The 56,326-nt window shown below is 66.7% G+C and carries 53 protein-coding genes and 1 other RNA gene (2 of these 54 running past the window's edge); 17 read left to right on the top strand and 37 right to left on the bottom strand.

What is annotated here, in order from left to right; all coding sequences use genetic code 11:
* From hflX to ndk, 10 genes are all read right to left on the bottom strand, one after another.
* A protein-coding gene (gene hflX, locus B7G54_RS13555) for a GTPase HflX (RefSeq protein ID WP_175029016.1) crosses the window boundary here: on the bottom strand, positions 1–415 show its 5' end (the start). The gene continues 761 nt to the left of window position 1, outside the view; 415 of the gene's 1,176 nt are visible here — the first part of the coding sequence; it begins with the start codon at positions 413–415; its stop codon lies beyond the left edge, outside the window.
* A 72-nt stretch (positions 416–487) separates the two neighbouring features.
* Positions 488–727, bottom strand: a complete 240-nt coding sequence (hfq, locus tag B7G54_RS13550) for an RNA chaperone Hfq (protein WP_006399927.1) — start codon at positions 725–727, stop codon at positions 488–490.
* Positions 728–882: 155 nt separating this feature from the next.
* On the bottom strand, positions 883–2,220 hold the full coding sequence (gene der, locus B7G54_RS13545; protein WP_085039524.1) for a ribosome biogenesis GTPase Der: 1,338 nt from the start codon (positions 2,218–2,220) through the stop codon (positions 883–885).
* A gap of 247 nt (positions 2,221–2,467) precedes the next feature.
* Positions 2,468–3,613, bottom strand: coding sequence for an outer membrane protein assembly factor BamB (gene bamB / locus B7G54_RS13535; RefSeq protein ID WP_085039523.1), 1,146 nt, complete (start codon positions 3,611–3,613; stop codon positions 2,468–2,470).
* Between the two features lie 41 nt (positions 3,614–3,654).
* Positions 3,655–4,284, bottom strand: coding sequence for a tetratricopeptide repeat protein (locus tag B7G54_RS13530; RefSeq protein WP_085039522.1), 630 nt, complete (start codon positions 4,282–4,284; stop codon positions 3,655–3,657).
* 55 nt (positions 4,285–4,339) lie between these two features.
* The gene (gene hisS, locus B7G54_RS13525; RefSeq protein ID WP_085039521.1) at positions 4,340–5,680 is read right to left on the bottom strand and encodes a histidine--tRNA ligase; all 1,341 of its coding nucleotides are present in this window, start codon (positions 5,678–5,680) and stop codon (positions 4,340–4,342) included.
* 16 nt (positions 5,681–5,696) lie between these two features.
* Positions 5,697–7,001, bottom strand: coding sequence for a flavodoxin-dependent (E)-4-hydroxy-3-methylbut-2-enyl-diphosphate synthase (gene ispG, locus B7G54_RS13520; RefSeq protein ID WP_085039554.1), 1,305 nt, complete (start codon positions 6,999–7,001; stop codon positions 5,697–5,699).
* Positions 7,002–7,113: 112 nt separating this feature from the next.
* Positions 7,114–8,136, bottom strand: a complete 1,023-nt coding sequence (locus B7G54_RS13515; RefSeq protein WP_085039520.1) for a helix-turn-helix domain-containing protein — start codon at positions 8,134–8,136, stop codon at positions 7,114–7,116.
* Between the two features lie 164 nt (positions 8,137–8,300).
* Positions 8,301–9,440: a dual-specificity RNA methyltransferase RlmN gene (rlmN, locus tag B7G54_RS13510; RefSeq protein WP_027787233.1), complete on the bottom strand. Its 1,140-nt coding sequence runs from the start codon at positions 9,438–9,440 to the stop codon at positions 8,301–8,303.
* 55 nt (positions 9,441–9,495) lie between these two features.
* A complete protein-coding gene (ndk, locus tag B7G54_RS13505; RefSeq protein WP_011352265.1) occupies positions 9,496–9,921 on the bottom strand; it encodes a nucleoside-diphosphate kinase in 426 nt (141 codons plus the stop codon).
* 249 nt (positions 9,922–10,170) lie between these two features.
* Here ndk and B7G54_RS13500 point away from each other — a divergent pair, with 249 nt between their 5' ends.
* Entirely contained in the window at positions 10,171–10,869 is a 699-nt protein-coding gene (locus tag B7G54_RS13500) for a Bax inhibitor-1/YccA family protein (protein WP_006484459.1), read from the top strand.
* A gap of 63 nt (positions 10,870–10,932) precedes the next feature.
* Here B7G54_RS13500 and rlmD read toward each other — a convergent pair whose 3' ends face one another.
* Entirely contained in the window at positions 10,933–12,330 is a 1,398-nt protein-coding gene (gene rlmD, locus B7G54_RS13495) for a 23S rRNA (uracil(1939)-C(5))-methyltransferase RlmD (protein ID WP_083417770.1), read from the bottom strand.
* Between the two features lie 222 nt (positions 12,331–12,552).
* On the opposite strand from rlmD, the gene B7G54_RS13490 reads away from it, so the two are divergent.
* Positions 12,553–13,407 (top strand): endonuclease/exonuclease/phosphatase family protein, encoded by an 855-nt coding sequence (locus tag B7G54_RS13490; protein WP_085039519.1) that lies wholly within the window; start codon positions 12,553–12,555, stop codon positions 13,405–13,407.
* A 33-nt stretch (positions 13,408–13,440) separates the two neighbouring features.
* On the opposite strand, the gene B7G54_RS13485 is transcribed toward B7G54_RS13490, so the two are convergent.
* The 10 genes from B7G54_RS13485 to ffs all read right to left on the bottom strand — a co-directional run bounded on the left by B7G54_RS13485 (position 13,441) and on the right by ffs (position 23,012).
* Positions 13,441–14,217, bottom strand: coding sequence for a 3'-5' exonuclease (locus B7G54_RS13485; protein WP_085039518.1), 777 nt, complete (start codon positions 14,215–14,217; stop codon positions 13,441–13,443).
* Positions 14,218–14,220: 3 nt separating this feature from the next.
* The gene (gene rpoS / locus B7G54_RS13480) at positions 14,221–15,309 is read right to left on the bottom strand and encodes an RNA polymerase sigma factor RpoS (protein WP_085039517.1); all 1,089 of its coding nucleotides are present in this window, start codon (positions 15,307–15,309) and stop codon (positions 14,221–14,223) included.
* Between the two features lie 11 nt (positions 15,310–15,320).
* Positions 15,321–16,205 (bottom strand): peptidoglycan DD-metalloendopeptidase family protein, encoded by an 885-nt coding sequence (locus B7G54_RS13475; RefSeq protein ID WP_085039516.1) that lies wholly within the window; start codon positions 16,203–16,205, stop codon positions 15,321–15,323.
* Positions 16,206–16,210: 5 nt separating this feature from the next.
* Complete coding sequence (locus tag B7G54_RS13470) at positions 16,211–17,143, bottom strand: protein-L-isoaspartate(D-aspartate) O-methyltransferase (protein ID WP_085039553.1); 933 nt, start codon at positions 17,141–17,143, stop codon at positions 16,211–16,213.
* Positions 17,140–17,901, bottom strand: coding sequence for a 5'/3'-nucleotidase SurE (surE, locus tag B7G54_RS13465; RefSeq protein WP_085039515.1), 762 nt, complete (start codon positions 17,899–17,901; stop codon positions 17,140–17,142). Before surE ends, B7G54_RS13470 begins: the two co-directional genes overlap by 4 nt.
* A 222-nt stretch (positions 17,902–18,123) precedes the next feature.
* Positions 18,124–19,329 (bottom strand): CaiB/BaiF CoA transferase family protein, encoded by a 1,206-nt coding sequence (locus tag B7G54_RS13460; protein ID WP_085039514.1) that lies wholly within the window; start codon positions 19,327–19,329, stop codon positions 18,124–18,126.
* Between the two features lie 48 nt (positions 19,330–19,377).
* A complete protein-coding gene (recR, locus tag B7G54_RS13455) occupies positions 19,378–19,974 on the bottom strand; it encodes a recombination mediator RecR (RefSeq protein ID WP_006478665.1) in 597 nt (198 codons plus the stop codon).
* Positions 19,975–20,005: 31 nt separating this feature from the next.
* Positions 20,006–20,332 carry a YbaB/EbfC family nucleoid-associated protein gene (locus tag B7G54_RS13450; protein ID WP_006482124.1) on the bottom strand — a complete coding sequence of 109 codons (327 nt, stop codon included), beginning with the start codon at positions 20,330–20,332 and terminating at the stop codon, positions 20,006–20,008.
* Positions 20,333–20,424: 92 nt separating this feature from the next.
* Entirely contained in the window at positions 20,425–22,785 is a 2,361-nt protein-coding gene (locus B7G54_RS13445) for a DNA polymerase III subunit gamma/tau (protein WP_085039513.1), read from the bottom strand.
* A 128-nt stretch (positions 22,786–22,913) separates the two neighbouring features.
* Positions 22,914–23,012, bottom strand: an RNA gene (ffs, locus tag B7G54_RS13440) — signal recognition particle sRNA small type.
* 405 nt (positions 23,013–23,417) lie between these two features.
* Between ffs and trxA the strand changes: the two genes are divergently transcribed.
* The 8 genes from trxA (at position 23,418) to B7G54_RS13400 (ending at position 32,012) form a co-directional block, all read left to right on the top strand.
* Positions 23,418–23,744 carry a thioredoxin TrxA gene (gene trxA, locus B7G54_RS13435; RefSeq protein ID WP_006402348.1) on the top strand — a complete coding sequence of 109 codons (327 nt, stop codon included), beginning with the start codon at positions 23,418–23,420 and terminating at the stop codon, positions 23,742–23,744.
* 193 nt (positions 23,745–23,937) lie between these two features.
* Positions 23,938–25,200 carry a transcription termination factor Rho gene (rho, locus tag B7G54_RS13430; RefSeq protein ID WP_006478662.1) on the top strand — a complete coding sequence of 421 codons (1,263 nt, stop codon included), beginning with the start codon at positions 23,938–23,940 and terminating at the stop codon, positions 25,198–25,200.
* 133 nt (positions 25,201–25,333) lie between these two features.
* On the top strand, positions 25,334–25,834 hold the full coding sequence (locus tag B7G54_RS13425) for a MerR family transcriptional regulator (protein ID WP_085039512.1): 501 nt from the start codon (positions 25,334–25,336) through the stop codon (positions 25,832–25,834).
* A complete protein-coding gene (locus B7G54_RS13420; protein WP_085039511.1) occupies positions 25,831–27,387 on the top strand; it encodes an MFS transporter in 1,557 nt (518 codons plus the stop codon). The genes B7G54_RS13425 and B7G54_RS13420 overlap by 4 nt, the downstream gene beginning before the upstream one ends.
* 38 nt (positions 27,388–27,425) lie before the next feature.
* The gene (locus B7G54_RS13415) at positions 27,426–28,259 is read left to right on the top strand and encodes a M90 family metallopeptidase (protein ID WP_085039510.1); all 834 of its coding nucleotides are present in this window, start codon (positions 27,426–27,428) and stop codon (positions 28,257–28,259) included.
* Between the two features lie 157 nt (positions 28,260–28,416).
* Positions 28,417–28,677, top strand: coding sequence for a type B 50S ribosomal protein L31 (locus tag B7G54_RS13410; RefSeq protein ID WP_006753671.1), 261 nt, complete (start codon positions 28,417–28,419; stop codon positions 28,675–28,677).
* A gap of 144 nt (positions 28,678–28,821) precedes the next feature.
* Positions 28,822–30,654, top strand: coding sequence for an ArnT family glycosyltransferase (locus B7G54_RS13405; protein ID WP_106408970.1), 1,833 nt, complete (start codon positions 28,822–28,824; stop codon positions 30,652–30,654).
* A 2-nt stretch (positions 30,655–30,656) separates the two neighbouring features.
* Positions 30,657–32,012 carry an MATE family efflux transporter gene (locus tag B7G54_RS13400; protein WP_085039508.1) on the top strand — a complete coding sequence of 452 codons (1,356 nt, stop codon included), beginning with the start codon at positions 30,657–30,659 and terminating at the stop codon, positions 32,010–32,012.
* An 11-nt stretch (positions 32,013–32,023) separates the two neighbouring features.
* On the opposite strand, the gene lipA is transcribed toward B7G54_RS13400, so the two are convergent.
* The 6 genes from lipA to B7G54_RS13370 all read right to left on the bottom strand — a co-directional run bounded on the left by lipA (position 32,024) and on the right by B7G54_RS13370 (position 38,126).
* Entirely contained in the window at positions 32,024–32,989 is a 966-nt protein-coding gene (gene lipA / locus B7G54_RS13395) for a lipoyl synthase (protein WP_085039507.1), read from the bottom strand.
* 2 nt (positions 32,990–32,991) lie between these two features.
* A complete protein-coding gene (locus B7G54_RS13390) occupies positions 32,992–34,107 on the bottom strand; it encodes an acetoin dehydrogenase dihydrolipoyllysine-residue acetyltransferase subunit (protein ID WP_085039506.1) in 1,116 nt (371 codons plus the stop codon).
* A gap of 4 nt (positions 34,108–34,111) precedes the next feature.
* The gene (locus tag B7G54_RS13385) at positions 34,112–35,116 is read right to left on the bottom strand and encodes an alpha-ketoacid dehydrogenase subunit beta (RefSeq protein ID WP_085039505.1); all 1,005 of its coding nucleotides are present in this window, start codon (positions 35,114–35,116) and stop codon (positions 34,112–34,114) included.
* Between the two features lie 54 nt (positions 35,117–35,170).
* Positions 35,171–36,154: a thiamine pyrophosphate-dependent dehydrogenase E1 component subunit alpha gene (locus B7G54_RS13380; protein ID WP_085039504.1), complete on the bottom strand. Its 984-nt coding sequence runs from the start codon at positions 36,152–36,154 to the stop codon at positions 35,171–35,173.
* A 77-nt stretch (positions 36,155–36,231) separates the two neighbouring features.
* On the bottom strand, positions 36,232–37,008 hold the full coding sequence (locus B7G54_RS13375) for an SDR family NAD(P)-dependent oxidoreductase (protein WP_085039503.1): 777 nt from the start codon (positions 37,006–37,008) through the stop codon (positions 36,232–36,234).
* Positions 37,009–37,067: 59 nt separating this feature from the next.
* Positions 37,068–38,126, bottom strand: coding sequence for an ATP-NAD kinase family protein (locus tag B7G54_RS13370; RefSeq protein ID WP_085039502.1), 1,059 nt, complete (start codon positions 38,124–38,126; stop codon positions 37,068–37,070).
* 533 nt (positions 38,127–38,659) lie between these two features.
* Between B7G54_RS13370 and B7G54_RS13365 the strand changes: the two genes are divergently transcribed.
* Positions 38,660–40,576 (top strand): sigma-54-dependent Fis family transcriptional regulator, encoded by a 1,917-nt coding sequence (locus tag B7G54_RS13365; RefSeq protein WP_085039501.1) that lies wholly within the window; start codon positions 38,660–38,662, stop codon positions 40,574–40,576.
* A 19-nt stretch (positions 40,577–40,595) separates the two neighbouring features.
* Here B7G54_RS13365 and B7G54_RS13360 read toward each other — a convergent pair whose 3' ends face one another.
* Both B7G54_RS13360 and B7G54_RS13355 read right to left on the bottom strand, forming a co-directional pair.
* Complete coding sequence (locus tag B7G54_RS13360) at positions 40,596–41,030, bottom strand: carboxymuconolactone decarboxylase family protein (RefSeq protein ID WP_085039500.1); 435 nt, start codon at positions 41,028–41,030, stop codon at positions 40,596–40,598.
* Entirely contained in the window at positions 41,014–41,475 is a 462-nt protein-coding gene (locus tag B7G54_RS13355; RefSeq protein ID WP_085039499.1) for a MerR family transcriptional regulator, read from the bottom strand. The genes B7G54_RS13360 and B7G54_RS13355 overlap by 17 nt, the downstream gene beginning before the upstream one ends.
* Positions 41,476–41,761: 286 nt before the next feature.
* Here B7G54_RS13355 and B7G54_RS13350 point away from each other — a divergent pair, with 286 nt between their 5' ends.
* Complete coding sequence (locus tag B7G54_RS13350) at positions 41,762–42,373, top strand: ComEA family DNA-binding protein (protein WP_085039498.1); 612 nt, start codon at positions 41,762–41,764, stop codon at positions 42,371–42,373.
* Positions 42,374–42,461: 88 nt separating this feature from the next.
* Positions 42,462–42,899, top strand: a complete 438-nt coding sequence (locus B7G54_RS13345; protein WP_085039497.1) for a YidB family protein — start codon at positions 42,462–42,464, stop codon at positions 42,897–42,899.
* A 103-nt stretch (positions 42,900–43,002) separates the two neighbouring features.
* Here the strand turns inward: B7G54_RS13345 and clpB are convergent, their stop codons facing one another.
* Both clpB and B7G54_RS13335 read right to left on the bottom strand, forming a co-directional pair.
* Positions 43,003–45,600 (bottom strand): ATP-dependent chaperone ClpB, encoded by a 2,598-nt coding sequence (gene clpB / locus B7G54_RS13340; RefSeq protein ID WP_085039496.1) that lies wholly within the window; start codon positions 45,598–45,600, stop codon positions 43,003–43,005.
* A 157-nt stretch (positions 45,601–45,757) separates the two neighbouring features.
* Positions 45,758–46,273: an Rrf2 family transcriptional regulator gene (locus tag B7G54_RS13335; RefSeq protein WP_085039495.1), complete on the bottom strand. Its 516-nt coding sequence runs from the start codon at positions 46,271–46,273 to the stop codon at positions 45,758–45,760.
* A gap of 250 nt (positions 46,274–46,523) precedes the next feature.
* Between B7G54_RS13335 and B7G54_RS13330 the strand changes: the two genes are divergently transcribed.
* Positions 46,524–47,084: a group III truncated hemoglobin gene (locus tag B7G54_RS13330; RefSeq protein WP_085039494.1), complete on the top strand. Its 561-nt coding sequence runs from the start codon at positions 46,524–46,526 to the stop codon at positions 47,082–47,084.
* Positions 47,085–47,161: 77 nt separating this feature from the next.
* On the opposite strand, the gene B7G54_RS13325 is transcribed toward B7G54_RS13330, so the two are convergent.
* From B7G54_RS13325 to B7G54_RS13300, 6 genes are all read right to left on the bottom strand, one after another.
* Complete coding sequence (locus tag B7G54_RS13325; protein ID WP_085039493.1) at positions 47,162–47,638, bottom strand: molybdenum cofactor biosynthesis protein MoaE; 477 nt, start codon at positions 47,636–47,638, stop codon at positions 47,162–47,164.
* 10 nt (positions 47,639–47,648) lie between these two features.
* Entirely contained in the window at positions 47,649–47,906 is a 258-nt protein-coding gene (gene moaD / locus B7G54_RS13320) for a molybdopterin converting factor subunit 1 (RefSeq protein ID WP_059687399.1), read from the bottom strand.
* A 19-nt stretch (positions 47,907–47,925) separates the two neighbouring features.
* Entirely contained in the window at positions 47,926–49,173 is a 1,248-nt protein-coding gene (locus B7G54_RS13315; RefSeq protein WP_085039492.1) for a molybdopterin molybdotransferase MoeA, read from the bottom strand.
* A gap of 273 nt (positions 49,174–49,446) precedes the next feature.
* On the bottom strand, positions 49,447–50,898 hold the full coding sequence (gene thrC / locus B7G54_RS13310) for a threonine synthase (protein ID WP_085039491.1): 1,452 nt from the start codon (positions 50,896–50,898) through the stop codon (positions 49,447–49,449).
* A 12-nt stretch (positions 50,899–50,910) separates the two neighbouring features.
* The gene (locus B7G54_RS13305; protein WP_085039490.1) at positions 50,911–52,239 is read right to left on the bottom strand and encodes a homoserine dehydrogenase; all 1,329 of its coding nucleotides are present in this window, start codon (positions 52,237–52,239) and stop codon (positions 50,911–50,913) included.
* A gap of 53 nt (positions 52,240–52,292) precedes the next feature.
* Entirely contained in the window at positions 52,293–53,531 is a 1,239-nt protein-coding gene (locus tag B7G54_RS13300; protein WP_085039489.1) for a pyridoxal phosphate-dependent aminotransferase, read from the bottom strand.
* 316 nt (positions 53,532–53,847) lie between these two features.
* On the opposite strand from B7G54_RS13300, the gene B7G54_RS13295 reads away from it, so the two are divergent.
* The 3 genes from B7G54_RS13295 to B7G54_RS13285 all read left to right on the top strand — a co-directional run.
* Positions 53,848–54,222 (top strand): Mth938-like domain-containing protein, encoded by a 375-nt coding sequence (locus B7G54_RS13295; RefSeq protein ID WP_085039488.1) that lies wholly within the window; start codon positions 53,848–53,850, stop codon positions 54,220–54,222.
* Positions 54,223–54,346: 124 nt separating this feature from the next.
* Positions 54,347–56,023, top strand: coding sequence for a glycosyltransferase family 39 protein (locus tag B7G54_RS13290; RefSeq protein ID WP_085039487.1), 1,677 nt, complete (start codon positions 54,347–54,349; stop codon positions 56,021–56,023).
* A gap of 13 nt (positions 56,024–56,036) precedes the next feature.
* A protein-coding gene (locus B7G54_RS13285; protein ID WP_085039486.1) for an EamA family transporter crosses the window boundary here: on the top strand, positions 56,037–56,326 show its 5' portion. It continues 82 nt past the right edge of the window; the window shows 290 of its 372 coding nt (coding positions 1–290); the start codon lies at positions 56,037–56,039; its stop codon lies off the right edge, out of view.

Below are 56,326 nucleotides of genomic sequence, written 5' to 3'. Positions count from 1 at the left end.
GCCGTTCAAGGTGGGTCCACGCACGAATGAGCCGCGTCGACAGGTATTGCAGCTGCGCGAGTTCGACCTGCAGCTTGCCTTCGTGGCTGCGGGCGCGTTGCGCGAAGATGTCGAGGATGAGGCTCGTGCGATCGACCACACGCCTGTTAAGTGCCTGCTCCAGATTACGTTGCTGGGCTGGCGCCAGTGCGTGGTTGAAGATGACGATTTCGACGTTGTGCGCGTCGCAGGCAAGCCGCAGTTCTTCGGCTTTGCCGCTGCCGATGAACATCTTGGCATCGGGACTGGAGCGACGACCCGTGAGGGTGACTGCAGGACGGGCCCCCGCACTGGAGGCGAGAAGACTGAGTTCTTCGAGACTGGCTTCGAAATCGGTCTTGCCGAAATCGATGCCGACGAGCGCTGCGTTGATCAAATTATCGGGTGTCAAGATAAGGCGGCTGGCATCGGTCGCTCGCGGCGACCGGATGCCGGCCGCTGCGATAGGTTAGGACGAGGCTTCCGCGTCCGGGTGGAAATTCACCGGGCGCGCCGGCACGACCGTCGAGATGGCGTGCTTGTACACCATCTGGGTCACCGTATTACGGAGCAACACGACGTACTGGTCGAACGATTCAATGTTCCCTTGAAGCTTGATGCCATTGACGAGGTAGATCGAAACGGGAACGTGCTCTTTGCGCAGTGCGTTCAAAAACGGGTCTTGTAACAATTGCCCTTTGTTGCTCATGGCGTACTCCATCTTTTTTTGCAGGTTGATCTGGATTGGCGGCGAAGAAAAAGAGATCCGGCGCCAATCGCTACACTATAGCCGATTTTGCCTGGCCCGCCCGGGGCATAGGCCTTGCGGCCAACCCCTTGCGTGACGGGTGTAACAGGCGTGCTTCAGCTCTTGTCCGCGTACGGATTGTTCGACGAACGGAACTCTATGCGCAATGGAGTCCCTGTCAGCGAGAAAGTTTCGCGGAACCGGTTTTCCAGGTAACGCTTGTACGTTTCCGTCACGGCGTCGAGCGCGTTGCCGTGGATGACGATGATCGGCGGATTCTGGCCGCCCTGGTGCGCGTAGCGCAGCTTCGGACGCACCGGGCCGCGACGGCGCGGCTGCTGGAACTCGACCGCCTCGATCAGCGCGCGCGTGAGCTTCGGCGTCGGCAGCTTCGCCATCGCCGCCGCGTACGCGTCGTCGACCGAGCGCATCAGCGTGCCGATACCCGTCTTCTTCGTGGCCGAAATGAAGTGCGATTTCGCGAAGTCGAGGAATTTCAGCTTGCGGGTCAAATCCGCTTTCGCCCGATCGCGCGCATGCTCGTCGAGCCCGTCCCACTTGTTGACGCCGATCACGAGCGCGCGGCCCTGCTCGACGACGAAGCCGGCGATGTGCGCGTCCTGGTCGGAAATGTCCTGCTGCGCATCCAGCAGAAGAATGACGACGTTCGCGTCGGAGATCGACTGCAGCGTCTTCACGACCGAGAACTTCTCGATCGCCTCGAACACCTTGCCTCGGCGCCGCAGGCCGGCCGTATCGATCAGCGTGTATTTCTTGCCGTTACGCTCGAAGTCGACGTAGATCGAGTCGCGCGTCGTGCCCGGCATGTCGAACGCGATCACGCGGTCCTCGCCGATCAGCGCATTGACGAGCGTCGACTTGCCGACGTTCGGGCGGCCGACGATCGCGATCTTGATGCCGCGCGAAGGATCGTTGTCGTCTTCCTCTTCCGGCTGGTCCGCATACGCGACATCCAGCGCCTCGTTGATCATGTCGGTGACGCCGTCACCGTGCGCGGCCGAGATCGCGCGCGGATCGCCGAGCCCGAGCTCGTAGAAGTCCGTCGCGACCGCCGTGTACTTCATCCCCTCGGCCTTGTTGACGACGAGGAAGATCGGCCGGCCGGTCTTGCGCAGGTAGTCGGCGATCGACTTGTCTTGCGGCGCGAGCCCGTTGCGGCCGTCGACGATGAACACGACGACATCGGCTTCCTCGACGGCCTGGCGCGTCTGGCGCGCCATCTCGTGCAGGATGCCGTCCTTCGCGACGGGCTCGAAGCCGCCCGTATCGACGACCAGGTACGGCCGCTCGCCGACGCGCCCTTCGCCGTAATGGCGATCGCGCGTCAGGCCCGGCAAGTCGGCGACCAGCGCATCGCGCGAGCGCGTGAGCCGGTTGAACAGCGTGGATTTCCCCACATTGGGGCGCCCAACGAGGGCAATGACCGGTTTCATCTGTGTTTTCTACGGTGAAGCGCAGCAGCGGGAGGCCCGCTGCTGCGGGCGGCTGCGCTGAATGAAAATATCACGAATTTGCGCAGCGCCGGATGCGCGCGCCGGGCGCGCGTTGCGCGCCGTCGTCTTTCGTCTCGAACTGCCTTTCAAATACCGAGCGGCCGGGAGCACCGGCCGCCTTCAAGTCACGCGGCCCGGGCGCGCGGGACAAGCCCGCCGCGCCGCGGCCGCGTCTGTTTGCCGCGCGTCAGCGCGGACGGAACCCGTACAGGCCGCCGTCCTTCGTCTGCACGACGAGCGTATTGCCCGCAAGGACCGGCGCCGCCGTGATCGCGCTGCCGTCGGTCTTCATCCGGGCGATGAAGCTGCCGTCTTCCCGCGACAGGAAGTGCACGAAGCCCTTGTAATCGCCCATCACGACCGCATGCCCGAGCAGGTACGGTACGCCGACGTCACGGCTCTTCAGCTTGTCGTTGCGCCAGAGCTGGTTGCCCGACGCCGCATCATACGCGGTCACGACCGACCAGTCGTCGCCGCCGGCGACCACCGAATCGTCCTGCGCGAGGCCGCTGCGGCTCGAAAACGCCTTTTCCCACAGCGGGCGGCCCGAGTTCGCATCGAAGCAGCCCAGCTGGCCCTGGAACGTCACCGCGCAGGCTTCCGCGCCCACGAGCGTCGGCGGGCCGCTCACGTCGTTGATGCGCTCGACCTCGGTCACGCCCTTCGGGAACGACACCGGGGTCTGCCAGAACGGCTCGCCCGTCTGCAGGTTGATCGCGACCAGCCCGCCGCCGGGGAAGCCCGCCAGCACCGCCGCGTCACCCGCGAACGTCATGCCGGCCGACACGCGCAGGTTCAGCGGCACCGCACGGTTGCGGTAGTTCCACTTCTGCTCGCCCGTCTGCGCGTTGAACGCGATCACCTGGCCGTCGATCGTGCGGACGACCACGAGGCCGTTGCCGACGAGCGGCGGCGAGAAGATCTCGCCCTGCACGCTGGTCTTCCACAGTTGCTTGCCGTCCGGGCCCAGCACGAACACGCCGCCCTTCAGCGCACCGACCGCGGTCAGGTTGCCGTCGCTGCCGACACCGGCCGACAGGTCGGAGCCGACCTTCGCGCGCCAGATCGTCTGGCCCGTCTTCGCGTCGATCTTCTCGACCGAACCGTTTTCACCCGCCGCATAGACGGCGTCGCCCACGGCCACCGGCGAGAACAGGTAGCGCCCGCCCTTGCCGACGCTCGCCTTCCAGACCTGTTGCACGTCCATCACGGGCTTGAACTCGGTGAGCGGCGTCGGCACGCGGCGCGCGTCCTTCGACGACGAGCAGGCCGCCAATGCGAGGACAGCCGCCGCGCAGGCAACGGGCACAGCGTAACGTTTCAGCAAATTCATCGGTTAGCGAAGCAGAGTTAAGAGGTTGAGGGGACCGGGGTTCAGCCGCCGAGCGCGTCCAGCTTGAACTGCACGAGCTGGCGCGCAGACTGGTCGTCCTTCGACAGGCCGTCGAGCGCGAGCTTGTAAGCGGCGCGCGCGTCGTCGGTCTTGCCTTGCGCGGCAAGCAGATCGCCACGGCGATCGGCCACGAGGCCCTTGAACGCATCGACCGGCGTTCCCGACAGCAGCGCGAGGCCCGCGTCGTACGCCTTTTCGTCGAGCAGCAGCGACGCGAGACGCAGCTTCGCGATCTGCTTGTACTCGTCATCCTTGGCGTGGTCGACGGCCCATTGCAGCTGTGCCTTCGCACCTGCCGCATCGCCGGCCGCGTACAACGTCTTCGCAGCGGAGAGCGCCGTCATCTGTGCATACGGCGTGCTGCCGAACTTGTCTTCCATGTCGGCGGCCGCACGAGCCATCGTCGCCTTGTCGTTCGCGGCAGCGGCCTTCTGGACCTGTTCGTACAGCCCGGACGCCTCGGCAGCCTGACGGCGCTGCCAGTAGTTCCAGCCGTTGAAACCGGCCGCGACGACGAGCGCCGCGAGCACGATCCACGTGGTGAGGTTGCCCCAGCGGGCCCACCACGCCTTGAGACTTTCAATCGATTCTTGTTCGTCGTGATAACTCATCGGCGAGCGATTCCTTCCTGTTCAGGCCTTTCTTGTCGAGCGGATGCCAGCGCGATCAGTCGTCGCCGTCTTCGGCGGATGCAACCATCGCATTGATTAGGAATTCGGTCAAGCCTTCGACCGGTACGGTCTGCTGAACGTTCTTTTCCCCGTCCGCGCCCGCACCGCGCAGCGCTTTCACGCCCACCGTGCCGTTCGCAACCTCTTCTTCACCGAAGATCACCGCGAACGCGGCGCCGCTTGCGTCGGCCCGCTTCATTTGCGACTTGAAGCTCGCCGGCGCGCCGTCGGCGCTGCAGTGGAAGATCACGTCGAGGCCCGTGTCGCGCAGGCGCTCGGCCGCGATGAACGCCTGTTCGCGCGCGGTCTCGCCCTGGTGCACGACGTACACGTCGACGCCTTCCTGCTCGGGCGCGAGATCCTCTTCCTTCAGCAGTTCGAGGATCCGCTCGATACCCATCGCCCAGCCGCACGCGGCGGTCGGCTTGCCGCCGAGCTGCTCGATCAGCGGATCGTAGCGGCCGCCGGCTGCGACCGTGCCCTGCGCGCCGAGCTTGTCGGTGACCCACTCGAACACGGTCAGGTTGTAGTAGTCGAGGCCGCGCACGAGACGCGGGTTGATCTTGAACGGAATGTTGTTCGCGAGCAGCAGGCGCTGCAGCCCGTCGAAGTGCGCGCGCGATTCGTCGCCGAGGAAGTCGATCAGCTTCGGCGCGTTCTGCGCGATTTCCTGCAGCGCGGGATTCTTCGTGTCGAGCACGCGCAGAGGGTTCGTATACAGGCGGCGCTTCGCATCCTCGTCGAGCACGTCGGCGAACTGCTCGAGGTACTTGATCAGTTCGACGCGGTGCGCGGCACGCTCTTCGGCGAGGCCGAGCGAGTTGATCTCGAGCTTGATGCCGGTCAGGCCGAGGTCGTCCCACAGGCGCTGGCACATCATGATGATCTCGGCATCCGCATCAGGGCCCGCGAAGCCGAGCGCCTCGACGCCGACCTGGTGGAACTGGCGGTAGCGGCCGCGCTGCGGACGCTCGTGACGGAACATCGGGCCGATGTACCACAGGCGCTTCGGGCCGTCGTACAGCATGTTGTGCTCGATCGACGCGCGCACGACGGCCGCGGTGTTTTCCGGGCGCATCGTCAGGTTTTCGCCGTTCAGCGCGTCGGTGAAGCTGTACATCTCTTTTTCGACGATGTCGGTAACCTCGCCGATGCCGCGCGTGAAGAGCTGCGTGTGCTCGACGATCGGCGTGCGGATGTTCTGGTAACCGTATGCGCGCAGCAGCGATTTCACCGTAGCTTCGAAGAACTCCCAAAGGCCGGCATCCTGCGGGAGGATGTCGTTCATGCCCTTGACGCCGGTGAGCTTCTCGATCTTGCGTTTTTGTTCAGTCATCGTGTGTGTGGACGAATTAGTTCAGGGCCTCGATGCGGCCGTAATTGCGTGCGACGTAGTCGCTGACGATCTGCTGGAATTCCTCGGCGATCCGCTCGCCGCGCAGCGTCTTGACCTTTTCGCCGTCGATGAAGACGGGCGCGGCCGGGTTCTCGCCCGAACCCGGCAGACTGATGCCGATGTTCGCGTGCTTCGATTCACCCGGGCCGTTGACGATGCAGCCCATCACCGCGACGTTCATTTTCTCGACGCCCGGATACTCCTTGCGCCAGACCGGCATCTGTTCGCGCAGGTAGGTCTGGATCTGCATCGCGAGCTCCTGGAACAGCGTGCTCGTTGTGCGGCCGCAGCCCGGGCACGCGATCACCATCGGTGCGAACGAGCGCAGGCCCATCGTCTGGAGGATTTCCTGGCCGACGATCACCTCGCCCGTGCGCGGCGCACCCGGCTCCGGCGTCAGCGAGATGCGGATCGTGTCGCCGATCCCTTCCTGCAGCAGCACGCCGAGCGCGGCCGTCGATGCGACGATGCCCTTCGAGCCCATGCCGGCCTCGGTCAGCCCGAGGTGCAGCGCGAAGCCGCAGCGGCGGCCGAGTTCGCGGTACACGGCGATCAGGTCCTGCACGCCGCTGACCTTGCACGACAGCACGATGCGGTCGCGGCCGAGGCCCAGTTCGACCGCACGCTCGGCCGAGCCGATCGCCGACTGGATCAGCGCTTCGTACATCACGCTCTGCGCATCCCACGGCTGCGAGCGCGCGCCGTTTTCGTCCATCATGCGCGCGAGCAGGTCCTGGTCGAGACTGCCCCAGTTCACGCCGATCCGCACCGCCTTGTCGTACTTCGCGGCGGCTTCGATCATCAGCGCGAACTGCGTGTCGCGCTTGGCGCCCTGGCCGACGTTGCCCGGGTTGATCCGGTACTTCGACAGCGACTCGGCGCAACCCGGGTAGTCACGCAGCAGCAGGTGGCCGTTGTAGTGGAAATCGCCGACGAGCGGCACGGTCACACCCATGCGGTCGAGCTGCTCGCGAATCGCCGGCACGGCGGCCGCGGCCTCGGGCGTGTTGACCGTGATGCGCACCAGTTCGGAGCCCGCGTTCGCGAGTTCCTTGATCTGGATTGCCGTGCCGATCGCGTCGGCCGTGTCGGTATTCGTCATCGACTGCACGCGCACCGGCGCGTCGCCGCCGATCGTCACGAGCTGCCCGCCCCAGCGGACATCCACCGCATGCGATACACGGCGCGGCTGATGCCCGCCGAACACCGGCTCGGTTGAACAAATCTGACTGCTGCGTGGGGATTGAGCTTCGGATTGCATCGATAGATCCATTTACGCGGAATGCGCCGCGACGCGGCACATGAATTGAAAAAGCGCCGTGCCCTCACGGCCTGCCGATATCGACGACCGGCCTTCGCCACGGCGCTTGACGTCAGGGCAACGTGAACCGCGCCACATTACCCCGCGCTGCCGAATATTTTGCCGGATCGACAGGTTTTCCGTCGAACGCAACCGCGTCGAGGCCTGCCTTGTTGCCGATCGTGACCTTGAACGGGCCGTCGCCCGCGACCTGCTTCGCCTCGCCACCGTGCACCAGCCCGGAGAACAGCTCCTTGCCGTTCTTGTCGCGCACGCTGAACCAGCTGTCCTGCTTGACCTTCAGCTCCACCATCGACTGGCCGGCCGCGACCACGACGCTCGCCGGCTGGGCCGGCGCAGCGGCGCTCGCCGCGGCCGTGGCCACGACGGGCTGCGATGCGGCCGCCGTCACGACCGGCGCCACGGGCGCGGGTGCCGGAACAGCCGACGCAATTGCCGGCGCCGGGGCTGCAGATGCTGCAGCCGGGGCCGGAACGTCATTCGCGACCACGGCGGACGCACCGCTCGCGGCCGCCTCTTCGACGGATGCCGAGGACGCCGGCGCGCTCGCGGCCGACGCGTGCTCCGCGTCGCCGCTCTTGAAGCGCGCGAGCAGGCTCGACGAATCGCCGCCAGTGTGCCACATCAGTACCGCAGCCACCGCGACGACGACGATCCCCGTGCCCCACAGCCACGGGTGATGGCGCGACGACCCGCCCAGCGGAATCGACACGCGGCCGCGCGGCAGATCCGTCCCCGACGACGCGGGCATCGACAGGTCGACTTCCGGCACCCCGCGCTCACGGCGCAACGCCTGCGCGAACGGCTCCGGATCGACGCCGAGCATCTTCGCGTAGCTGCGCACGACGCCGAGCGCGAACGTCACGCCGGGCAAATGGCTGATGTCGCCAGCTTCGAGCGCCCGGAGCTTCTGCGGTGCAACCTTGAGTCGCGCCGACACGTCGTCGACGGTCCAACCCCTTGTCTCCCGAAGCTGCGCCAGCCGGCTGCCGACCGCCGCAAGCGATTCCAACCCTGCCGGTGCCGGCTTCGCGCCATTCGTCTCTGCGCCGTTAGACGGCTGCGGCTCACTCATCCTTGTCCTCGCGTCGATTCTTCTTCACTGGCGGCCGCCGCCGGTTCCCGCCGGCCGGCACCCGCAACTGTCCATACCATGCGCGACGCCGAGGCGCCGCGACCGATCGCTGTTCGCGTGTTGTACCGCTTAAAGGGCCTAGCATCCCCGGCTAGGCGTCCCTGTCAAATCGCCCGAACTTCGATGATTTTCCCTGCTGCGCCCGTTCGTTCCGCGAGGCGCGTGCGATCCTTCACTGCGCCGGCCAGCTGGCCGCACGCGGCATCGATGTCGTCGCCGCGCGTCTTGCGCACGGTCGTGACGACACCCGCGTCGATGAGGACCTGTGCAAAACGCTTGATCTGCTCCGGCTTCGAGCGGATGAGGCCCGATTCCGGAAACGGATTGAACGGGATCAGGTTGAACTTGCACGGCACGTCGCGCGTGACGGCCAGCAGTTCGCGCGCATGCGCTTCGGTGTCGTTGACGCCGTCCAGCATGCAGTATTCGAAAGTGATGAAGTCGCGCGGCGCGACTTTCAGATAACGCTGGCAAGCCGCCATCAGCTCGCGCAGCGGATACTTCTTGTTGAGCGGCACCAGCTCGTCGCGCAGCGCATCGTTCGGCGCGTGCAGCGAAACGGCCAACGCGACCGGCAGCTCGGCGCCGAGGCGGTCCATCATCGGCACCACGCCGGACGTCGACAGCGTGACGCGGCGGCGCGACAGGCCGTACGCGTTGTCGTCGAGCATCAGCCGCATTGCCGGCACGACCGCGCTGTAATTCAGCAGCGGCTCGCCCATGCCCATCATCACCACGTTGGTGACGACCCGTTCGGCCTTGCCGTTCGGGCCGGGCGCGCGGCCCAGTGACGCTCGCAATGCAAATTCGGCCATCCGTAGCTGGCCGATGATTTCGGCTGTCGACAGGTTGCGGGAAAAGCCCTGCTTGCCCGTCGAGCAGAAGCGGCAGTTGACCGCACATCCGGCCTGCGACGACACGCACAGCGTGCCGCGCGTCTCTTCCGGGATGAACACGGTTTCGACCGCATTGCCGTTTCCGACGTCGATCAGCCACTTGCGCGTGCCGTCGGTGGAAACGTGATCGCTGGCGATCTCGGGCATGACGATCGACGCGCGGCCCTTGAGTTTTTCTCTCAAGGACTTCGCGAGATCGGTCATGCCGTCGAAGTCGCCAGCGTTGTACTGGTGGATCCAGCGCTGCAATTGCTTGGCGCGGAACGGCTTCTCGCCAAGGCTGCCGCAGTACGCGACAAGACCCTCGGCATCGAAGTCGAGAAGATTGACGGAAGTTTCGCTCGTCATGATGTGCTGCCTTGCCGCGTGCGCTGAATCCTGCCTACCTGCTGCCAGCCAGGGCTTAGCGCGAGTAAACGTTCATTTCCGGGAAGAAGAACGCGACTTCGACCGCTGCCGTTTCTGCAGCGTCCGAGCCGTGCACGGCGTTTGCGTCGATGCTGTCGGCGAAGTCGGCGCGGATCGTGCCCTTTTCTGCCTTCTTCGGATCCGTTGCGCCCATCAGGTCGCGGTTCTTCAGGATCGCGCCTTCACCTTCCAGAACCTGGATCATCACCGGGCCCGAGATCATGAAATCGACGAGGTCCTTGAAGAACGGACGCGCTGCGTGAACCGCGTAGAACTTCTCTGCGTCAGCACGCGACAGGTGTGCCATGCGCGATGCGACGATCTTCAGGCCGGCGCCTTCGAAACGGCTGTAGATCTGGCCGATCACGTTCTTTGCCACCGCATCCGGCTTGATGATCGACAGGGTGCGCTCGATTGCCATAAAAACTCCAAAAAATTAAGAAGTTACAGGTTCAAATGAATCCGCTATTGTAGCACGATCCCGTGTATCATTGCGATTGAACCCTTACACACATGAAAGGTTCAGAATCCATATGTTTTGTACCGTCCGGCCATTGAAACCTCCTGGCACGGAACGTATCTTAGCCATAGCTGTTCCGGTTTGCTGCGCCGCACACCGCGCGCGCCGAACCGGCCCCGGACGCCCACGCGTTCAATGTTAGGAGAAACCATGAACGACTATCCGTACAATTTCGGCCGCGGCGGCTCCGTCAGCACCGCCGAGGTTCGCAACCGCGTGCTGCGGAACACGTACTGGCTGCTCGCGCTGTCGATGGTGCCGACCGTGCTGGGCGCCTGGGTCGGCGTCGCGACGGGCTTCTCGCTGTTCGCGGCCACGAGCCCGATGATGAGCCTGCTCGCATTCTTCGCGATCGCGTTCGGCTTCATGTTCGCAATCGAGCGGACCAAAAACAGCGCGGCCGGCGTGTTCGTGCTGCTCGGCTTCACGTTCTTCATGGGGCTGATGCTGTCGCGGCTGCTGAGCTTCATCCTCGGCTTCTCGAACGGCCCGTCGCTGATCATGCTCGCGTTCGGCGGCACCGGCATCATCTTCGCCACGATGGCGACGATCGCCACGGTCAGCAAGCGCGACTTCTCGGGGCTCGGCAAGTGGCTGTTCATGGGTGTGATCGTGATCCTGCTCGCATCGGTCGCGAACATCTTCCTGCAACTCCCGGCGCTGATGCTCACCGTGTCGGTACTCGCAATCGCGATCTTCTCCGCCTACATGCTGTTCGACGTCCAGCGCGTCGTGAATGGCGGCGAGACGAATTACATCTCGGCAACGCTCGCGATCTACCTCGACCTGTACAACGTGTTCACGAACCTGCTCGCGCTGCTCGGCATCTTCGGCGGCAACCGCAACTGACGTTCGCCACGCACCATGAAAAAACCGGCCCGCGGGCCGGTTTTTTTACATCCGCCGCGTGGCTCAGTCGCGCTCGAACAGCGCGATCGATTCGACGTGCGACGTATTCGGGAACATGTTCACGACACCGGCGCCCTTCAGGCGGTAACCGGCCTCGTGCACGAGCAGGCCCGCATCGCGCGCCAGCGTCGACGGGTTGCACGACACATAGACGATACGCTTCGGCAGCGGGCCTTCACCGCTTTGCGCGATCTCGGCCAGCGCCTTCGACACCGCGAGCGCGCCTTCGCGCGGCGGATCGATCAGGAACTTGTCGAATGCACCGAGCGCGCGGATGTCGTCGCCCGTCACTTCGAACAGGTTCCGGCACGCGAACGTCGTGTGCCCGTCGACCCCGTTCTCGCGCGCGTTCGCCAGCGCGCGCGTCGTCAGCGTGTCGCTGCCCTCGATGCCCATCACCTCGCGCGACAGCCGCGCGAGCGGCAGCGTGAAGTTGCCGATCCCGCAGAACAGGTCGAGCACGCGGTCGTCGCGCGACGGCGCGAGCAGGCGCAGCGCGCGCCCCACCAGCACGCGGTTGATCTGATGGTTGACCTGTGTGAAGTCGGTCGGCTTGAACGGCATGCGGATACCGAATTCCGGCAGCGTGTAGTCGAGCGACACGTCGAGCGGATAGAACGGCGCCACCGTATCGGGGCCTTTCGGCTGCAGCCAGAACTGCACCTTGTGCTCGTCCGCGAACGCGCGCAGCAATGCTTCGTCGTCCGCGTTGATCGGCTCCAGCACACGCAGCACGAGCGCCGTGACTTCCGAGCCGACCGCGAGTTCGATCTGCGGCATCCGATCGCGGATCGACAGCCCCTCGACGAGCCGGCGCAGCGGCACGAGCATTGCCGACACGTGCGGCGGCAGCACTTCGCAGCTCGTCATGTCGGCGACGTAGCTGCTCTTCTTCTCATGGAACCCGACCAGCACGCCGCCCTTCTTCGCGACGTTGCGCACGGTCAGGCGTGCACGGTAGCGATAGCCCCACGACGGGCCGTGGATCGGCGCGAACATCGTTTCCGCGCGCAGCTTCGCCAGGTGCCACAGGTTGTCTTCGAGCACGCGCTGCTTGACCGCCACCTGCGCGCGCATGTCGAGATGCTGCATCGAACAGCCGCCGCAAGTGCCGAAGAACGCGCATTTCGGCTTCGTGCGCATCACGCTCGGGCGCAAAATATCGACAACCGTCGCCTGCTCGTAGCTCGGCTTGCGGCGGAAGCTCGAATAGGTCACGCGTTCGCCCGGCAGTGCACCCTCGACGAAGATGACCTTGCCAGGCTCGCCGTCCTCGGTGATCGTGCGGCCGACACCGCGCGCTTCCATGTCGAGCGATTCGATCTCGAGAACCGGGGCGATTCCGGGCGCGACGGGCGCATTTCTTGATTTGCGCGCAGAAGTGGGGACGGCTTCGGACACCAGCTTTTCCTGACAAACGTTGAAGAAGGCGAGATTGTAGACGACGAAGGCCCGCATCGCCCGCTTTGCATGAGGCAAGCGTCGATACTTAAGCATAGACGGCCCGGCGTTGCGCCGGAACGGCCACGCAGGCAGCCCGGAAGCGCCACGGCCGGGCCGCGGGCCGACGAACCGATCGGGGGCGGCCATCGGCCCGAAATCCGCCCGACAGGAGATTCGACCATGCGATTGATCGACTGGAACATCCAATGGGGTCGGGACGCGGACGGCGTCGTCGATCTTTCGCGCACCGTTGCGGATATCCGCAAGCTCGGCGACTTCGACGTGCTCTGCCTGCAGGAGGTCACGCGCGGCTTTGGCGCACTGCCCGGCCGGCCCGGTGCCGACCAGTTCGCCGAACTCGCGGCGCTGCTGCCCGGCCATACGATCGTCGAGGCGATCGGCGCCGACCTGCCGCCCATCGAAATCGGCGCACCGCGCCGCCAGTTCGGCAATGCAATCGCGACCCGGCTGCCGGTCGGGCGCGTGCTCCGCCAGTTGCTGCCGTGGCCGGCCGACGCCGGCGTGCCGTCGATGCCGCGCATCGCGCTCGACGTCGAGTTACAGGCGCCTTTCGGGCCGCTGCGCGTGGTCACCACGCATCTGGAATATTATTCGGCGCGCCAGCGGCTCGCTCAGGTCGATGCATTGCGTGACCGGCACCGCGAGGCATGCGCGCACGCGGCGCGACCGGCGCCTGCTGAAACGGCCGAGGGGCCGTTCAGCGCGACCGGCCAGCCGTGCGATGCCATCGTCTGCGGCGATTTCAACAGCGCGTTCGGCAGCGATGCTTATTGCCGATTCCTGGCGCCGATCGCAGACGCGCCGCACTTCGTCGACGCATGGGTCGCCCTGCACCCCGGCCGCATGCCCCCGCCAACGGCAGGTGTCTACGATACGGTGCAATGGTCGGAGGGGCCGCTCGCGTGCGACTTCGTGTTCGTGACCGACACGCTGTTGCCGCGCATCGTGCGCTGCGAGATCGACGGTGACGTGCGCGCATCGGATCACCAGCCGGTGCTGCTCGAACTCTCCTGATTGCACCGGTTGCTGCTGTGCGCGCGGCCCGTGCTACGCGTCGAAGCCGGCCAGGTATTCGGCCCAGTGCGACGCAGGCTCCTGCGCAAGCGAGTTCTTCACGAGCAGGATCTCGTCCGCATACTCGCTCGGCGTGAGGCCGCCGCGCATCAACTGGAACCGGCAATACAGCAGGTAGGTATTGACGACGTCGGTTTCGCAATAGTTGCGGATTTCCTCGATCCGCCCGTCCTGGAACGCCGGCCACACCTGGCTGCCGTCCATCCCGAGCTTGCCCGGAAAGCCGCACATCTTCGCGAGCGCATCGAGCGGCGCGTTCGCGCGCGCCTGATACATCGCAAGCACATCCATCAGGTCGGTATGACGCGAGTGGTAGCGCGAGATGTAGTTGTTCCACTTGAAATCGCGGTCGTCCTCGCCGAGATCCCAGTAGCGAGACGCGGGAATGCCGTGCACGAGCGCGCGGTAATGGAGCACCGGCAGATCGAAGCCGCCGCCGTTCCACGACACGAGCTGCGGCGTGTATTTCTCGATCACGCGGTAGAACGACTGGATCAGCGTCGCCTCGTTGTCCTGCGGCGTGCCGAGCGAGCGCACGCGAAAACCGTTGTTGTCGCGGAACACGCATGAGATCGCGGCGATGCGCTGCAGGTGGTGCGGCAAGAAATCGCCACCGGTCTTCTCGCGGCGGGCGGCGAACGCATGTTCGGCCACCGCGGCATCGTCGAGCGTCGCGGGTAGGTCTTCCAGACGGCGAATGCCGTCGACATCGGGAATCGTCTCGATGTCAAAAACAAGAATCGGAGTCATCAGTTACAGAACGGCGTCCTTGCGCACGCCGTTGGAGGCGAAAAACCGCTTGAGGCGCACCAGCGCTTCCTGCTGGATCTGGCGTACGCGCTCGCGCGTGAGCCCCATCTCGTCGGCCAGCTCCTCGAGCGTCGCCGGTTCGATGTGGTTCAGACCGAAGCGGCGCTCGATCACGTGCCGATGCTTGTCGGACAGCCGCGACAGCCACGCGCGCGTCAGCGTCTCGAGCTCGCGGTGCTGCACCTCGGCGTCGGGCGACTGGCTCTGGTCGTCGGGCAGCAGGTCGAGCAGGCTGCTCGCGGGATCGAGATCGAGCGGGGCGTCGAGCGACGCCGTGTGCTCGTTGAGCGCGAGGATGTCGGTGACTTCCTCGGCGGTCTTGCCGGTGAGATAGGCGATGTCGTCGATGCTGGCTTCGCGGCGCTCGGCCGCCTCGCCCGTCGACATCGAATTCTTTTCGAGATGGCGCTTCGCGCGCAGCACCTGGTTCAGTTCGCGGATCACGTGCACGGGCAGGCGCACCGTGCGGGCCTGATTCATGATCGCCCGCTCGATGCTCTGCCGGATCCACCACGTCGCATAGGTCGAGAAGCGAAAGCCGCGCGTCGGATCGAATTTCTCGATCGCGTGCATCAGGCCGAGGTTGCCTTCCTCGATCAGGTCGAGCAGCGGCACGCCGCGATTCAGGTAACCCTTCGCGATGCTGACGACGAGGCGCAGGTTGCGCTCGATCATCACCTGCCGCGCCTCGAACTCGCCGGCCTTGGCCAGACGCGAATAGCGCTGCTCCTCCTCGACGGTGAGCAGCGGCTTCACGCTGATGCGGTTCAGGTAATGCTGGATCGTGTCGGCCGTGAGCTCGGCCTGCAGCAGCGTGCGGAAATCGTCGACATCGGGCGCCGCCTCGGCGCGGCCTTCCCGCTCGTCGTCGCCACCGTCCGCGTCGGCTTCGCGTGCCTCGAGGTCACGCTCGTTGTCCGCGACATCGTCTTCATCGTCCGTCGAAGCACCCGCTCGCCCCACCGATGCTTGCGTGGCACGACTGATCTTCTCAGACTCGGCTTGCGGCTCGTGGCGCTTCGATTTCGGCATGGTCGTCTCGGTTATTGAGGCGGCAAATACTTCAGCGGATCGACAGGCTTACCCTGCCGGCGAACCTCGAAATGCAGCATCACGCGGTCGGCATCGCTATTACCCATCTCGGCGATCTTCTGCCCCTTCGTTACCGCGTCCCCCTCTTTTACCATCAAAGCGCGATTGTGTGCATACGCCGTGAGGTAAGTTGCATCGTGTTTGATGATAATGAGGTTGCCGTAGCCGCGAAGTCCATTGCCGGAATACACGACGCGGCCGTCGGCGGCCGCCTTCACGGCTTCACCGGCCGTACCGCCGATATTGACGCCCTTGTTCTTCGCATCGTCGAAACCGTTCAGCACGGGACCGCGCGCGGGCCACGCGAACGTCACGGGGCCGCTCGGCGCGGCCGCCGTATCGCTCGATGCGGCTGCCGCGGCAGGCGGCGTCGCGACCGACGACGTACCGGCGGCCGGCGTGGCCGGGCCGCTGCTGAGCGGTGCGGTAGCAACGGCAGCGCCCGCGATCGGCGCGGCGACCTGCGTGCCCGCAACGGCAGCACCGGCCTGCGGCGAAACGCGCAGCAACTGGTCGACTTCAATCTGATTCGGGTTCGCCAGGTTGTTCCACGCGGCGATGTCGCGATAGTTCTGCCCGTTTTCGAGTGCGATCCGGTACAGCGTGTCGCCCGGCTTCACCCGGTAGTAACCCGGCGGCGCCGGCGGGAGCGGCGCCGCGGGCTGTGCGGTGCCGGTCGTGCCGAGCGAACCGGAGCGATCGACGACGGGCGCGTTGTCGAGCCGCGTCGCACAGGCGGCCAGTAGCGTGGAGAACGCAGCTACGCAGATCGCGCGCTGGGCGAGCGTGAGCGGTTCCCTGGAACGGTTGTTTTGCATCGCGCGCAACATACTCATCGGTTTCAAATTACTCCGGATTTTAAAGGGACAAAGAAAACGCGATCAAGCCGTGACTCTCGCCATTGCGCGTGCGCGACGCGCTCGACGAGCGTGAGCACCTGGTGCTGCCCGCTCTGCGCGCCGACCGGTGCGACGAGCCGCCCGCCGATCGCGAGCTGCTCGAGCAGCGCCTGCGGCACGTCGAGCCCCGCCGCCGCGATCACGATCGCGTCGAACGGGGCCGCGGACGGCAGGCCGACACGCCCGTCGCCGTAGTGCAGACGGATGTTCGGCACGCGCAGCGGCCGCAGGTTCAGCTTCGCGCGCTCGTAGAGCGGCTTGATGCGTTCAATCGAATACACGTCGCGTGCCACGTGGCTCAGCACCGCGGCCTGATAGCCGCAGCCCGTGCCGATCTCGAGCACGCGCTCGAGCGTGCGGCCGGCCATCGCGAGCTCGATCATGCGCGCAACGACCGACGGCTTTGAAATGGTTTGCTGGTGGCCGATCGGCAACGCCGAATCCTCGTAGGCCTGCGTCGCAAGCCCAGGATCCACGAACATGTGACGCGGTACCGCGGCCATCGCGTCCAGCACGCGCGCGTCGGTCACGCCGTTCGCGCGCAGCCGTTCGACCATCCGTTCACGCACACGTTCCGACGTGAGCGCAAACGCGCCGGCCGGCGCAATGCTCGGCGCAGCCGGCTTCGGCAATGCGGGCTTCAGCGCGGTCGGCTTCGGTGCGGTCGCCGGCTTCGCAGCAGCGGCACCGGGCAACGCCGTTCGCACCGCGGCAGGCTTCACCGCAACCGGTTTCAGCACGGCCGCGGGCTTGTCGGCGGCCTTCGATACCGCGACTGCCGCATGGCGTTCGCCGGCCCGACCTTCCGACTTGCGTGGCGCTCGCTTGAGATCTTCGAGCGCGAGCGGGAACCGCTTCGCGCGCTCGCCGCTCATGAAACCCGCCCTCCGGCGCGCGCCCATTCGCGCGTCGCGGGCAGCATCTGCGTATGCGTGAGGTCCAGCTGCAGCGGCGTGATCGACACGAAGCCGTTTGCCACCGCGTGGAAATCGGTGCCGTCGCTCGCATCCAGCGCTTCGCCCGCCGCACCAATCCAGTAGATCGGTTCGCCGCGTGGGTCGGTCTGGCGAATCACCGGCTGCGACGGATGACGCTTGCCGAGGCGCGTGACCTTCCAGCCTTTCAGTTCGTCGTAAGGCAGGTTCGGAATATTGACGTTCAGCAGCGGCTGGCCCGGCAGCGGATGTGCGAGGTAGTGCTCGACGATTTCCGCGGCGACGCGCGCGGCGTCCGCCAGATGGGCCCAGCCCTTGTCGGCAAGCGAGAACGCAATGGCCGGCACGCCGAACATGATGCCTTCGGTGGCGGCCGCAACCGTCCCCGAATAGAGCGTGTCTTCGCCCATGTTCTGGCCGTTGTTGATCCCGGAAACGACGAGATCCGGCCTGGCGTCGACCATCCCCGTCAGCGCGACGTGCACCGAATCGGTCGGCGTGCCGTTCACATAGAAGAAACCCGTACTCGCCGCGCGCTGCACCGACAGCGGCCGCGACAACGTGAGGGAATTCGACGCACCGCTGCAGTTCTGCTCGGGCGCGATCACCGTGAGTTCGGCCAGCGGCTGCAGCGCGCCGCTGAGCGCGGCGAGACCGGGGGCGAGATAGCCGTCGTCGTTGCTGAGTAGGATTCGCATCCGGCGATTGTAACCGAGGAAAGATGGCGCGAGAGCGACAGTCCGGCGACTGCGGATGGTCGGTTGCGAGCACCCGTACACGCTGCGCCGCCGCGTTGCGCGGCGGCGTTCTGCGCGCTCAGGAAAACGCCGGGCCGCCCCGGGTTTTCCCCCACCAACCGAGCCCCCTTGGGGAATGCTCCGTTCCGGGAGCCTGGCGCGAGGCGGCAGGCCCGAGATTGCTCAGATCGCGCCCGCGTCGCGCAGTGCGGCAATCGCTTGCGCGTCGTAACCGAGGCCGCGCAGCACCTCGTCCGTATGCTCGCCGAGCTCAGGCCCGAGCCAGCGCGTTTCGCCCGGCGTGTCGGACAGCTTCGGCGTGATGTTCGGCAGCGGAATGTCGGTGCCGTCGGCCAGCTTGAAGCGCTGAATCATCTGCCGCGCGACGAACTGCGGATCGGTGAACATGTCGGCGGCGCTGTAGATGCGCCCGGCCGGCACGTCGGCCGCGTTGAGCACGACGAGCGCCTCATCGATCGTGCGCGGCGCGAGCCATGCGGCAATCGCGTCGTCGATCTCCTGCGTGCGCGGCACGCGCCCGTCGTTTTGCGCGAGCGCGGGATCGTCGGCGAGGTCGTCGCGCTCGATCGCCTTCATCAGCCGCTTGAAGATCGGATCGCTGTTGCCGCCGATCACGATGCTGCCGTCGCGGCATGCATACGTATTCGACGGCACGATGCCCGGCAGCGACGCGCCGGTGCGCTCGCGCACCATCCCGTACACGCCGTATTCGGGCACCACGCTTTCCATCATGTTGAACACGGCTTCATACAGTGCAACGTCGACCACCTGCCCCGCACCGCCATTGACCTTGCGGTGATGCAGCGCCATCAGCGCGCCGATCACGCCGTGCAGCGCGGCGATCGAATCGCCGATCGAGATGCCGATGCGCGGCGGCGGCAGCTCGGGATAGCCGGTGATGTGGCGCAGCCCGCCCATCGATTCGGCGATCGCACCGAAGCCGGGCCGGTCGCGGTACGGGCCGGTCTGCCCGTAGCCGGACAGGCGCACCATCACGAGGCCCGGGTTCTCGGCCGACAGCACGTCGTAGCCGAGCCCGAGCTTTTCCAGCAGGCCCGGGCGGAAGTTCTCGATCACGATGTCGGCCTCGCGCGCGAGTTGCCGCGCGATCGCCTTGCCGGCGTCGGCCTTCAGGTTGAGCGTGACCGATTTCTTGTTGCGCGCCTGGACGGACCACCACAGCGACGTGCCGCCCTGCTCCGGATGGAGCTTGCGCCACTTGCGCAACGGGTCGCCGCCGTTCGGATCCTCGATCTTGATCACTTCCGCGCCGAATTCGGCGAACAGCCGCGACGCGAACGGCCCCGCGATCAGCGTTCCGAATTCGAGCACTTTGACGCCCGCGAGCGGGCCCTGGCTGGTGCTCATGTGTCTCCCTGGCATGAGGAACGGCGCCGCCGGCCGGCGGCGCCCGGCTTACATCGTGCGACGGTCGAGCATCGCGCGGGCGATGGTGCCCGCGTCGACGTATTCGAGCTCGCCGCCCACCGGCACGCCGCGTGCGAGGCGCGTGACCGCGAGCCCGCGCGCCTTCAGCGTCTGGCCGAGATAGTGCGCGGTGGCTTCGCCTTCATTCGTGAAGTTGGTCGCGAGCACGACTTCCTTGACGACGCCGTCGGACGCGCGCCGCACGAGGCGGTCGAAATGGATTTCCTTCGGGCCGATCCCGTCGAGCGGGCTCAATCGCCCCATCAGCACGAAATACAGCCCGCGGTAAGTCATCGTCTGCTCGAGCATGATCTGGTCGGCAGGCGTCTCGACGACGCACAGCAGCGTCGGATCACGCTCTTCGTCGCTGCAGACCTCGCAGATCTGCGCTTCGGTGAACGTGTTGCACTTCTCGCAGTGCTGCAGGTGCTCGGTCGCGAACAGCAGCGACCGGCCGAGCCGCTCCGCGCCCTCCCGATCGTGCTGCATCAGGTGGACCGCCATGCGCTGCGCGGACTTCGGCCCGACACCGGGCAGCACGCGCAACGCTTCGACGAGAGCGGACAGGGCGGACGGCTGTTTCATACGGCGGCAAAAAGTGGCACGGACGCCGCGCTCAGAACGGCAGCTTGAAGCCCGGGGGCAGCGGCAGGCCCGACGTCATCCCGCTCATCTTTTCCTGCGACGTCGCTTCGGCCTTGCGCACGGCGTCGTTGAACGCAGCCGCGACGAGATCCTCGAGCATGTCCTTGTCGTCCGCGAGCAGGCTCGGGTCGATCGACACGCGACGCACTTCGTTGCGGCACGTCATCGTCACCTTGACGAGACCGGCGCCCGACTGCCCTTCGACTTCGATCAGCGCAAGCTGCTCCTGCATCTTCTTCATGTTTTCCTGCATTTGCTGCGCTTGCTTCATCAGTCCGGCGAGGTTGCCTTTCAACATGGGAATACTCCTTCTTGATCGTGTGAAAACCGGCACGCGGCGCGTGCCGGCCAATGTGTGGGCGTGATTGTGCCTGTCGCGGGGCGGTCAGTTCAATGCAGCGTCGGCGGCGGGCCGTCCGGCGCCGCATCGGCGAGCGGGCGCACCGAACCCTCGACGATGCGCGCACCGAAGTCGCGCACGAGCTGCTGGACGAACGGATCGCCGTGAATCTCCTGCTCGGCCTCGCGCTGGCGCGCCGCGCGCGCGGCCGCATCGAGCGCCGCCGCGGTGCGCCGTGCAGGCCCGACCTCGACGGCCACCTCGACCGGCTTGCCGAGCGCGTCGGCCAGCGCCGCCTTCAGCTTCGCCACCTGGGCGGCGTCCGCGTACTGCGGCACCGGCACCGACAGCTTCAGGGTGGTCGCATCGACGGCCGTCAGTTCGCTGTTGAATGCGAGCTGGTACGCGACACCCTTGAGCGGCAGCCGCGCAGCCAGCGCCGGCCATTCGCCGTCGAAACCGACCGGATCGAGTGCGATCGCGGGCGGCAACGGGCGCGTGTCGACCGGTGCGGACGGGCGGGTTTCCGCCGGCTTCGGCATCACGCGCACATCGTCGGGGCCGCTGTCGAATACCGGCACGAAGCCATCGTCGGGCGGGCCGCCGAACATCTCGTCGGCGCTGAGCGGCACGTAGTCGTCCGGCGGGATGTCCTCCCACGGCGGCGAGGCCTGGCGCGAATCAGCCGCCTGCGGCGCACGGGACGCCGCGCGCGGCGTCGGCACCTGTACGGCGGCAGGACGCGGTGCGGACGGCTTCTCGGCGGCAGGCTGGGCTGCCGGTTTCGCCGCGGCGCCTGCGCGCCCGCGGTCGGACGACACGCGCATTCCTGCATTGCGCAGCACGTCGAGCGCGGCGGCGGCACCTCCGGCGCGCGCTGCCGGACGCGCGGCGGGCTCGGGCGGCGCAACGCGCGCCACCGGCTCGGCCGGCTCGGCCGGTTCGTCGCTTCGCTGCGCAACGGCAGGAGGCGGCTCGGACGCCTTGCGCACGGGTGCCGGCCTGTTGCCGGCCGGCTCTGCTTGCGTTGCCGCAGCCGTGGGCGGCTGCGGCGTTTCGATGACTGGCGCGTCAACCGGGGCCGGCGCGGCTGCCTGGAAGGCAGCCGGCTTCACGGCCGGCCGGTCTGTTTCGTCGCCGGACGGCACCGGCGCCGCACGCACGACCGGCGCCACAGGCACAGCCGGTGCGGCAGCCTGCGGCCGCGCTGCTTCGGCAGGGGCAGCCGCTACCGGCTTCGCCGTAGCGGCCGGTGCCGCTGCAACGCGCGGGCTCGGCACCACGCGCGGCACGGGCGGCTGGCCACCCGGCGCACTGCCGGCCCCAACAGCCGGCTCGAACGCGAGCATCCGCAGCAGCGTCATCGTGAATCCGGCGTACTCGTCCGGCGCCAGGCCAAGCTCGGCGCGACCGACCGTCGCGATCTGATAGAACAGCTGGACCTGCTCGGGGCTCAGCGTCTCGGCAAAGCGGCGCAGGTCGCCCGCTTCGGGCCATTCGTCGAGCACCGAGCCCGGCGCGAACTGCGCCCACGCGATCCGGTGCAGCAGGCTCGCGAGATCCTGAAGCGCGGTCGAGAACGACAGGCTGCGCAACGACATCTCGTCGGCAATTGTGAGAATTTCAGGGCCGCTGCCCGCTGCAAGCGCGTCGAGCAGGCGCACCATGTAAGTCTGGTCGAGCGCGCCGAGCATGCCCGATACGGCCGACTCGGTCACCTCGTTCGCCGAATAGGCGATCGCCTGGTCGGTGAGGGACAGCGCGTCGCGCATGCTGCCCTGCGCGGCACGCGCGAGCAGGCGCAGCGCCTGCGACTCGAACGTGATCTGCTCTTCGCCGAGGATCCGTTCGAGATGCGACACGATGTGCCCGGCCGGCATCTGCTTCAGGTTGAACTGCAGGCAGCGCGACAGCACCGTGACGGGAATTTTCTGCGGATCGGTCGTCGCGAGGATGAACTTGACGTGCGGCGGCGGCTCTTCGAGCGTCTTCAGCATCGCGTTGAACGCGTGATTCGTCAGCATGTGCACTTCGTCGATCATGTAGACCTTGAAGCGCGCATCGACGGGCGCGTACACCGCGCGCTCGAGCAGCGCGGCCATTTCATCAACGCCGCGGTTGCTCGCGGCATCCATCTCGACGTAATCGACGAAACGCCCTTCGTCGATCTCGCGACAGGCGCGGCACACGCCGCACGGCTGCGACGTGACGCCTGTTTCACAGTTGAGTGCCTTGGCGAAGATCCGCGACAGCGTCGTCTTGCCGACACCGCGGGTTCCGGTAAACAGATAGGCGTGATGGAGACGCCCGCCGTCGAGCGCGTGCGTGAGCGCCCTGACGACGTGCTCCTGGCCGACGAGCGAAGCGAAATCCTTCGGACGCCACTTGCGTGCGAGAACTTGATAGGTCATCGGGAAATTGTATCAGTAACGCTGCGTCGCGCCGACACGCGAAACGGTGCGGAAGACAGGCAACGCGCAGGTAAAACGGAGATGGGGTGCAGAAATAAAAAACGCCCGGCGAATGGGGCGAGAAGGAAGGTGACGAGCCCAACCCTCGGCACTGGCGGAAAACGATTGTGGCTGCTTCGTTCCCGACCTGACCAGGTTCACCGCCCCACCATGCGAGGAGGCCCGTCACGGCATATTCTATCACTGCTTCCGGATGAATGCGACCGTTTGTTCGCACCAATGCGAATATGACCCGACAAACCGGCGCACATCGGGCCGCACGACGATCACCCGAATCGAATTGCAAGCGCGCCCACCCCTTGTAATTTACGGGCCGGCCTCCACCTGCTGGATACGACGGTCGGTCGTCGCGTCGTACCCCTACTCGCGTAGCGGCTACTATCGCCGCCCGCAGCAGATAGCAATTTAGGCTAATATGACGCCCGAACGACCCGCGAGCCGCGGCATGCAGCGCTTACACCCCTCCTTTCCGGAGAGCGGAGTGACCTGCCGCAGCGGCCGGCAGCCAACGGCAGCCGGTACGCCGCAACGCGCAAGCAGGCAGTCCCCGAACCGTAAGAGGTATTGACCCAATGAGCGAACAGATCAAACACATCAGCGACGCATCGTTCGAACAGGACGTCGTCAAGTCCGACAAGCCCGTGCTCGTCGATTTCTGGGCCGAATGGTGCGGCCCGTGCAAGATGATCGCCCCGATTCTCGACGAAGTCGCGAAGGACTACGGCGACAAGCTGCAGATCGCGAAGATCAACGTTGATGACAACCAGGCAACGCCTGCGAAGTTCGGCGTGCGCGGCATCCCGACGCTGATCCTGTTCAAGAACGGCGCGGCCGCCGCGCAGAAGGTCGGCGCGCTGTCGAAGTCGCAGCTCACCGCATTCCTGGACAGCCACCTGTAATACCGGCAGTTCCACGGACGTGTTGTCAACCGGCAACACGTCCGTCGTCAAGCCGCCGATCGCTCGCTCAAGCGCGAATCGGCCTATGCTAGAATTAAAAAACGTCTACAAGACGCATTTAAGTCTCTGAGCGCTTCCGCTCGCCCTCCTCCCTTTATTTCTTTCGTCGTCTCCTCCCTGGCGGGTTCTCCGTATGCATTTATCCGAGCTCAAGTCTCTGCACGTGTCCGAACTGATCGAAATGGCCAATGGCCTCGAGATCGAAAACGCGAACCGCCTGCGCAAGCAGGAGTTGATGTTTGCCATTCTTAAAAAGCGTGCCAAGACGGGAGAGACGATCTTCGGCGACGGTACGCTCGAAGTGCTGCCGGACGGCTTCGGCTTCCTGCGCTCGCCGGAAATGTCGTACCTCGCGAGCACCGACGACATCTATATCAGCCCGTCGCAGATCCGCCGCTTCAACCTGCACACCGGCGACACCATCGAAGGTGAAGTCCGCACGCCGAAGGATGGCGAGCGTTACTTCGCGCTGGTGAAGGTCGACAAAGTCAACGGGCAGCCGCCCGAGGCCTCGAAACACAAGATCATGTTCGAGAACCTCACGCCGCTGCACCCGAACAAGCCGCTGTCGCTCGAACGCGAAATGCGCGGCGAGGAAAACGTCACGGGCCGCATCATCGACATGATCGCGCCGATCGGCAAGGGCCAGCGCGGCCTGCTCGTCGCATCGCCGAAGTCGGGCAAAACCGTGATGCTCCAGCACATCGCGCACGCAATCAAGCAGAACCACCCGGACGTGATCCTGTTCGTGCTGCTGATCGACGAGCGCCCTGAAGAAGTGACCGAAATGCAGCGTTCGGTCGCCGGCGAAGTGATCGCATCGACGTTCGACGAACCGGCCACGCGTCACGTCCAGGTTGCCGAAATGGTGATCGAGAAGGCCAAGCGCCTCGTCGAAATGAAGCACGACGTCGTGATTCTGCTCGACTCGATCACGCGTCTCGCACGCGCATACAACACCGTGATCCCGGCATCGGGCAAGGTGCTGACGGGTGGTGTCGACGCGAACGCACTGCAGCGACCGAAGCGCTTCTTCGGCGCGGCGCGCAACATCGAGGAAGGCGGCTCGCTGACGATCATCGGCACCGCGCTAATCGAAACCGGCAGCCGCATGGACGACGTGATCTACGAAGAGTTCAAGGGCACCGGCAACATGGAAGTGCACCTCGAGCGCCGCCTCGCTGAAAAGCGCGTGTATCCGTCGATCAACCTGAACAAGTCGGGCACGCGTCGCGAAGAAATGCTGATCAAGCCCGAGATCCTTCAGAAGATCTGGGTGCTGCGCAAGTTCATTCACGACATGGATGAAGTCGAAGCGATGGAATTCCTGCTCGACAAGATCCGCCAGACGAAGAGCAACTCCGAGTTCTTCGACCTGATGCGCCGCGGCGGCTGATCACCTCCGCCCCGCACCCCAAAAACGGCCGCCTGCGCATCCTGCCCGGCGGCCGTTTTTCGATGTCAACCTGAACGTGAACGTACAGGTTGATCTATAATCGCGTCGTCGCCCAAACTGAATCCCCCGCCTGATGCCGAACGACGCCTCCACCCCGCTGCTGACCGTGAGCGATGCCGCGTCGCGGCTCGGCGTCACGCCTCGTACGCTGAAGTATTACGAAGAGCGCGGGCTCGTCACGCCGTCACGCAGCGAAGGCCGCTACCGCCTCTACGACGAAACCGACCTCGAACGCTTCGCGCGCATCCTGCGGCTGCGCGCGCTCGGTTTCTCGCTGCACGGCATCACCGAGATGCTGAAGCGCCCGCTGGAAGAAACGGGCGACGGCCGGCGCCGCTATTCGGACGCGTCGCTGCGCGAGATTCGTACCGGCCTTGCCGAGCAGATCGGCACGCTCGACCAGCGGATCGCGGCCGTCCAGCGCGAACTGAAGGAAGCCGTCGCGCTGCGCAAGGAGCTGCAGCACGACATTGACTACGTCGATCGGCGTCTTGCCGGCGAAAACGCCGACGCGCTGATCGCGCAGCGGCAGGCAGAAGCCGGCACGCGGCGCGCGCGCAAGGCTCGCGAATGAACGCGATGCCCGGTCGCTCGCCGCTGTGGAGCCGCGCGAACCTGCGCGCGGACCTGTTCCCGTGGGCGCTCGCGCTCGTTACCGGCATCGACTACTTCGACAACGCAGTCTTCTCGTTCTTCGCGAGCTACATCGCGGGCGGCATCAATGCATCGCCCGACGAACTCGTATGGTCGTCGAGCGCCTACGCGGTCACGGCCGTGCTCGGCATCCTGCAGCAGCAATGGTGGGTCGACCGGCTCGGCCATCGCCGCTACGTCGCCGGCTGCATGCTGATGTTCTCGTTCGGCGCAATCGCGGCCGCGCTCGCCGACACGTCGCTCGAACTCGCGTTCGCGCGCGGTTTCCAGGGCTATTTCATCGGGCCGATGATGGGTGCGTGCCGGATCCTGATCCAGATCAGCTTCAAGCCGCAGGAGCGGCCGCCCGCGACGCGCGCATTCCTGGTCATGATCCTGCTCGGCAGCGCGCTCGCGCCGATCGTCGGTGGCCTGCTCGTCGCGCATTCGACGTGGCGTGCACTGTTCGCGTGCACGGCGCCGGCCGGCATCGCGTTTGCGATCCTCGCGCTGCTCACGCTGCCCGATTCGGGCCGGACACCTGACGACGAACGCGGCTCCGGACACTTCTGGCCGTATGTCGTGTTCGCGCTCGCGCAAGGCGCGCTGCAGATCGTGCTGCAGCAGGTGCATTACCAGCTCTACAGCGGTTCGCCGATGCTGATCCTGCTGACGATCGCGGGGATCGGCGCGCTGGCGTGGTTCGCGTATCACCAGTGGAACCATCCGGCGCCGCTCGTGCGCCTGCACGCGTTCCGCGAACGGACGTTCCAGGTCGGGCTGCTGCTCTACATGTTCTATTACTACGAGTCGACGGGCTTCAGCTACCTGACGTCGCGGTTTCTCGAAGGCGGGCTCGGCTATCCGGTCGAGAATGCCGGGCGGCTGGTGGGCACGATGTCGCTGATTTCGGCCACCGCGCTGTTCGCCTACCTGCGTTACGCGAAATTCGTCACGCACAAGAAATGGTTCGTCGTGCCGGGGTTCGCGATCGCCATCACGGCCGCGCTGTGGATGACGCGAATGACGCCGCAGGTCGGCGAAGCCGCGCTGATCGTCCCGCTGCTGTTGCGCGGGCTGCTGCTGCTCTTCATCGTGCTGCCGGTGGCCAACCTGACGTTCCGGATCTTCGCGATCGACGAATATACGCACGGCTACCGGCTGAAGAACATCGTGCGGCAACTGACGATCTCGTTCGCGACGTCGTCGGTGATCATCGTCGAGCAGCACCGCGTGGCCGTGCACCAGACGCGGCTCGTCGAGCGCGCGAACGTGTTCGATCCGCTGTTCCAGCAGACCGTCGATGCGCTGACGCGCAGCTATGCCGCCGCCGGCCACGCGCTGAACGAGGCGCACGGCCTCGCGATCGCGTCGATCGCGCGCCTGGTCGCGCAACAGGCGTCGTTCCTCGCGTCGCTCGACGGCTTTTACTTCCTGGCGGGCGTGGCGCTCGTCGGCGGCCTCTTTGCGGCATGGCAAAAAGAGATCGATTGAGTTAAAAGACAGGCTTTGGATTTCCGCGAACCGCCTTCATGCTCTCGAAACTGACCCGCTGGTTCGACGACCGCCGCCGCAACCGCGCGCTGCGCAGCCATCCGATTCCCGATGCGCTGTGGCAGGACACCGTCGCGCGCCTGCCGTTCCTCGCGGCGCTGTCGCCCGACGCGCTCGGCCGGCTGCGCGAACTGACGAGCCTGTTCGTCGCGAAGAAATCGTTCTCGACCGCGCACGGGCTCGAGCTGACCGACGCGATGATCGTCGCGATCGCCGCTCAGGCCTGCCTGCCCGTGCTGAATCTCGATCTGTCGCTGTACGACGGCTGGGTCGGCGTCGTCGTGTATCCGGGCGAATTCGTGATCCGCAAGACGGTGCAGGACGAGGACGGTATCGTCCACGAAGTCGAGCAGGATGCGAGCGGCGAGGCCTGGGAAGGCGGCCCCGTGATCCTGTCCTGGGAAGACGCGCAGATGACGGACGGCCGCGACGCGTACAACGTCGTGATCCACGAGTTCGCGCACAAGATCGACATGGTCAACGGCGCGGCCGATGGCTATCCGCCCCTTTTTCGCCGCTGGCACGCGCCGCATCTCGACGCACAGGCCTGGGCCGACGTGTTCGAACACGCGTACGACCAGTTCTGCGCGCGCGTCGACGCGGTGCCGGACCGCGCGTGGGCGCGCTTCGAGCGGGAATCGCTGATCGACCCGTACGCGGCCGACCACCCGTCCGAATTCTTCGCCGTGTGCAGCGAAGCGCTGTTCGTGCGGCCGAAAGCGTTCGAGTCCGAATTTCCGGAGCTGTATCGGCTGCTCGCGCGCTACTACCGGCAGGATCCGGCCGGCACCGGCGCGCTCGACGCACCGTGAAAATTATTCGTCAACCATCTGATTTTCTGGCATAATCGCCGTTTTTCGACCTTAGGCAAGTGGCTCGCGCCGGGCTTGGCGTCGTCTGGTTTGCGCGATGTGCGCGCTCCGGCACGGCAAGCGGCGGGTTGGCTACCGCTCTCACCAAGGAAAGACCATGAAAGAAGGCATCCACCCGAATTACCGCGAAGTCGTCTTCCAAGACATGTCGAACGGCTTCAAGTTCATCACGCGCTCGACGATCCAGACGCGTGAAAACATCGAACTCGACGGCAAGACCTACCCGCTCGCCAAGATCGAAGTGTCGTCGGAATCGCACTCGTTCTACACGGGTCAGCAAAAGATCATGGACACGGCAGGCCGTGTCGAGAAGTTCAAGAACAAGTTCGGCGTACGCGCCAGCGGCAAGGCGAAGTAAGCTTCGCACTGCATCCGGTGATTGCAACGCACCGGTGTCGCACAAAAGGGCAGCCCAGGCTGCCCTTTTTTGTCTCTGCTCGCCCGGATGGTGCCAGCCGGCGCCCGGGCATCGACCTGACGCGCAACAGCGGGCGCGTCTACAATGCCGGATGCTCGAAACCGGCTCGACCGCGCGCATCCGCGCCGGCCACCCGCCCATAACAAATCGCTCATCTGCATGAAGCCTGTCGTCCGTCTCACCGCCTCCGCCACGCGCGCGCTGCCGCGCTGGCTGCTGCTCACGCTCTGCTTCGTCTACGCAGCGTTCGGCCTGTTCGGCCGCGATCCGTGGAAGAACGAGGACGCGGCGGGCTTTGGCGTGATGTGGACGATGGCCAAGGGCGGCTGGCACGACTGGCTGTTGCCGAACCTGGTCGGCAAGTTCATCACGACCGACGGGCCGCTCGGCTACTGGCTCGGCGCACTGTCGATCCGCGGCCTCGGCCCGTGGGTCGATGCGAGCAACGCCTCGCGCGTCGATACCGGCGTGCTGTTCTGCGTCGCGTGCGCATTCGTCTGGTACGCGGCCTACCTGCTCGGCCGGCGCGCCGAAGTCCAGCCGTTCAAATACGCGTTCGGCGGCGAGCCCGAGCCGCGCGACTATGGCCGCACGCTCGCCGACGGCGCGCTGCTGGTTCTCGTCGCCTGCTTCGGCCTCGCGGAGCGCGGGCACGAAACGACGCCGCAGCTCGCGCAGTTCGCGTGGATCGCGATGCTCGTCTACGGGATCGTGCGCGGCATCGACAAGCCGATGCAAGGCGCGCTGTGGTGGGGCCTCGCAATCGGCCTCGTTGCGCTGTCCGGCAACCCGGTACTGGTCGTCGCCCTGCTCGCCGGCACGGCCGTGCTGTGGCTCGTTACGCCCGAGATGCGCAACCTGCGCCTGCCGCTCGTCGGCGTGCCGCTCGCGGCCGCGATCTTCGCGCTGTGGCCGCTGGCCGCGTTCGTCGCGGCGCCCGACGATGCCGCATGGTTCTTCAACCAGTGGATCCACGGCAGCCTGATGCGCTTTTCGGGCCCGCCGACCGCGGTGCTCGGCTATGCGGCCAAGAACCTGCCGCTGTTCACCTGGCCCGCGTGGCCGCTCGCGATCTGGGCATGGTGGAGCTGGGCCGGCATGCGCCGCCGTGCGCACGTCGCGATTCCGCTGTCGGTCGCCGTGCCGCTCGTGGCGCTCGTGATCCTGCAGAGCCAGCAGTCGAACCGCATGTACATGCTGCTGCTGCCGCCGCTCGCGGTGCTCGCGACGTTCGCGCTGCCGACCCTCAAGCGCGGCGCGATCAACGCGATCGACTGGTTCGCGGTACTGAGCTTCACGATCCTCGGCACCTTCGTGTGGCTCGTGTGGCTCGCTTCGCTCACGGGCTTCCCGCATCCGCTCGCGCGCAACCTGGCGCGCCTCGTGCCCGGCTACGAGCCGCACTTCAAGATCCTGTCGTTCATCTGCGCGGTGATCGCCACCGTATGCTGGTGCTTCCTCGTGCGCTGGCGCATCTCGCGGCAGCCGAAGGTGCTGTGGCGCAGCGTCGTGCTGTCGGGTGCGGGCACTACGCTGATGTGGGTGCTGCTGATGACGCTGTGGCTGCCGATCGTCAACTACGGCCGGACCTATCGCGACGTCGCGCAGCAGATCGCCGTGCACCTGCCGTCCGACTACGAATGCATCTCGCCCGTGCGGCTCGGTGACGCGCAGATCGCGACCTTCGCGTATTTCGGCAACATGCGTTTCGATTTCTCCGGCGACTGCGACGTGATCCTGCGCCAGGACCGCTCGGACTTCGGCGAGCCGAGCTCGATGTCGCAATACGTGTGGCGTCTCGTGTGGGAAGGCCGCCGCGCCGCCGACCGCGACGAGCGCTTCCGCCTGTACGAGCGCATCGAACGGCCGAAGGCGCCCGTCAAGCGGCGTCCGCCGCGCCGCCAGCCGGCCGATTGACGATGTTCGGCGATATCCGCCGGATCGTCGGTCTCGCGTGGCCGGTGCTCGTCGGCCAGCTCGCGATCATCGCGTTCGGCGTGATCGACACCGCGATGGTCGGGCGCTACTCGGCCGTCGACCTGGCAGCGCTCGGGCTCGGCTCGTCGATCTACATTTCCATCTATATCGGGCTGACCGGCATCCTGTCCGCGCTGCAGCCGATCACCGGGCAACTTTACGGCGCGCGTCGCTATGCCGAGATCGGCGAGGAAGTGCGCCAGGCGCTGTGGCTCGCGCTCTTGCTCGCGGTGCCCGGTTTTCTCCTGCTGCACTTTCCCGAACCGCTGCTGCGCGTCGCGCACACACCCGCCGCGCTGCACGACCGCACCGTCGACTACCTGCGCATCCTGTCGTACGGGCTGCCCGCCAGCCTCGTCTTCCGCATCTACAACGCGCTGACCAACGCGGCCGGCAAGCCGCGCCTCGCGATGATCCTGCAGATCGGCGCGCTGCTGCTCAAGTTTCCGCTCAACGTGTGGTTCATCTTCGGCGGATTCGGCGTGCCGGCCCTCGGCGGCCCCGGCTGCGGGCTAGCGAGCACACTGATCAACTGGGCGCTCGCGCTGATCGGCTACACGCTGCTCGCGAAGCTCGACGTGTTCGCGCCGCTCGCGATCTTCTCGCGCTTCTGCTGGCCGGTCTGGGAACGCCAGAAGGCGATCCTGAAACTCGGCGTGCCAATGGGTCTGTCGTACCTGATCGAAGTCACGTCGTACACGTGCATGGCGCTGTTCATCGCGCAATTCGGCACGACGACGCTCGCCGGCCACCAGATCGCCGGCAACATCGGCGCGGTGCTGTACATGACGCCGCTGTCGATCGGCGTGGCGGCGTCGACGCTGGTCGCGCGCGCGCTCGGCGCCGGGCGGCCCGAAGAAGCCCGGCTGCTCGGCCGGCACAGCGTGATCTTCGCGTGCGGCATTGCCGCGACCTACGGCCTGCTCGTGTTCGTGCTGCGCCCGCTGATCATCGGCGGCTATACGCCGAACCCGGCCGTCGCCGCGGCCGCGATGCCGCTCGTCGCGATCGTCGCGTGCTACCACGTCTTCGATGCGCTGCAGGTCACGTCGGCGTTCGTGCTGCGCGCGTACAAGGTCGCGGTCGTGCCGACCGTGATCTATGCGGTCGCGCTGTGGGGCGTCGGGCTCAGCGGCGGCTACGCCCTCGGTTTCGATGTGGGCGGCATCGCGCCCGCGTGGCTGACCGGCGCGCGCGGCTTCTGGTTCGCGAACACGATCAGCCTGATGCTCGCGGGCGCCGGGCTCGTGCTGTACCTGCGCCGCGTCAGTCGTGCGCATGCCTCCGTGCCCGCCTGACGCGCCGCCCCCTACGTTTCCTCCAGCACGTCGGCCGCGTGATAGGACGACCGTACGAGCGGGCCGGCGACGACTTCCCTGAAACCGAGCAATAGCGCCTCGTCGCGCCACGCGGCGAATGCGTCCGGGCTCACGTAGCGCCGCACGGGCAGATGGTGTGCGGACGGCGCGAGATACTGGCCGAGCGTCAGCACGTCGACGTCATGCGCACGCAGGTCGTGCAGCGTGTCGCGCACTTCGTCGTCGCACTCGCCGAGCCCGAGCATCAATCCCGATTTCGTCACCAGTCCCGGCCGTGCCCGCTTCGCCTGTGCGAGCAACTCGAGCGAGCCGCGATAGTCGGCGCCCGGTCGCGCCGCACGATACAGCGACGGCACCGTCTCGATATTGTGGTTGAACACGTCGGGCCAGGCCGTCGACAGCGCCTCGAGCGCGCGCGCCACGCGGCCGCGGAAGTCCGGCGTCAGCACTTCGACGCCGATGCCCGGCACGCTCGCGCGCACCGCCGCGATGCACGCGGCGAAATGCGCGGCGCCGCCGTCGCGCAGGTCGTCACGGTCGACCGACGTGATCACGACGTAGCGCAGCCCGAGCGCCGCGGCCGCGTCGGCCAGCCGCGCCGGCTCGTCGGGATCGAGCGGCTCCGGACGGCCGTGCGCGACGTCGCAGAACGGGCAGCGCCGCGTGCACAGCCCGCCCATGATCATGAAGGTCGCGGTGCGCTGCGCGAAGCATTCGCCGATGTTCGGGCACATCGCCTCCTCACAGACGGAATGCAGCCGATGGTCGCGCAACACGGCCGCCATGTCGGCCACCGCCGCGCTCATCATCGGCCGCGCGCGCAGCCATGGCGGCTTCGGCAACGCCGTGCCGGCCGCGGGCTCGACGCGCACCGGAATGCGCGCGAGCTTGTCGCGGCTGCGCGCGCCCGGCTGGCCGAGCGCCGTGAGGCTGGGTCGTTCGAGCGCGGCGGCCATCGTCAGTCTCCGAGAAACGCGACGATCAGGCGGTTCACGTCGGCAGCCGCCTCCATCTGCACCATGTGCCCGCTGCCGGCGATCACCTCGGCCCGCACGCCATCCGGCAAACCCTGCGCGTGCTGCGCCGGGATCACCTGGTCGCGCTCGCCCCAGATCACGAGCGTGCGCGGCGCAAGCGTCGCGAGCCGGTCGCGGAACACGCGCCGCTGCGCGGCGCCGTCGAACGCGGCATCCGCGATCTTCTCGAGCGCGGCCTGCACGCCTTCGAGCCGCTTGTACTTGACCAGATCCTCGACGAGTTGCCGCGTCACCAGCGCGTTGTCCGCGAACAGCGCACCGAGGTGCGGCTTCAGCGTGTTGCGGCTGTTGCCGGCGACGAAGCCGTCGATGTAAGCACGGTTGATGTCGGCGCCGAGCCCGGCGCTCGCGATCAGCGTCAGCGACGCGACGCGTTGCGGCGCGCGCTCGGCCGCCGTCATCGCAACCGCGCCGCCCATCGAATGGCCGACCAGGTGCGCTTTGTCGATGCCCTTCGCATCGAGCAGTGCGAGCACCGCGTCGGCCAGTTCGTCGAGGCTGCCCGTCTCGACCGCCTTGCCCGATTCGCCATGACCGGGCAGGTCGAGCGCCCACACCGGCCGGTGCGCGGCGAGATCCGCGTGATTGAACAGCCAGTTGTTCAGGTCGCCGCCGAAGCCGTGGATCAGCACGGCGGGCGTACCGGTGCCTTCACCGAGCTTCAGGAAGCGCACCGTCCGGCCGCCGATCTGTGCCTTTTCGGGCTGCGGGCCCGCGGCTTCGTCGGAAGCCGCGCTCGGCACGAAATCGCGCTGGAAATCGGCGATCGCCGCATCGATGTCGGCATCGCTCGCGTCGGCGGCCGCGACGACGCCGAGCAGCGCGCCGACCGGCAGCGTCTCGCCTTCCTGCGCGACCTGCCGGCGCAGCGTGCCGTCGAACGCGCATTCGACGCCCGACGAGATCTTGTCGGTCTCGACGTCGAGCACTTCGTCGCCCTTCGTCACGCGTTCGCCGAGCGCCTTCAGCCAGCCGTTGACCTGCCCCTGCTCCATCGACAGCCCCCACTTGGGCATCGTGATCATGTGAATCGACATCGTGTCAGCTCCTCGTCTTCAGGACCGCCTGCGCAATCGCATCGGCGGACGGGATATACAGGTCTTCCAGCACGCTCGCGAACGGCGCGGGCGTATGCGGCGCGGTCACGAGCTCGATCGGTGCCTTGAGCGTCCGGAACGCGCGCTGCGCGACGAGCGCAGCGATGTCGGTCGCGATCGAGCAGCGCGGGTTCGCTTCGTCGACGACCACCACGCGCCCGGTGCGCTCCGCACTTTCGAGAATCGTTTCTTCGTCGAGCGGCGACGTCGTGCGCAGGTCGATCACCTCGACCTGGATGCCGTCCTTCGCAAGCTTCGCGGCCGCGTCCATCGCGAGATGCACCATCCGGCCGTATGTGACGATCGTCGCGTCGTCGCCGTCGCGCATCACGTTCGCTTCGCCGAACGGAATCGCATAGGACTCCTCCGGCACGTCGCCTTCGCGGGTATAGAGCAGCTTGTGTTCAAGGAAGATCACGGGATCGTTGTCGCGGATCGCCTGGATCAGCAGCCCCTTCGCGTCGTACGGCGTCGACGGACACACGACCTTCAGCCCCGGGATGTGCGTGAACAGCGACGTGAGCATCTGCGAGTGCTGCGCGGCCGCGCGCAGCCCGGCGCCGTACATCGCGCGGATCACGACCGGCGTCACGGCCTTGCCGCCGAACATGTAGCGGAACTTGGCGGCCTGGTTGAAGATCTGGTCGAAGCACACGCCCATGAAATCGATGAACATCAGCTCCGCGACGGGCCGCATCCCGCACGCGGCCGCGCCGACCGCCGCGCCGATGTAGCCGCCTTCCGACAGCGGCGTATCGAGCACGCGGCCCGGAAACTTGTGGAACAGCCCCTTCGTCACGCCGAGCACGCCGCCCCACGCGTCGTCCTCGCCCGGCGCGCCCGCGCCGCCTGCATTGTCCTCGCCCATCACGATCACGCTGTCGTCGCGCGCCATTTCCTGCGCGAGCGCCTCGTTGATCGCCTGCGAATAAGTGATCTTCCTTGCCATGTCTGTCTCCTGGAATGTTCGGTTCGCCGTGCCGGCCTCGGTGTCAGGCCGCGCTCACGGGTACGACACGTAGACGTCGGTCAGCAGGTCGGCTGCGTCGGGTACCGGCGCGGCCTTGGCCTGCGCGACCGCATCGTCGATCAGCGCCTTCACCTGTGCATCGACCGCGCGCAGGTCGGCGGTCGTCAGCGCTTCAGCGCGCACGACGCGGGTTTCGAAATGCTTCAGGCAATCCTTCTCGTCGCGCAGCTTCTGCACCTCGCCGGGTGCGCGATAGGTTTGCGCATCGCCTTCGAAGTGGCCGAAATAGCGCGTGAACTTCACCTCGACGAGCGTCGGGCCGCCGCCGTTGCGCGCGCGCTCCACGGCTTCGCCGAGCGCCTCGTGCACCGCGAAGAAGTCGAAGCCGTCGACGATCACGCCCGGCATCCCGAACCCGTTCGCACGATCGGCGATGTTGTCGGTCGCGACCGACCAGCTCGACGACGTCGCTTCCGCGTAGCCGTTGTTTTCCGCCACGAAGATCGCCGGCAGCCGCCACACCGACGCGAGGTTCATCGATTCGAAGATCACGCCCTGGTTCGATGCGCCGTCGCCGAAGAAGCACACGCCGACGCCGCCGGTTTTCCTGTGCTTCGCCGCGAGCGCCGCACCGCAGACGAGCGGGCCGCCCGCGCCGACGATCCCGTTGGCGCCGAGCATCCCCATCGCCAGGTCGGCGATGTGCATCGAGCCGCCCTTGCCATGGCAGACGCCCGTCTTCTTGCCGTAGATCTCGGCCATCATCCCGCGCACGTCGACGCCCTTCGCGATGCAATGGCCGTGGCCGCGGTGCGTGGTCGCGACGTAGTCGTCGAGGCCGAGGTGCAGCATCGTGCCGACCGCGGACGCCTCCTCGCCCGCGTACAGGTGAACGAAACCGGGAATCTCGCCGGTCGCGAATTCGACGTGCAGGCGTTCCTCGAATTCGCGGATCGTGCGCATCAGCCGGTAGGCGTCCAGCAGCTTGTCCCTGCTGAGCTGTGTCGAAACGGTCATGTGTGTCTCCTGGGTAGGTCTGACTGCGAATGCCGCCGCGGCCAGGCCGCGGCGACGGATTGCACGGCCTGCGGCCGTCAGTGGAACGTGAAGCCGCCGTCGACGTTCACGGCCTGGCCCGTGACGTTGTCCATCGTCGCGAAGAACAGCGCGAGCCGGCCCATGTCCTCCGGCGTCTGTGCGCGGCCCTGCGGAATCAGCGTCAACTGGTGCCGCTGCCACGACGCCTCGACCGATTCGCCATCGGCCTTCCATGCGTCGGACAGCCGGTCCCACATGTCGGTACGCACGATGCCGGGGCAGATCGCGTTGACGGTCACGCCGTCGCGCGCGACCTCCTTCGCGAGCGCGTTCGTGAAGCCGACGACCGCGAATTTCGATGCGCTGTAGTGCGCGAGATTCGGAAAGCCTTCCTTGCCGGCGATCGACGCGACGTTGATGATCCGGCCGCGGCCCTGCGCCTTCAGCGGCGCGAGCGCCGCGCGGCAGCCGAGGAACGTGCCCTTCGCGTTCACGTCCATCACGAAATCCCAGTCGCGCTCGGTCAGTTCGCCGACCGGATGAATGCTGATCACGCCCGCGCAGTTCACGAGGATGTCGAGCCGGCCGAGGTCGGCGAGCGCCTGCCCGACCATCGCGTCGACCTGTGCGGCCTGCGTGACGTCGACCTTCGCGACCGCCACCCGGCGGCCGAGCGCACGCACCTCTCGCGCGGTGGCATCGAGTGCGTCGTCGAGCAGGTCGGCCAGCAGGATGTCGGCGCCCGCGCCGGCAAGTGTCAGCGCAATGCCGCGGCCGATGCCGCGCGCGCCGCCCGTGACGATGGCGACCTGTCTTTCAAGTGGGGCTGTCATGGCGATGTCTCCTTGATGGTCGTTATGGATATCGAAATGTCTCTCGGGAAAGCTGGGGCTCATTCGCGCCACGCGCGGGCATCGCGCAGCAGTTGCCGTGACGACGCGTGGCGCAACGTGCGGCCGACGTCGACGGTTAGCGGCCCGCGCCAGTCGAGCGAGATCTCGTAGCGATCGCCGCGCGCGACCTCGATCTCGCGCTCGCCGTCGAATGCGAGCGTGCCGCGCTCGAACGGGATCGTCTGCCACGCGCCCGGCTCGAGCCGCTCGCAACTGCGCATCACGACGCGATCGACGCGGCCCGGCGCAATCGGCGCGACGAGCGGCGTGCCGGCCGTCTTGCCTTCGGTCGCGAAGCGCATCGCGAGCCCGTGCGGCGCGCTGCGTTCGAGCGGCGCCCACGCGCCGCCGAGCGCGGACAGGCCGATCCCGTCCGGTTCCGCGAACGTCAGGTAGAGCGAATCGATGTCGTCGGAGCCCGAGATTGCACGGGCGCCGATGAAACGTTGTCGCGCCGCGCACACGTCGACGAGCGCGATCTCCTCGCGCCCCGGCTGCGCACCCGCCACGCAGCGCACGACGAGCCGCTTGTTGCGCGTGAACGCGACTTCGGCCGGCACCGCGCCGGTCGCGGCGAGTCCTGCCGCGACGCCGGCGACGGTCGCTTCGCGATGTTCGGGAAACGCGTTGTTGGTGCCGGTTGACAGCGCGACGAGCGGCGTCGTGCCGCAATGCGCGGCCACGGCGCGATGGGTGCCGTCGCCGCCGAGCACGACGATCAGCGCGACTTCCATCCGGTGCAGGTACGCGGCGCCGGCGTGCGTGTCGGCGACGGTGTCGGTGATCGGCAGGTCGACGAATTCGACCTCGGGCCAGCGCTCGTGCGGTGCGACCGCTCGATGCGTGTCGAGTGCGCGCAGCAGCAGCGTCGCGATGCCGGTCCGGTCGCGCAGCGTCAGCACGCGCTCGACGCCCATCGCGCCGAGGCCGGCCAGCAGGCGCACGATCATGTTCGCCTTCTCCGCCGTCGGAAACACGGATGCATGCGTCGTGAGGCGGCGGATGTCGCGCCCCGATGCGGGGTTCGCGATCACGCCGACGGTAACGGGCGTCGTCACGGGTTTGTCTCCATCCAGTTGGCCGGCCGCGGCACATCGGCGCGCGCTGCGGTCCTGCCTGTTTCGTCCGCTGCCATCGCCGGGCGGCGGATCGTCGTCAACGCGACCGCGCCGACTTGCCCGTGATCTCTGCAAGCGGCGTGCCATCGTGCGTGCGATGAACGTGAAACCCTTGTGAATGCTGACGCGGCGGGTATGCAAGCGCTCCGGATTCGCTGCTGGACGAATGGAGCGCGCGGCAATTCGGCCCGCTCGTCTCACCTCGCCGATGTAACGAAACGGCGATCGCGACGCCGGCGCAAGCACACCGTTCCGCCCGCAAACCCCGCGGTATGGCGGCGCCGCGCACGCCGCGTCATGCCGGACGATCTCCGCAGTTCGCACATGAACGCGTCTCAACGGCACGAGACGGCCCGCGATACCGGTGAGACGAACGTCTCACACCCGCTGCGTGCTGCGATGCAATGTGATCCGCCGAACGGGATGTGCTACAAGAACATCGCATTCCCCGCTGTACGGAACCGGAGCCGACCATGCCCTACGCCGTCCCCCAGGCCCAGCACGCCGACCGTGTGCTCGGCGCGCTCGCCGGACGCCTGCCCGCGCCGGCCGAATCCACGCGCCTCGTGTCGTCGTGGCAACGGTCGCTGGAGCGCTACCGTCTCGACCCCGCTTCGTCGATCGGCCCGCGCGTGCTGACCGCGGCCGAGCTGCGCGAAGTGCGTGACAAGGAGGAGGCCTTCCTGCGCGCGTCGGGCCAGTGCCTGACACGGCTGCACGACATGATCCGCGTCGCCGACTACTGCGTGATGCTGACCGACGCACACGGCGTGACGATCGACTACCGGATCGACCGCGAGCGCCGCAACGACTTCCGCCACGCGGGGCTGCACATCGGTTCGTGCTGGTCGGAAAGCGAGGAAGGCACGTGCGGTGTCGCGAACGTGCTGACCGATCTCGCGCCGATCACCGTGCACAAGACCGATCACTTTCGCGCGGCGTTCACGACGCTCACCTGCAGCGCGGCGCCGATCTTTTCGCCGGGCGGCGAGCTGATCGGCGTGCTCGACGCATCGGCCGTTCATTCGCCCGACGGCCGCGACAGCCAGCGTCTCGTCTATCAGCTCGTGCGGCAGAGTGCGGCGCTGATCGAGGACGGCTACTTCGTGCACAGCACCGCGCAGCACTGGATCCTGTTCGGGCATCCGAATCGTCACTACGTCGAAGCGCAACCGGAATGGCTGATCGCGTTCGACGAATGCGGCAATATCGTCGCCGCGAACCGGCAGGCGCGCGACGCGCTGCCGGCGCTGCGCGAACCGCGCCATATCGACGAGATCTTCGATGCGACCGAGATGCCGCTGCGCGATGCCGCGCGGCTCGACGCGATCGTCGCCCTGCGGCTGCGCGCGACCGGCGCGCCGCTCTATGCGCGGCTGCGTGCGCCGTTACGGCGCACCGGCCGCGAGCCCGGCACGGCCTCGCGCCGCCCGGGCACCGCGCAACGCCACGTCGGCGCGCTGACGCCGTTCCTGCACAGCAGCGACGCGCATATCGCGCAACAGGCCGAACTCGCGCTGCGTGTCGCAAGCAAGCGGCTGCCGATTCTCGTGCTCGGCGAAACCGGTGCGGGGAAGGAAGTGTTCGCGCGCGCGATCCATGACGCCGGCGCGCGGCGCGCGCGGCCGTTCGTCGCGGTCAACTGCGGCGCGCTGCCGGAAGCGCTGATCGAAAGCGAACTGTTCGGCTATGCGGCCGGCGCGTTCACCGGCGCACGCAAGCACGGCGCGCGCGGCAAGATCGCGCTCGCCGACGGCGGCACGCTGTTCTTCGACGAAATCGGCGATATGCCGCTCGCGCTGCAGACGCGCCTGTTGCGCGTGCTCGCCGATGGCGAGGTCGTGCCGCTCGGCAGCGATACGCCCGTACGTGTCGATCTCGACGTGATCTGCGCGACGCACCGCGATCTCACGCGGATGGTGGCTGAAGGCACGTTCCGCGAGGACCTGTACTACCGGCTGAGCGGCGCGACGTTCGACCTGCCGCCGCTGCGCGCGCGCGCCGACGTGCGCGACGTGATTGCTGCCGTGTTCGCCGAGGAGGCGCAGGCAACCGGCCATGTGCTGACGCTCGATGCAACGCTCGCCGAACAGCTCGCCGCGTACCCGTGGCCCGGCAACGTGCGGCAGTTGCGCAACGTGCTGCGCTATGCGTGCGCGGTGTGCGATGCCGCGCGCGTGACGCGGCATGACCTGCCGGCCGATATCGCCGCGCAGCTCGGCGGCGTGGCGCCCGGCCCGCTGCCTGACGACGAACGCGGCCGCATCGTCGCGGCGCTCACTGCGCACCGCTGGCGGCCCGACGCGGCCGCGCAGGCGCTCGGCATCTCGCGCGCGACGCTGTACCGGCGCATCGCGAAGCACCGGATCGTCGCGCCGCACCGCGCGTGAAGCGCGGGCGCGCGCCCGATCATGAGGCCTGCTCAGCCGCTTCGTTCACCTCTCCCGCCTTGCCCGCCGCTTCGTCGCGCCGCGAGAACACCTCGTGCGCGGCGAACAGCGCGTTGAGCGCAGCCGGGAAACCCGCGTAGACGGCCATCTGCATGAAGACCTCGACGATCTCGTCGCGCGTGCAGCCGACGTTCAGCGCGCCCTCGATATGTACCTTCAACTGCGGCTGCGCATTGCCGAGCGCAGCCAGCGCCGCGATCGTCGCGATTTCGCGCGCTTTCAGGTCGAGCTGCGGCCGGCTGTAGATGTCGCCGAAGCCGAACTCGACGATCAACCGCCCGAAATCCGGCGCGATCGGCGCGAGGGCTTCGATCACGCGCTCGCCCGCTTCGCCGTCGATTTCCTTCAGTTTGTTCCAGCCGCGCGTATAGCGGTCTTCAACGAGTCGTTCCATTGTGTCCGTCCTGTTCCGATAGAGCGTGAGAAGGTTTTGCCCGTCGTGCCATATCCCGCTCCTGTGCCTCATAGTTCACGATCTTGTCGCTGATCACGTCGAGGCTCGCCTGCAGCTCCGCGATATGCGCGCGCACCGCATCGCGATGCGTGACCAGCAGGCTGCGCCGCGCACCGAAGGTCGACTCGCCTTGCGCGCGCAGTGCCGCGAATGCCTGCATCTGCGCGATCGGCATGCCGGTCGCCTTCAGGCGCATCACGAAGGCCAGCCAGTCAAGGTCGGCCGGTGCATACAGCCGGTGCCCGGCCGCGGTGCGCGAAATCGCGCGCAGCAGGCCGGCCTGCTCGTAGTACCGCAGCGTATGCGTCGACAAGCCGGTCATTTCGGCGACCTGGCCGATCGTCAGCGGGCCGGTGGAGGAAGGTTGGGATACGGTTTTCGACATGGCAGGAACAAGGTTAGGAGTTAGAGTTCACTCTAAGTCAAGCCCTGCCGAACAGCCAGCGCGACGAATATCGGCCGCACCGCGGCGACACCGTAAAGAATGGTCAAAATCGCCGCCCGGCGAGGGTTTCGGTCTTTACAGCGCCGCAAGCCTTCAGCAAGATTCGGTCAGCCTGTCTTAAAAAGGGCACGCATTTGTCCTATGCTTAACGGCGACGTCCGGCCAGGTTGCGCCCCGCCGTCCGTTGCAACAGCCATTCATCCGTCAAAACCAGGGAGCCTTTGCCATGCTGAAAAAGCTGCTGATGCTGTTCGTCGCGCTATCGCTGTCGCTCGCCGCAGGCCTTGTCGCAGCCGTAGAAGTCAACACGGCTGACCAGGCCGCGCTCGAATCCGTGAAGGGTCTCGGGCCCGTGAAGTCGAAGGCGATCATCGACGAACGCACCAAGAACGGCCCGTTCAAGGACGCGGACGATCTCGCGAACCGCGTCAAGGGTCTCGGCACGAAGTCGGTCGGGCATCTCGAAGAAAACGGCCTGACGATCGGCGGCACGTCGACGCCGCCGAAGGGCGTGAAGCTGTCGAAGCCGGCCGCGACGACATCGGCTACCACGTCGGCAACGACGTCGGCAGGCACGGCATCGACGTCCACGACCGCGACGGCCGGCACGACGGCCGCTGCACCGGCACCGGCGGCAAGCGCGCCGGATACAGCGGCGAAGCCGGCCAAGGCCAAGCGCACGTCGAAGAAGGAAAAAGCGGCCGCAGCAGCGGCGGCATCCGCCGATGCGGGTGCGAGCGCACCGGCCGCAGCATCGTCGGCAAAGGCGACGAAGGGTTCGAAGAAGAAAAGCAAGAAGGACAAGGCAGCCTCCGCCGCCGCGGCGTCGGGCGCCTGATGTGCGCCGCGCGCGCGACGGCGTGCGCGCGGCATTCGTTCAACGGGCGCCCGTACCGTGGCGCCCTTATCGGTAAAGGTGAAGAACCATGGGTCTCCTCGACATCGTTGGCGGTCTGCTCGGCGGCCAGGCCGGCGGCAACTCGCAAAGCGCACTGATCACGACCGCGCTCGAATTCATCAACAACCAGCCGGGCGGCCTGAATGGCCTGATCGAGAAGTTCAAGGCAGGCGGCGCCGGCGACATCATCGGCTCGTGGATCGGTACCGGCCAGAACCAGCCGATCTCGCCGGACGCGCTGCAGAACGTGCTCGGCTCGGATGCAATCGGCGCGATCGCGAGCAAGTTCGGTGTCGACCCGTCGATGGCCTCGACCGTCCTCGCGCAAGTACTGCCGCACGTCGTCAACCACGCGACGCCGGACGGCACGGTGCCGGCCGACGGCCAGGCGCAGGTCGACCCGTCGAACGTGCTCGGCTCGCTGTCGCAGATCGCCGGCATGTTCGGCGGCAACAAGCAGGGCTGAAGCGCTGCGTCGTTGCGACGCTCCATAAGCAAACACCCCGCCGAGGCGGGGTGTTTGTTTTTGCGCGCCCGGCGCGAACCGGGCGGCGGCCGGAGGCCTGCGATCAGTGAACGACGCGGTCGAACACGAACTTGCCGTCGTGAACGTCGACCGGAATCACGTCCTTCGGACCGAAGCGGCCCGCGAGGATGAGCTTCGCGACCGGGTTCTCGATCTCCTGCTGGATCGCGCGCTTCAGCGGCCGCGCGCCGAACACCGGATCGTAGCCGACCTTCGCGATCTGTTCGAGCGCCGCGTCCGACACGTCGAGCGCCATATCGAGCTTCGCGAGCCGTTCGTGCAGGCGTGCGAGCTGGATCTTCGCGATCGACTCGATGTTGCTGCGGTCGAGCGCATGGAACACGACGACGTCGTCGATCCGGTTCAGGAACTCGGGGCGGAAATGCTGCTTCACCTCGAGCCACACGGCGTCCTTGATCTCTTCCTGCGGCGAACCCGTCATCGCCTGGATCACCTGCGAGCCCAGGTTCGACGTCATCACGATCACCGTGTTCTTGAAGTCGACCGTGCGCCCCTGCCCGTCCGTCATGCGGCCGTCGTCGAGCACCTGCAGCAGCACGTTGAACACGTCCGGATGCGCCTTCTCGATCTCGTCGAGCAGGATCACGCTGTACGGCTTGCGGCGCACGGCTTCGGTCAGGTAGCCACCTTCCTCGTAGCCGACATAGCCCGGGGGCGCACCGATCAGCCGCGCAACGCTGTGCTTCTCCATGAACTCGCTCATGTCGATGCGGATCAGGTGCTCTTCCGAGTCGAACAGGAACGAGGCCAGCGCCTTGCACAGCTCGGTCTTGCCGACCCCGGTCGGGCCGAGGAACAGGAACGAGCCGTACGGACGGTTCGGATCGGCGAGACCCGCGCGCGAACGGCGGATCGCGTCGGCCACCGCGCTGATCGCCTCGTGCTGGCCGACCACGCGCTCATGCAGCTTTTCCTCGATGTGCAGCAGCTTCTCGCGTTCGCCCTGCATCATCCGCGACACCGGAATCCCGGTCGAACGCGACACGACTTCCGCGATTTCCTCGGCACCGACCTGCGTGCGCAGCAGGCGCGGACGCGTCGGGTTGTGCTGCTCCTGCTCTTCGGCCTGCGTGACCTGCTTCAGTTGCGACTCGAGTTGCGGCAGCTTGCCATATTGCAGCTCGGCGACCTTCTCCAGCTTGCCTTCACGCTGCAGGCGCACGATATCGGCCCGCACCTTCTCGATCTCTTCCTTGAGCTGCGCGCTGCCCTGCACCGCGGCCTTCTCGGCGGTCCAGATCTCCTCGAGGTCCGCATATTCGCGGCCGAGGCGCTCGATCTCTTCCTCGATCAGCTGCAGTCGCTTCTGCGACGCTTCGTCCTGCTCCTTCTTCACGGCTTCGCGCTCGATCTTCAGCTGGATCAGACGACGGTCGAGCTTGTCCATCTCTTCGGGCTTCGAATCGATTTCCATCTTGATCTTCGAAGCGGCTTCGTCGATCAGGTCGATGGCCTTGTCCGGCAGGAAGCGGTCGGTGATGTAGCGGTGCGACAGCTCGGCCGCGGCGACGATCGCCGGGTCGGTGATGTCGACGCCGTGGTGCAGCTCGTACTTCTCCTGCAGCCCGCGCAGGATCGCGATCGTCGCCTCGACGCTCGGCTCGTCGACGAGCACCTTCTGGAAACGGCGCTCGAGCGCGGCATCCTTCTCGATGTACTTGCGGTATTCGTCGAGCGTAGTCGCGCCGATGCAGTGCAGTTCGCCGCGCGACAGCGCCGGCTTCAGCATGTTGCCCGCATCCATCGCACCTTCGGCCTTGCCCGCGCCGACCATCGTATGGATTTCGTCGATGAAGACGATCGTCTGGCCTTCGTCCTTCGCGATGTCGTTGAGCACCGCCTTCAGGCGCTCCTCGAATTCACCGCGATACTTCGCGCCGGCGAGCAGCGCGGCCATGTCGAGCGACAGCACGCGCTTGCCCTTCAGCGTCTCGGGCACTTCGCCGTTGACGATGCGCTGCGCGAGCCCTTCGACGATCGCGGTCTTGCCGACGCCCGGCTCGCCGATCAGCACCGGGTTGTTCTTGGTGCGGCGCTGCAGGATCTGGATCGAGCGGCGGATTTCGTCGTCGCGGCCGATCACCGGATCGAGCTTGCCCGCACGGGCGCGCTCGGTCAGGTCGACCGTGTATTTCTTCAGTGCCTCGCGCTGGCTTTCGGCGTCCTGGCTGTGCACCTGCGAGCCGCCGCGCACCGCCGCGATCGCGGCTTCGAGCGCCTTGCGCGTGAGGCCGTGCTGGCGGGCGAGCTTGCCGGCTTCACCCTTGTCGTCGGACGCAGCGAGCAGGAACATCTCGCTCGCGATGAACGTGTCGTTGAGCTTCTGCGCTTCCTTGTCGGCCTGGTTCAGCAGCCCGGCCAGTTCACGGCCGATCTGGATGTCGCCGCCCGTGCCCGTCACTTGCGGCAGGCGCGAAATGGCTTCGTTCAGCGCGCCTTGCAGCGCCTGCACGTGAACACCTGCGCGCGACATCAGCGAGCGGGCGGAACCGTCCTGCTGCGCGACCAGCGCCGCGAGAACGTGAACGGGTTCGATGTATTGATTGTCGCGGCCTGCCGCGAGGCTTTGCGCGTCCGCGAGTGCTTCCTGGAACTTGGTGGTGAGCTTGTCGATTCTCATTTAGTCGAGACCTCCAATTTTCGATTAACACCAAGATGAGGATGGTTATGCGGCTTTCAAGCGAAATTCGGGTTGATTCAGCGCAAAAAATACGGGATATCCTCGAAGCAGCCCGGAGCGGGGCGGGTGCCGGATCGTGGGGTGCGGCGAGCGCGGGTCAGCCGGCCGTCGACGGCGGCTCGACGGTTGCAGGCGCGTCGTCCGTCGACGGAACGGCACGCACGAGCGTGACCGGACGAATGCCGAGCAATGCCATGAGCGGCGAAGCGGGTTCGACCAGTTCACCGAGCGTGTGACGGTCGAGTTCGGCGAAGAACGCATCGCGCGCGGCTGCCAGCACGCCCTTCAGGCGGCACTGCGGCTCGATCACGCAGCCGCGCGACTCGCCGTCGGCCGAGAAGCAGCCGACCAGCGCGAAATCGCTCTCGGTCGCGCGCACGACCTGGCCGACAGTCAGTTGCAGCGATTCGGGGAACAGCCGCAGCCCGCCGTTGCGGCCGCGAACGGTGTCGACCCATCCCAGCTCGCCGAGTTGCTGCACGACTTTCATCAGATGGTTCTTCGAGATGCCGTAGGCGTCCGAGATCTCCTGGATCGTCGCGAGTCCCTCGCCGCGCACGGCAAGGTACAGCATCACGCGCAGCGAATAGTCGGTGTAGTCGGTGAGTCTCATGGGCGAATACGGAAAAGATCGATCGTGCCCCGATTACGTGAGCCGGGCCGATCGGGATGCGCACGAGGCCGGTTGACGGCCCTGCTCCGCGGCCCCGGGTTGCCGGGATGGCACGCGCGCAATAAGATGCGTGACACTTACACGTTTTACAGGGTGTTGGACGCTATTTTGCGTCAAAATCCGGCCGGCGTCCTGCACGATGCCCGCACCGCCGCCCCGTCGTTGCCTATTTCTCCCGGCCCTTTTTGCCATGACCGTCCTGCCCGCCTCGCCCGATACCGCACCGGCCCGCCCTCGCGACACCGAGCCAACCGAAGAGAACATCCGCGATCTCGTCTACGCGTTCTACGACCGCGTGCGCGTCGATCCGCTGCTCGGGCCCGTCTTCGATGCGAAGCTGGCCGGCCGCTGGGACGACCACCTGCCGAAGATGGTCACGTTCTGGTCGAGCCTCGTGCTCGGCACCAAGGGCTATCGCGGCAACGTGCAGCAGGCGCACCAGCCGCTCGACGGGATCGAGCCGGCCCATTTCAGCCGCTGGCTGTCGCTGTTCCTGAAGACCGTCGAGACGCGCTACGCACCGCCGGCGGCGATCCGCTTCATGGAGCCGGCGCTGCGGATCGCACAGAGCCTCCAGTTGAGCCGGTTCGGCTGGGACTACCCGATTCCGCCCGAGCAGCAGGCGCTGCTCGACGCGATCGCGCCACGCCGCCGCGACGCGGGCGACGATCCGCACGCGTTGCCGTCGCGGGCCCGCGGCGAGCCGTTTCCGACGAAGATCATCGGGCGCAGCAACGATCCGGATGCGTAACGGGTAGCCGCCAGGCGCAACGCTTGGCGCGCATGCGGCACCTCGCCGCATCTCACCGCATCACGCGGACGCCACGTTCAGCGCCTCGTATTGCCCGATTCGATGCCCCAGCGCGCGAGCGCGGCATCGTCGGTGCTGCGCGCATCGACCCAGCGCTCGCCATCCGGCGTCGTCTCCTTCTTCCAGAACGGCGCCTCGGTCTTCAGGTAGTCCATCACGAACTCGCATGACGCGAACGCATCGCCGCGGTGCGACGCAACCGTGGCGACCATCACGATCTGGTCGAGCGGCAGAAGCCGGCCGACGCGATGCACGATCGCGACGTCAATGCCCGGCCAGCGCCGGTTGGCCTCGGCGGCGATCTTCTCGAGCGCCTTCTCGGTCATCCCCGGATAGTGTTCGAGCTCCATCGCGGCAACCGAATCGCCTTCGTTCAGGTCGCGCACCGTGCCGACGAAGCACGCGACCGCGCCGATCTTCGGGTTGCGCGCGCGCAATGCCGCGACCTCGGCGTTCAGATCGAAGTCGTCGGCCTGGATTCGTATCGTTGCCATCGCCGTTGCCTCAGCCGCCCGTCACCGGCGGAAAGAACGCGACTTCGCAGCCTTCGGTGAGCCGCGTCTCGGGATCGGTCATCTCGTGGTTGCACGCCATGCGCAGTGCGCGCCCTTCCGCGAGCGTCTCGGCCCACGCACCGCCGCGCACGCGCAGCCACGCGCGCACGTCGCCCACGGTCGTGACGCTGTCCGGCACGTCGGCCTGCTCGTCGGCGACGCCCAGTGCCTCGCGTACGCTTGCAAAAAATTTCAGCTGAATCTTCATGGTTCGGGAAGCCGTCGCGTTACGACAGCAGTTCGGAAAACGGAATGAAACGCACGGTCTCGCCCGCGCTGATCGCGTGCTGCGGCGGGTTGTCGATCAGGCCGTCGCCCCACACCGTCGACGTTAGCACCGCCGAGCTCTGGTTCGGGAACAGGTCGAGGCCGCCGGCCGCGTTCACGCGTGCGCGCAGGAATTCGTTACGCCGGTCGCCCTTGCCTTGCGAAAAGTCGGCGCGCAGCGACAGTGCGCGCGGCGCGACGTCGCGCATGCCGGACAGGCGCAACAGGAATGGCCGCACGAACAACAGGAACGTGACGAAACTCGACACCGGGTTGCCGGGCAGCCCGATGAAGTGCGCATCGGCGCGATCGTCGCCGCGGCGCACCGCGCCGTATGCCAGCGGCTTGCCGGGCTTCATCGCGATCTGCCACAGCGCGAGCCGCCCTTCGGCCTCGACGGCCGGCTTCACGTGATCCTCGTCGCCAACCGACACGCCGCCGCTCGTCAGGATCACGTCGTGATCGCGTGCGGCCGCGCGCAGCGTGTCGCGCGTCACGGCGAGCGAATCGGGCACGATCCCGTAGTCGGTCACGTGACAGCCGAGCCGCTCCAGCAGCCCGCGCAGCGTGAAACGGTTCGAGTTGTAGATCGCGCCGGGCTTCAGCGGCTCGCCGGGCATCGTCAGCTCGTCGCCGGTGAAGAACACCGCGACGCGAATCTGCCGCGCGACCGGCAACTGCGCGCAGCCGACCGACGCGGCCAGGCCGAGCGCCTGCGGCGTGAGCCGCGTGCCGGCCGGCAGGATCACCGAGCCCTGCCGGATATCCGCGCCCTGCGCGGTGATCCATTCACCGGCCTTCGGCGTGTGCAGGATCTCGACCGCATCGCCATCGGCCGACGCCTGTTCCTGCATCACGACGGCGTCGGCGCCGGGCGGCACCGTCGCGCCGGTGAAGATCCGCGCGGCCGTGCCGGCAGCGAGCGGCGCGGCCGGATGACCGGCCGGAATGCGCTGCGACACCGGCAAACGCCGGTCGCCATGCAGCAGGTCGGCGACGCGCACCGCATAGCCGTCCATCGCGCTCGTATGCATCGGCGGCACGTCGAGCGGCGAGCTCACATCGGCCGCCAGCACGCGGCCGAGCGCATCGAGCGTGGCGACGGTTTCGACGCCGGGCAACGGCTTCGCGGCATCGAGCAGCGCGGAGAGTGCCTCGGCGGTCGACAGCATCGGCGCGCGCGGCGCCGCGGGATTCGGGTTCGACATCGATGGAATCGGGGATCGTTGGATTCAATACATCATTGTAGCGACGCCGTCGCGCGGGCGCGCGATATGGCGGACATGCGGAAACTGTGATTCGCGCGAACGCGCGGGTCTGGCACTTGTTTCGTTTCGCGCGGTGCGGTGGCAGCCGCGTGGCGGGCTGCCGAATGCCTGCGCCACGCGGCACCGCCAAACGAAACGGCCGGAACCCCGATCCGTTCGACGAATCGGCATTCCGGCCGTCCTGCGCAGCCGGGCCCGCGGCCCGGCCGTGCGTCATGCGCCCGTATGGGCGGCGATGAAGTCCTTCACCTGCTGCGCGTCGGCCTTCACGACCTCGAAACGCTGCGGCAGCGCCTCGAGCCCGTCGAACGCGGCCGGACGCTCGGCTTCGCGATCGAGTGCCTCGCGGATCGTCTCGCCGAACTTGATCGGCTGCGCCGTCTCGAGCACGACCATCGGCACGCCGGCGTCGAGATGCTCGCGCGCGACCTTCACGCCGTCGGCCGTGTGCGTATCGATCATCGTGTCATAGCGCGAGAACACGTCGCGGATCGTCGCGATACGGTCCGTGTGGCTGCTGCGGCCCGACACGAACCCGAACTCCGCGACGCGCGCGAAATCGCCGCTCGCTGCGAGATCGAAGCCGCCCTTCTCCTCGACGTCGCGGAACAACTGCATCACGCGCGCCGGATCGCGGCCGAGCAGGTCGAACACGAAGCGCTCGAAGTTCGACGCCTTCGAGATGTCCATGCTCGGGCTGCTCGTGTGATAGGTGTTCTCGGCGCTGCGCACGCGATACGCGCCCGTGCGGAAGAACTCGTCGAGCACGTCGTTCTCGTTGGTCGCGACCACGAGCTTCGCGATCGGCAGCCCCATCATCCGTGCGATGTGGCCCGCGCACACGTTGCCGAAGTTGCCCGACGGCACCGTGAACGACACGCGCTCGTCATTGGATTGGGTGGCCGCGAAGTACCCCTTGAAGTAGTACACGACCTGCGCGACGACGCGCGCCCAGTTGATCGAGTTGACCGTGCCGATCTTCTGCTGCGCCTTGAACGCGTGATCGTTCGAGACCGCCTTCACGATGTCCTGGCAATCGTCGAACACGCCTTCGACCGCGAGGTTGAAGATGTTCGGATCCTGCAGGCTGAACATCTGGGCCGTCTGGAACGCGCTCATCTTCTTGTGCGGCGACAGCATGAACACGCGCACGCCGGCCTTGCCGCGCATCGCGTATTCGGCCGCACTGCCCGTGTCGCCGGACGTCGCGCCGAGAATGTTCAGCGTCTGCCCGTGCTTCGCGAGCGTGTACTCGAACAGGTTGCCGAGCAGTTGCATCGCCATGTCCTTGAACGCGAGCGTCGGGCCGTTCGACAGTTCGAGCAGCGACAGCGCAGCGCCGTTCTCGGTGCCGAGCGTCTTCAGCGGCGTGATATCGGACGCGTTCTCGCCGTGGCGCGTGTTGCTGTACACGTCGGCCGTGTACGTGCGGCGCGTGATCGCGCACAGGTCGTCGGCCGGCACGTCGTCGCAGAACTTCGACAGGATCTCGAACGCGAGATCCGCGTACGACAGCGTGCGCCAGCGTGCGAGCTCGTCGGCGGACACCTTCGGATACTCAGCCGGCAGGTAGAGCCCGCCGTCCTTCGCGAGGCCGCCGAGCAGGATGTCGGAGAACGTATGGCGCTCGCCGATGCCGGCGCCGCGCGTGGAGATGTAGTTCATGTCGTCCTCAGCTCAGTTCAGCGCTTCCATGCGCAGCTTCGTCACCTTCGACACGACGGTCGCGAGGCTCTCGATTTGCGCGATGGCCGCATTGACGTTCTTCTCGATCGTTTCGTGCGTGATCAGGACGATGTCGGTTTCACCGTTCGCATCGTCGACCTGCTCCGACTCCTTCTGCAGCAGCGCGTCGATCGAGATGCCCGACGCGGCGAGGATGCGCGTGACGTCGGCCAGCACGCCGGTCTGGTCGGCGACGCGCAGGCGCAGGTAGTAGCCGCTCGTCACTTCCTCGATCGGCAGAATCGGCGTGTTCGACAGGCTGTCCGGCTGGAACGCGAGATGCGGCACGCGATGCTCGGGGTCGGCCGTATGCAGGCGCGTGACGTCGACCAGATCGGCGACCACGGCCGATGCGGTCGGCTCCGCGCCCGCGCCCTTGCCGTAGTACAGCGTCGTGCCGACTGCGTCGCCGTGCACGACGACCGCGTTCATCGCGCCCTCGACGTTCGCGAGCAGGCGCTTCTCCGGGATCAGCGTCGGATGCACGCGCAGCTCGATGCCGTTTTCGGCGCGGCGCGTGATGCCCAGCAGCTTGATCCGGTAGCCGAGCTCTTCCGCGTAGCGGATGTCGGTCGCGTCGAGCTTGCTGATGCCCTCGACGTACGCACGGTCGAACTGCACCGGCACGCCGAACGCGATCGCGCTCATGATCGTCGCCTTGTGCGCGGCGTCGACGCCTTCGATGTCGAAGGTCGGATCGGCTTCCGCGTAGCCGAGCTCCTGCGCAGCCTTCAGCGCGGTCGCGAAGTCGAGCCCGCGGTCGCGCATTTCCGACAGGATGTAGTTGGTCGTGCCGTTGATGATGCCGGCGATGTACTGGATGCGGTTCGCGGTCAGGCCTTCGCGCAGCGCCTTGATGATCGGGATGCCGCCGGCGACGGCTGCTTCGAACGCAACCATCACGCCCTTCGCCCGCGCGGCCTCGAAGATCTCGGTGCCGTGCACCGCGAGCAGCGCCTTGTTGGCCGTCACGACGTGCTTGCCGTTCGCGATCGCGCGCAGCACGAGCTCGCGCGCGATGCCCGTGCCGCCGATCATCTCGGCAATGATCGCGATCGACGGATCGTCGACGACCGCATTGAAGTCGTCGGTAATCTGCGCGGCGCCGGCGTCGCCGCCGAGCGCAGCCAGCGCCTTGGCGGGGTTGCGCACGGCAATGCGCGTCACCTCGATGCCGCGCCCCGCGCGTCGCTTGATTTCTTCCTGGTTGCGGCCCAGCACCGTGAAGGTGCCGCTGCCCACCGTGCCGAAGCCCAACAGGCCAACTTTGATCGGTTCCATGCTGCGTGTGATCGAATGAGTAAGAAGTAGTGAGTTCCGTGTGGCCTTGCCGCTCAGGCCGAATGGCGCTTGCGGTAGCCGTCGAGGAAGCGTGCGATCCGGTTGATCGAATCGGTCAGGTCGTCGAGGTTCGGCAGGAAGACCACGCGGAAGTGATCGGGAGTCGTCCAGTTGAAGCCCGTGCCCTGGACGAGCAGCACGCGCTCCTCGAGCAACAGGTCGAGAATGAACTGCTGGTCGTTCTGGATCGGATAAAGCTTCGGGTCGAGGCGCGGGAACATGTACAGCGCGGCCTGCGGCTTCACGCAGGTCACGCCCGGGATCGACGTGAGCATGTCGTACGCAAGCTCGCGCTGCTTGTACAGGCGCCCGCTCGGCATGATCAGCTCGTTGATGCTCTGGTAGCCGCCGAGCGCCGTCTGGATCGCGAACTGCCCGGGCACGTTCGCGCACAGGCGCATCGACGACAGGATGCCGAGCCCCTCGAGGTAATCCTTCGCGCGCCGGCGGTTGTCGCCGCCGAGGCCCGACACGGCCATCCAGCCCGCGCGGTAGCCGCACGAGCGATAGCTCTTCGACAGGCTGTTGAACGTGACGGTGATCACGTCCTCGGACAGCGAACCCAGTGCCGTGTGCTCGAGGCCGTCGTAGACGATCTTGTCGTACACCTCGTCGGCAAACACGATCAGCCCGTGCTGGCGCGCGATCGCGAGCAGTTCGAGCAGCAATTCGTCCGAATAAAGCGCGCCCGTCGGGTTGTTCGGGTTGATCACGACGATCGCCTTCGTGTTCGGCGTGATCTTGCGGCGGATGTCGTCGAGATCGGGCATCCATGCATTCTGCTCGTCGCAGATGTAATGCACCGGCGTGCCGCCCGACAGGCTGACCGCCGCCGTCCACAGCGGGTAGTCGGGCGCAGGCAGCAGCACTTCGTCGCCGTCGTTCAGCAACGCCTGGGTTGCCATCACGATCAGCTCGGACGCGCCGTTGCCGATGTAGATGTCGTCGAGGCCGACGCCCACGACGCCCTTTTCCTGCGTGTAGTGCATCACGGCCTTGCGCGCCGAGAACACACCCTTCGAATCCGAATAGCCGGACGACGTCGGCAGGTTGCGGATCATGTCCTGGATGATCTCGTCCGGCGCATCGAAACCGAACGGCGCGAGGTTGCCGATGTTCAGCTTGATGATGCGGTGGCCTTCTTCCTCGAGGCGCTTCGCGTGCTCGAGCACCGGGCCACGGATGTCGTAGCAGACGTTGAGCAGCTTGTTCGACTTCTGAATCGGTTTCACGACGACACGGTTCCTGGGTTGGCCTTGCGGCCGGGGGGACGGGATCAAAACTGGAAAGCGGCCGGTCTGTGCGCGCTGTCTAGACTGGGAAAAAGCGGGCGGCCGGGCGCAGCTTGTGGCGACGCGCGACGCAAGTGGCGCCCGGGGGCGACCAAAAAGTTATAATTTAGCGGATTTTGGCCGACTTTCGCAATGCACCATAGCCGCGCCGGGCCCGCGCCGTCAGGCGTCCCGCGTGCTCGGGCGAGCGAAACCGGCCATCCGGGCCCGTGCGGCCCTGCGACACATTCCCCCTACGGAACCGCGGAATACCGATTTGAAACTGCACCAGGACGCGAGCGGCGCGCTCAACACCGTCACCGGCTACGGCCCCGATTATGTCGACGTCAATCTCGAACGCCATGAGACGAGCGTCATCGTACTGCCCGGCGCGCCGGTCCAGGCATGGCCCGTGTCGTCGTTCGAGGCGCTCGCGCCCGAGCATTTCGCGATGCTGCTCGACCCGGCGCCCGAACTCGTGATCTTCGGCAGCGGCGCGCGGCTGCGCTTCCCGCACCCGCGGCTCGTCGCGGCGCTCACGGCCAGGCGGATCGGCGTCGAGACGATGGATTTCCAGGCCGCCTGCCGCACCTACAACATCCTGATGGCCGAGGGCCGCAAAGTCGCCGCCGCGCTCTTAATTGAACGTTAATCCCCGATGCGGTAAAACTCGGGCCGGCGCAGCGGGTCGATCCCCCGGATCGGCCCGGCCAGGCCGCCCGCCCCCGGCGCAACCCGCCGGCGGCCCGTCACAATAACCAACAGGCTGAAAATCCATGAACGATACGCCGTCGAGGCTACCGCTCAATCGCATCACGCTCGTCCTCCTCGTCGTCGCACTCGCGATCGTCTGGTTCGCGCCGCTCGGGCTGCGCCACCTGATCCCGAGCGACGAAGGCCGCTATGCGGAAATGGCACGCGAGATGTTCGTCACCGGCGACTGGATCACGCCGCGCTACAACGGCTACAAGTACTTCGAGAAGCCACCGCTGCAGACCTGGCTGAATGCGCTCACGTTCGCGTGGTTCGGCATCGGCGAATGGCAGGCACGCCTCTACACGGCCGTCGCGAGCTTCGCCGGCGTGCTCCTGGTCGGCTTCACCGGCGCGCGCCTGTTCAACCCGCTGTCGGGCTTCCTCGCCGCCGTCGTGCTCGCGTCGTCGCCGTACTGGAACCTGATGGGCCATTTCAACGCGCTCGACATGGGGCTCGCGTTCTGGATGTCGCTGTCGCTGTGCTCGCTGCTGCTCGCGCAGCAGCCGGGGCTGCGCCCGGCCGCGGCGCGCGGCTGGATGTGGGCGTGCTGGGCCGCGATGGCATTCGCCGTGCTGTCGAAGGGCCTCGTCGGCGTGATTCTGCCCGGCGCCGTGCTCGTGCTCTATACGCTGATCGCGCGCGACTGGGCGCTGTGGAAGCGCCTGTACCTGGTAAGCGGCCTCGTGCTCTTCTTCGCGATCGTCACGCCGTGGTTCGTGCTCGTCCAGCAGCGCAACCCCGAGTTCTTCAACTTCTTCTTCATCGTCCAGCAGTTCCGCCGGTACCTGACCCCGGAACAGAACCGCCCGGGCCCGCTCTACTACTTCGTGCCCGTGCTGCTGGTCGGCTTCCTGCCGTGGCTGTCGGTCGCGTGGCAGAGCATCCGCCATGCGCTGCGGATGCCGCGCCAGCCGAACGGCTTCTCGCCGATGCTCCTGCTGCTGATCTGGAGCGCATTCATCTTCCTGTTCTTCAGCGCGTCGCATTCGAAGCTGATCTCGTACGTGCTGCCGGTCGCGCCGGCGCTCGCGCTGATCATCGGCGCGTACCTGCCGCTGATGAGCGCCGACCGGTTCCGCCGCCACCTGCTCGGCTATCTCGTGTTCTTCGTCGCCGCGGCGTTCGGGATCATCGCCCTCGCGTACCAGGGCGATGCCCGCACGCCGAACGCGCTGTACCGCGCGTTCCAGATGTGGCTGTACGCGGGCCTCGCGATCGCGGCCGCACTGACGCTCGCGGCCGCGTGGCTGAACCGCCGCGCGAGCGTGGCCGCCGCGCTCGCCGCGTTCGGCGCCGCCTGGCTCGCGTTCGGCACGATCGGCGGCACCGGCCACGACGAGTTCGGCCGCTACAGTTCGGGCGCGCTGCTCGCGCCCGCCGTGCGCGCCGAACTGGCGAAGCTGCCGCCCGACACGCCGTTCTACTCGATCGAGATGCTCGATCACACGTTCCCGTTCTATATGGGCCACACGACGATCATGGTCCAGCGCCAGGACGAGCTCGCATTCGGGATCTCGATGGAGCCGAACAAGTGGATTCCGACCGTCGACGAGTGGATCGCGCGCTGGAAACAGGAAACCCATGCGCTCGCGATCATGCCGCCCGGCCAGTACGACACCCTGGTCAAGCAAGGCGTGCCGATGCGCGTGATCGCGCGCGACAACCGCCGCGTGATCGTCGAGAAACCGCAATCGTAAGGACGCCTGCCGCATGAATCCCGTTTCGTTCGTCTGCATCATCACCGGCGTGATGCTCAACGCCTGTGCGCAACTTCTGCTGAAAGCCGGCGTCAACGCCGTTGGACACTTCGAATTCAGCCGTGCGAACATCATCCCGGTCGGCCTGAAGATCGCAACCCAATTGCCGATCATCGGCGGCCTCGGCTGCTACGTGCTGAGCGTCGTGGTCTGGATCCTCGGGCTGTCGCGGGTCGACGTGTCGATCGCGTACCCGATGCTGTCGCTCGGCTACGTCGTCAACGCGTTCGCGGCCTGGTACCT

Source organism: Burkholderia puraquae, assembly GCF_002099195.1.
Lineage (GTDB): Bacteria > Pseudomonadota > Gammaproteobacteria > Burkholderiales > Burkholderiaceae > Burkholderia > Burkholderia puraquae.
This window is presented reverse-complemented; position numbering and strand designations above follow the sequence as displayed.

What these genes read in the sequence shown, in the direction of transcription:
- hfq (WP_006399927.1), bottom strand. Translation starts at nt 727, where the DNA reads ATGAGCAACAAAGGGCAATTGTTACAAGACCCGTTTTTGAACGCACTG.
- der (WP_085039524.1), bottom strand. Translation starts at nt 2,220, where the DNA reads ATGAAACCGGTCATTGCCCTCGTTGGGCGCCCCAATGTGGGGAAATCC.
- bamB (WP_085039523.1), bottom strand. Translation starts at nt 3,613, where the DNA reads ATGAATTTGCTGAAACGTTACGCTGTGCCCGTTGCCTGCGCGGCGGCT.
- B7G54_RS13530 (WP_085039522.1), bottom strand. Translation starts at nt 4,284, where the DNA reads ATGAGTTATCACGACGAACAAGAATCGATTGAAAGTCTCAAGGCGTGG.
- hisS (WP_085039521.1), bottom strand. Translation starts at nt 5,680, where the DNA reads ATGACTGAACAAAAACGCAAGATCGAGAAGCTCACCGGCGTCAAGGGC.
- ispG (WP_085039554.1), bottom strand. Translation starts at nt 7,001, where the DNA reads ATGCAATCCGAAGCTCAATCCCCACGCAGCAGTCAGATTTGTTCAACC.
- B7G54_RS13515 (WP_085039520.1), bottom strand. Translation starts at nt 8,136, where the DNA reads ATGAGTGAGCCGCAGCCGTCTAACGGCGCAGAGACGAATGGCGCGAAG.
- rlmN (WP_027787233.1), bottom strand. Translation starts at nt 9,440, where the DNA reads ATGACGAGCGAAACTTCCGTCAATCTTCTCGACTTCGATGCCGAGGGT.
- ndk (WP_011352265.1), bottom strand. Translation starts at nt 9,921, where the DNA reads ATGGCAATCGAGCGCACCCTGTCGATCATCAAGCCGGATGCGGTGGCA.
- B7G54_RS13500 (WP_006484459.1), top strand. Translation starts at nt 10,171, where the DNA reads ATGAACGACTATCCGTACAATTTCGGCCGCGGCGGCTCCGTCAGCACC.
- B7G54_RS13490 (WP_085039519.1), top strand. Translation starts at nt 12,553, where the DNA reads ATGCGATTGATCGACTGGAACATCCAATGGGGTCGGGACGCGGACGGC.
- B7G54_RS13485 (WP_085039518.1), bottom strand. Translation starts at nt 14,217, where the DNA reads ATGACTCCGATTCTTGTTTTTGACATCGAGACGATTCCCGATGTCGAC.
- rpoS (WP_085039517.1), bottom strand. Translation starts at nt 15,309, where the DNA reads ATGCCGAAATCGAAGCGCCACGAGCCGCAAGCCGAGTCTGAGAAGATC.
- B7G54_RS13475 (WP_085039516.1), bottom strand. Translation starts at nt 16,205, where the DNA reads ATGAGTATGTTGCGCGCGATGCAAAACAACCGTTCCAGGGAACCGCTC.
- B7G54_RS13470 (WP_085039553.1), bottom strand. Translation starts at nt 17,143, where the DNA reads ATGAGCGGCGAGCGCGCGAAGCGGTTCCCGCTCGCGCTCGAAGATCTC.
- surE (WP_085039515.1), bottom strand. Translation starts at nt 17,901, where the DNA reads ATGCGAATCCTACTCAGCAACGACGACGGCTATCTCGCCCCCGGTCTC.
- B7G54_RS13460 (WP_085039514.1), bottom strand. Translation starts at nt 19,329, where the DNA reads ATGAGCACCAGCCAGGGCCCGCTCGCGGGCGTCAAAGTGCTCGAATTC.
- recR (WP_006478665.1), bottom strand. Translation starts at nt 19,974, where the DNA reads ATGAAACAGCCGTCCGCCCTGTCCGCTCTCGTCGAAGCGTTGCGCGTG.
- B7G54_RS13450 (WP_006482124.1), bottom strand. Translation starts at nt 20,332, where the DNA reads ATGTTGAAAGGCAACCTCGCCGGACTGATGAAGCAAGCGCAGCAAATG.
- B7G54_RS13445 (WP_085039513.1), bottom strand. Translation starts at nt 22,785, where the DNA reads ATGACCTATCAAGTTCTCGCACGCAAGTGGCGTCCGAAGGATTTCGCT.
- trxA (WP_006402348.1), top strand. Translation starts at nt 23,418, where the DNA reads ATGAGCGAACAGATCAAACACATCAGCGACGCATCGTTCGAACAGGAC.
- rho (WP_006478662.1), top strand. Translation starts at nt 23,938, where the DNA reads ATGCATTTATCCGAGCTCAAGTCTCTGCACGTGTCCGAACTGATCGAA.
- B7G54_RS13425 (WP_085039512.1), top strand. Translation starts at nt 25,334, where the DNA reads ATGCCGAACGACGCCTCCACCCCGCTGCTGACCGTGAGCGATGCCGCG.
- B7G54_RS13420 (WP_085039511.1), top strand. Translation starts at nt 25,831, where the DNA reads ATGAACGCGATGCCCGGTCGCTCGCCGCTGTGGAGCCGCGCGAACCTG.
- B7G54_RS13415 (WP_085039510.1), top strand. Translation starts at nt 27,426, where the DNA reads ATGCTCTCGAAACTGACCCGCTGGTTCGACGACCGCCGCCGCAACCGC.
- B7G54_RS13410 (WP_006753671.1), top strand. Translation starts at nt 28,417, where the DNA reads ATGAAAGAAGGCATCCACCCGAATTACCGCGAAGTCGTCTTCCAAGAC.
- B7G54_RS13405 (WP_106408970.1), top strand. Translation starts at nt 28,822, where the DNA reads ATGCCGGATGCTCGAAACCGGCTCGACCGCGCGCATCCGCGCCGGCCA.
- B7G54_RS13400 (WP_085039508.1), top strand. Translation starts at nt 30,657, where the DNA reads ATGTTCGGCGATATCCGCCGGATCGTCGGTCTCGCGTGGCCGGTGCTC.
- lipA (WP_085039507.1), bottom strand. Translation starts at nt 32,989, where the DNA reads ATGGCCGCCGCGCTCGAACGACCCAGCCTCACGGCGCTCGGCCAGCCG.
- B7G54_RS13390 (WP_085039506.1), bottom strand. Translation starts at nt 34,107, where the DNA reads ATGTCGATTCACATGATCACGATGCCCAAGTGGGGGCTGTCGATGGAG.
- B7G54_RS13385 (WP_085039505.1), bottom strand. Translation starts at nt 35,116, where the DNA reads ATGGCAAGGAAGATCACTTATTCGCAGGCGATCAACGAGGCGCTCGCG.
- B7G54_RS13380 (WP_085039504.1), bottom strand. Translation starts at nt 36,154, where the DNA reads ATGACCGTTTCGACACAGCTCAGCAGGGACAAGCTGCTGGACGCCTAC.
- B7G54_RS13375 (WP_085039503.1), bottom strand. Translation starts at nt 37,008, where the DNA reads ATGACAGCCCCACTTGAAAGACAGGTCGCCATCGTCACGGGCGGCGCG.
- B7G54_RS13365 (WP_085039501.1), top strand. Translation starts at nt 38,660, where the DNA reads ATGCCCTACGCCGTCCCCCAGGCCCAGCACGCCGACCGTGTGCTCGGC.
- B7G54_RS13360 (WP_085039500.1), bottom strand. Translation starts at nt 41,030, where the DNA reads ATGGAACGACTCGTTGAAGACCGCTATACGCGCGGCTGGAACAAACTG.
- B7G54_RS13355 (WP_085039499.1), bottom strand. Translation starts at nt 41,475, where the DNA reads ATGTCGAAAACCGTATCCCAACCTTCCTCCACCGGCCCGCTGACGATC.
- B7G54_RS13350 (WP_085039498.1), top strand. Translation starts at nt 41,762, where the DNA reads ATGCTGAAAAAGCTGCTGATGCTGTTCGTCGCGCTATCGCTGTCGCTC.
- B7G54_RS13345 (WP_085039497.1), top strand. Translation starts at nt 42,462, where the DNA reads ATGGGTCTCCTCGACATCGTTGGCGGTCTGCTCGGCGGCCAGGCCGGC.
- clpB (WP_085039496.1), bottom strand. Translation starts at nt 45,600, where the DNA reads ATGAGAATCGACAAGCTCACCACCAAGTTCCAGGAAGCACTCGCGGAC.
- B7G54_RS13335 (WP_085039495.1), bottom strand. Translation starts at nt 46,273, where the DNA reads ATGAGACTCACCGACTACACCGACTATTCGCTGCGCGTGATGCTGTAC.
- B7G54_RS13330 (WP_085039494.1), top strand. Translation starts at nt 46,524, where the DNA reads ATGACCGTCCTGCCCGCCTCGCCCGATACCGCACCGGCCCGCCCTCGC.
- B7G54_RS13325 (WP_085039493.1), bottom strand. Translation starts at nt 47,638, where the DNA reads ATGGCAACGATACGAATCCAGGCCGACGACTTCGATCTGAACGCCGAG.
- moaD (WP_059687399.1), bottom strand. Translation starts at nt 47,906, where the DNA reads ATGAAGATTCAGCTGAAATTTTTTGCAAGCGTACGCGAGGCACTGGGC.
- B7G54_RS13315 (WP_085039492.1), bottom strand. Translation starts at nt 49,173, where the DNA reads ATGTCGAACCCGAATCCCGCGGCGCCGCGCGCGCCGATGCTGTCGACC.
- thrC (WP_085039491.1), bottom strand. Translation starts at nt 50,898, where the DNA reads ATGAACTACATCTCCACGCGCGGCGCCGGCATCGGCGAGCGCCATACG.
- B7G54_RS13305 (WP_085039490.1), bottom strand. Translation starts at nt 52,239, where the DNA reads ATGGAACCGATCAAAGTTGGCCTGTTGGGCTTCGGCACGGTGGGCAGC.
- B7G54_RS13290 (WP_085039487.1), top strand. Translation starts at nt 54,347, where the DNA reads ATGAACGATACGCCGTCGAGGCTACCGCTCAATCGCATCACGCTCGTC.